The organism is Photobacterium angustum (genome assembly GCF_003026365.1).
Taxonomy (GTDB): domain Bacteria; phylum Pseudomonadota; class Gammaproteobacteria; order Enterobacterales; family Vibrionaceae; genus Photobacterium; species Photobacterium angustum.
On sequence record NZ_PYOM01000015.1, the window covers coordinates 1 to 57671 of the forward strand.

Here is a 57671-nt window from a genome sequence, read left to right on the forward strand (position 1 = left end):
CGTATATATGACGTTAAAATTGGCCAATAAATTCAAAAAAAATTTAATTGTTACTAAAAAATGTGAATAACCATTTTTATTGTAATGTCATCTTATTTTTTTTGTTAAATATCTCAAAGGACATACTAGATAAGTAACATAGTCACTTATCATGATATGCATTTTTGAGTCATTTTTATTCTTCAAACAACCATAGCAGACAAAGATCAGAATGCGAGTTTTTGAGCATCTTTGTCCTTTGTAAAAATCACTATAAAGATGCCAACTGTTTTTTCGTCAATATCAAGTCAATAAAATAGACATAAAATAAAATATTGCTCAAATCTTACCAGTTGGTCTTTTATCCTTTTGTTATGTCACTCAAAAAAGGTTGTTCTCCTTCTTATAGAAAAAGTGAACATAAAAATATAAATGACTATTTATGCTGTTTTTTTGTATATAAAGGCAGTTTATGGTGCTGATTGGTATATGTCGGTTAGGTTAATGAAATGTTGCAATCGTGAATTTCAGATGATACTTTCAAAAAAGATGATTTTTAATGAAATGTCGTGCTTTGCTATAAATTGGCATACGAGTAGTAGATAATTTCTAAAGGGACAGGAGTATGCGCGCATGAAGGATGACGTGGCGCTAGAAATTAAGAACCTGCATAAATCTTTTGGTGACAATGAGGTATTAAAAGGTATTTCGCTGACGGCAAGAAGAGGTGATGTCGTCTCGATTATTGGTTCATCGGGATCAGGAAAGAGTACTTTTTTACGTTGCGTTAATTTACTTGAGACCCCTACCCAAGGCGAAATTTGGGTGAATGGTGAATTGATTAAAATGCACAATAATCGTCGTGGTGAATATTTACCTGTTGATGATAAGCAAGTTCAGCGCATTCGTTCCCGTTTAGCCATGGTATTTCAAGGCTTTAATCTATGGTCTCATATGACAGTATTACAGAATGTGATTGAAGCGCCGGTGCATGTGCTCGGTGTCCCCAAAGCAGAAGCGATTGAAAAAGCGGAAGCCTTACTCAAAAAAGTGGGCTTATTTGAACGCCGTAATTATTATCCTGCACATTTATCTGGCGGTCAGCAGCAGCGTGCAGCGATTGCTCGAGCCCTTGCTGTTGATCCTGAAGTGATGTTATTTGATGAACCTACATCTGCCTTAGACCCAGAACTGGTGGGTGAGGTGTTAGGTGTGATGCAAGATTTAGCGCAAGAAGGCCGTACCATGCTGGTGGTCACTCATGAAATGGCTTTTGCCCGCGATGTATCCAATCAAGTGATGTTCTTACACCAAGGCCTTGTTGAAGAGCAAGGTCATCCCGATAAGCTATTTACCCAGCCTGAATCTGAAAGATTGCAGCAATTTATTTCGTCTATTTACTAAACTTAGGGTTATCGACTAAGACACAGAGGCTAACCCTCTGTGATTGGGTAACCGTACAAATAGTACAAGGTTCACAGCATGGCTTGGTGTGAACAATTAAACGTAGCAGGAGAAGCGATATGAAAAAATGGATTTTAGCCGCAACATTAATTTCAGCGATGGGTGCATCAGCAGTACAAGCAAAAGAGTGGAAAGAAGTGCGTTTTGGTATTGAAGGCGCTTACCCTCCTTTTAGCTGGACTGAGCCAAACGGTGAGCTGAAAGGTTTTGATGTGGATATGGCAAACGCGCTTTGTACGCAAATGCAGGTGAAATGTAAAATTGTAGCTCAAGATTGGGATGGCATTATTCCATCTCTGCTTGCTCGTAAATACGATGCAATCATTGCTGCAATGTCTATAACCGAAGAGCGTAAAAAGAAAATCGATTTTACTGGTAAGTATGCTCTTATCCCGAACAAGTTTGTTGCAAAAAAAGGTACCGAGCTCGACTTCACTAAAGAAGGCCTTAAAGGCGTGAAGATTGGTGTTCAACGTGCAACGACTCATGACAAATACTTAACGGATAATTTCGGAGAGTCTGTTGAAATTGTTCGTTATGGCTCATTTGACGAAGCTTATCTAGATTTAAAAGCAGGTCGTATTGCTAGCGTATTAGGTGATGCATCAGCACTAGAGGAAGGTTTGCTAAATAAAGATGGTGGTGAAGGCTTTGAATTTATCGGTCCATCATTAACGGATCCTAAATGGTTCGGTGAAGGTTTTGGTATTGCCGTGCGCAAACAAGACAAAGATCTAACCAAAAAACTGGATGAAGCGATTCTTGCACTGCGTGAAAACGGCCAATACAAGCAGATCGCTGATAAGTATTTCAAATATGACGTTTACGGTCAGTAAGTCATAAATGAATAAAGAGCACTTAGTTTTTAGTTGGGCGACCTCGTCAAAGGGCTAAGCTAAGTGCTCTCTTATTCGAACAATGAAGGAGTATGACGTTGTTCGATTTATATGGATATGGATGGTCTTTAGCTCAAGGAGCGATGATAACAATACAAGTGGCACTGCTTTCTCTTTTATTAGCAGCAACACTGGGTATGTTAGGCGCTTTAGCAAAACTCTCACCTTACCGTTGGGCGCGTGCTATTGCCACTATTTACACTACAGTTATTCGCGGTATCCCTGATCTTGTATTAATGATGCTGATTTTCTTCGGTGGTCAGATGCTGCTGAATGATAGCTTGTATAACATCAACGAGTGGCTAAATAATTATTTTACTCAGTCAGATCCTAATCATGAATGGACGAGTTATTTACCCGATTATATTGAGATCAGCCCATTTGTCGCGGGTATTTTAACAATTGGTTTTATCTTTGGTGCTTACATGGCGGAAACGTTCCGTGGTGCGATTTTAGCGGTAGATAAAGGTGAACTAGAGGCCGGTAAAGCCTATGGTATGAGTGCTTTTTTATCCTTTCGTCGTATTTTATTGCCACAGATGATCCGTCATGCTTTGCCGGGGTTTGGTAATAACTGGCTAGTTTTGTTAAAAACCACCGCACTGGTATCAATTATTGGCCTTGATGACATGGTGCGTAAGGGCGCATTAGCCGCAGGCACAACGCAGAAACCTTTTACTTTTTACTTTACCGTTGCGATTGTGTTCTTAATTTTTACCTCGATATCGACCTTGGCATTGAATTGGGCCGAGCGTAAATACAGTATTCCGACGAGGTAGAGCCGATGGACTTAAGTATTTTTACAGAAAGTTGGGAAATCTATCTAGAAGGTTTTTACACCACTGTTTGGATGGTTACCGTTTCGCTAGTGATCGGTTTAATTTGCGCGATCCCCATTGGAATGATGCGAAATAGCAGTAATAAATTTATTGCGTTTCCTGCGTGGGCATATATTTATTTCTTTCGTGGTACGCCGCTATTGATTCAGCTTTATCTTATTTATTACGGATTAAGCCAAGTTATCAATGTTCAGGGCACAATGTGGCAGGAAGCATGGTTCTGTGCGTTAGTTGCTTTCATTTTAAATACTGCCGCATACACTGCTGAAATTATTCGAGGCTCTATTAATAGTATGCCGCAAGGTGAGATAGAAGCGGCGAAAGCTTACGGTATGAGCCCATTTCAAGCGTTTCGTCGTATTATTCTTCCAAGTGCATTACGACGGGCGTTACCAGCATACAGTAATGAAGTGATTTTCATGGTTCATGGCTCAGCCGTTGCCGGTATTGTGACAATTGTTGATTTAACTGGGGCCGCGAGAATCGTAAACTCTCGTTACTACGCACCGTTTGAATCTTTCTTGTTTGCTGGGCTTTGTTACATGGTGCTGACGTTTGCCATCATCTGGGTATTTAAAAAACTAGAAGCGCGGTATTTACGCCATTTACAGCCATTAACTGAGATAACAGATTAATCGGTTAAATAAAAAAGCTCAGCAGGCTAATAATAGATGCTGAGCTTTTTGTTTTATAGACGCTCTTTTTTATACAGCCACATCATCATAAAGAGGGACAGAAGTCAGTGCAGCGATTTCATCAATGTATTGACGTACGCGAGTTGGGTATTTGAGCCCTTTCACGACGGTTAAGTTACGCAGCATTGGGAATAGATGAATATCATCATAGCTAAGTTGGTTGCTACGCTCAGAAGGTAGTGTTACCCATTCTAATGTTTGCAGCGCTTTATTGGCCAGTTCAATGTAGTGCGAAGAGTCTTCAAAAGCTTGTTCAAAGCTGACGGATAACATTGGTGTTTTCTTGTTGTAGAACCACGTTTTTGCTTCTTCAACCTGAAACTCTGGTAGATCTACTTTTAGCCAGCGTGGGTAGAGCAGGTAGGGTACACAATCTCGTGCTGCTTCAGCCCATTGTACTAATTCATCTTGATGTACTTCAGGCGTTAGAACAGGATTGCCATCGTTGTTGTCGATAAATTTGACGACATCTAGGCTCTCAGCCATATAGCTACCATCAGGCTTTTGTAAAATAGGTACCATGTTAGCGCCTACTTTTTCGATACGTGCATCAATATCGTGGTTTTGTAGGTAAACCAGTTCAACATCGGCTTTTTTTAAGCCCGCAATCATCATTGCTTTTACGCAAAAAGGGCAATGATCAAATACAAACAACTTCATAATAAGTCCCTTGTGGTGAAGTAGAGTGAAGATAAAAAAGGTGAGTAGAGACTCACCTTTTATTGATTATTTGAAGACAGACCAAATAGGTGCGTGATCCGATGGCTTTTCGATGCCACGTAATTCGTAGTCGATATCTGATTCAATACAGCGCTCTGCTAGTGATGGCGTAGCAAGAATAACATCAATGCGTAGACCTCGATTATCAACAAAGCCTTTCGAGCGGTAGTCAAACCATGAGTATTTATCATCTACCGTTGGGTGAAGTTGACGGAAGGTATCGACAAAGCCCCAGTCTAATAAGGTTTGTAACCACTCACGTTCAACAGGCTGGAATGAACACTTACCTGTTTTTAGCCAGCGTTTAGCATTAGCAGGACCAATACCTATATCTAAATCCGTAGGGCTGATATTAATATCGCCCATCACGATCAATTCTTCATCGTTAGTGTGGGCAGTATTTAGGTAATTCATCAGATCAGCGTAGAACTTCTCTTTTGCAGGAAATTTAGTTTCGTGCTTAATATTATCGCCCTGTGGGAAATAACCGTTCATCACAGTGATGTTCTTTCCATTGCCTTGCTTAAAGGTGGCCATGATCATTCGACGTTGAGCATCTTCATCATCGGTTGGGAACCCTTTTTGTACGCTAATTGGCTCTTGCTTACATAGCATCGCAACACCGTAATGGGCTTTTTGACCATGGAAGTAAACTTTGTAGCCCATCGCTTCAACATCCGCTAAAGGGAAGGCTTCATCATGAACTTTGATTTCTTGTAAGCCGATCACATCCGGCTGATGCTTTTCAATTAAGGCTTGAAGTTGGTGAAGGCGGGCGCGTAGCCCGTTGATATTGAAGGAGATAACTTTCATCATTTATTCCGATTTCTGTCAGTTTTTGTCCGGATAGAGGAAGATACTAACATAGAAAATAAGAGTAGGAACCTTGTGAAAGAAAATAGGCCCAACGAGAGTTGAGCCTATTAAATGGCAAATGATTAATTTGTTTTTTGAGCTTCTACATATTGATATCCAATCTCAATACTAGCTCCAGTCGTTGGAATAGCATTTCCCGTAAATATAATCTTTTGTGCTAATGGATAATATTCCCACCCATTTAATTTACTACGGTTAATCAATTGCCCGTCAACGGTCACCGCAATAGATGATGATAAGATACTATTAATTTTAGCCATTGATAAATCATAGCCAGCAGCAATAACTCCTGAGTTTTGAGCAATAAGTTCAACGAATGTTTTGTATTCTTTAACTTCATTGATATTCAGTGATTTACCTAATGTTGCATTTGCTAAATCATCATATTGACTATATTTAGCATGCTGAGGCTGAACAATAGCATAGACTTTGTATTGGTTATCAACGAATAAATTACTGTTTGGATCGAAAGGTTTCTGTGGTTTTGGATAATAACCGTACTGACTTGGTTCATCACTCATGATGATTACTGAAAGAGAGGCTCCTTGACGAGGGTATCCAGCTAAGGCAACAGTACCTGTTGTTGGCGTCAGTGCTTTTTCTGCAAAATAAATTCCTTTTTCAATCGTAGAACCATTAATGCCTGGCTTTAAGTCTATTTCAATCTGAGCTTGATCGTTTGTAAAACCATTGCCACGTAAAATATCGCTATCTGTAGTAATTACGCCAATGTTAAAATCAACGGCTGCTTCATTCATTGTATTGATAAAGTCAGTTGTGAGTGTACTTATTTCATCTTGTTCATCACTCATACTACCTGAATTATCAATGACAAAGAGGAAGTCTGACTTTGCTGTTTTTTGCTCTAATGCCGCGTAATTGTCTTTATGTAATTTTAAGGTTGTACCAATAGGTGCGGTAATACTCTCAGATGTTGTTGATGCTATTAGATCTGAATATAATTCCGCTTTATCTTTGGTAACCAGTGTTGCAGTAATTACTGCTGTTTCTGTTGATTCAGTAAAGCTGATAGAAATATCAAACTGGAATCGTTTTTTTTCTATTTCTGATTGTGCCGGTATGAGAGTATCAATGTTACCACCGATCTTATTAACGGCTATTTTTTTCATAATATCAGAAAGTAAGTCGGTTGGTTTTTTAGCTATGTTCAACTCAATATTATAACTAGCCGCTATATCACCGTTACTGAGAACTGTTTTTGAATATTCTTTAATACTGCCAGTGTTTAATGACTTTATAGTATTTAATAAAATATCATTTGCATTCTTACCCTGATTTAATGGTTTTCGTTCACTTACGAAACCGACTAATTCGGTTGACTCTGGAGTCATAATACTTTTTGCTTGGGCATTTGTTGTGATAGGTTTTGCATAAATGACTGCACCAGTAATATCACCAGATATTGATTTTGTTTGATAGCTTTCAGGTAAATATACTTGTTTGCTGTTTAAAGCAATACTTGTTACTTCACTTTTTAGATAAGAGACATTAATAGATATTTTTTTTGTTTGAATTGATTTGTTACCGTTATCATCAAATGTACTTAAGCGAAGCTTATAAGTTTCTGTTCCTTCACTTTTTCCTACAGTTACTTTTAATAATTCAGGCTTAGATAAATCTTCAGGTGTTAGAAGGTTTCCCTTATCATCTGTCCATTCAAAAGTTGAATTTTCTGGAATATTGGAAACGATAGCTTTAATTGTAATGGTGGAATTTGGCTCAGTAATTGAGTTAGTAGTCGTGAGTGCGTTAATTAGAGCATCAGGTGGCGTTAACTCACCTTTTGCACATAGAATAATATTATCCTCTACTTCATCAGCATCAAGTGCGGCATTCCCATTTTTATCTACACCATAGATAACGTCTTGCCCGCCAAGTTCACACTGACTATCACCTTTGGTGATCATGCCTATATTGACAATTGCTTTATTCAGTAGAGTTTCATCTTCACCATTTTTATTAAGTGAACCGTCATTACATATAGATTTGTCGGTGGTTTTTTCATTATCATCCAGAGTATTGTTATTATTTTCATCATAACCAATAATAAGTTGTATCCCGCCAACACTACAGATTTCATTTCCTTCGGGTAATGTTACTTTTTCTATTAGTGCGAATTGATTTTTTTCTGAGGATTTTTCTACATTATCAGTTGATTCACTATTACAACCATAAAGGCTAGCAATAGATAGAGTTAGTGCAGATAATTTTAATATTTTATTCATTTTAAACCTAGCATCTGATTTATTGAGTGAAATACTAGAATAAATGCAAAAAAAAGCTTTTTTAATGGGGTTACAATATTTAACTGGAATATGAGATATCTATCGAGAATGGTTTTTTTAGTTATTGTTGATGGGTGATTTATTTGTTATTAAAAAATTGATAATGATAAAAATAAGGTGACGAGAAAGATAAAGAGCCGCCTTCGGTAGATATATACCCAAGTCACTTGGGTATAGGTTATTTATGATTATGCAACGATTTTAGGTTGACCGTCAGAAGCGGTAACACCACCATCTACAGGTAGGTTAACACCGTTTACAAAGCTTGCATCATCACTTGCTAAGAAGCTCATTACCGCTGCGACTTCTTCAGGTTCTGCTGCACGACCAAGCGGAATACGTTCGTTAAACTTATTGCGGATATCTTCCGGCCAGCCATTAGTCATATTGGTTTTCACTAGGCTTGGGCATACAGAGTTAACACGTACACCTTGTAGGCCAAAATCCAGTGCAAGCACACGAGTTAAGTTAACAATAGCGCCTTTGGATACGCAGTAGTAAGCCGCTCCCCAGTCAGCACCTAAACCAGAAACAGAGGCATTATTAACAATACAGCCTTTGCTTTCGATCAAGTGAGGTAATGCATATTTCGAGTAGTAAATAGCACCATTAATATTTACGCTAGAGATCTTCTCCCAATCTTGAATGCTACCGTCTAATATTGTGCCTGGAATATGTACGCCAGCATTATTGATTAAGATGTCAATCTTATTGAAATTCTTAATGGTTTGATCAATAAGGTTTTTTACTTCAGCTTCATTTGAAACATCGGTTTTAACACACAGTGTTTTTTCTGCAATTAACTCACTGTGTATTTTATCTAGTGCGTCTTGATAAAGATCTGCTAGAACGACAATTGCGCTTTCAGAGGCAAAACGGTGTGCCGCAGCTTTACCCATACCATTACCCGCACCTGTGATAACGACAACTTTTCCTTCAAATCTGTTCATAGCTAGCTCTTACATCATACAAATGGAGGCGCTATATTAAGTCTCTCACTGATACGCGTTTGTGATGAAGATCGCTTATTCTTTTTAGGTATCGAGAAGGGATGAATAGCTAAATATAAAGTTGTTTTTTCTGAAATATATTTTAATAATTTATTCATATTTACCTTCTGCTAAGTATGTCAAATAAATAAATCAGTGTTTTATTTGGTGGTGAAAGAATTTAATTTTAATTGGATGAATAAATATAGTTATTAAAAATCAATATATTAGATTTTTAATAACCGTCTATTTTTAGTAGGAAATTTAGGTCATGATAAAAAGAGATAAAAAAGAAGTACTTTACTTGTACTGAGCTAGTTATCAGGTCTATGCTGGGTGAATACGAAATACTCAAACATATTGTTTTAAAAAGTATTTTTATGAATAAGGTGCAGTAATTATCTTGTTACTGCCACGGATGAAGGAAAATATAATGTCTATTATCACTTGGATTATTGTTGGCCTTATCGCAGGCGCACTAGCTAAATGGTTGATGCCTGGAAATGATGGTGGCGGTTGGATTGCTACATGTGGCTTAGGTATTGCTGGTTCTTTTGCTGGTGGTTTCCTTGGTTCACTGTTGGGTATTGGCGCATCAGGTTTTGTTGGCACAATCGTTGTTGCTACAGTTGGTGCATTAGTACTGCTATTTATCTATAACCGTTTTATTCGCTAATTTCACTTTATTTACAAGTAAATAGCGTAAAATTGAGTATAAGAATGAGAGCCTAGCGTGTATCACGCTAGGCTTTTTATATATTTGTAGCTAAATGATTGATAACCATTGGTTGTGTTGATTCTTGTTTTTCTATGATTTCCTTTTTCCAAGGCGCAAGAGGGGTTGGCAATGGGAGTGTTGTTAGTTGCTTGGTGTACTCTAACAGCTCTAGATTTTGATAATCTTGCTGATTGATCAAGCTATCACAGTAACCGAGTATGGCCTCACTGCATTGTGGGTAGTCATGCAAAATGGTTTTATACAATGCGCCAGCTCTTTTGGGATCGTCTGATAGATTAATCTTTGCCGTTTCTAAGTGACTGACTAGTAGTCGAATATTTTCAATGATCAGCTGCTTTTCTTTTAGCTGACTTAAGCGATATTGACTATGACCATCAAGCTCTGAACGGGTCATAAGGGCTTGGTATATTTCCCCAATTAAGCGTGTTTCACCAAAGCTGATAAGTATAGGCAGTGCATCTATCATGACAATGGACGGTGCTTGATGCATTACACCGAAAAAAGGTTTAAGCCCTTGAAATAGTCGTCTTTTCGCTTTGGTGATTTGTTGATCTGTATAGTTAATTCTAGCCATCACTACATTCGCGAAAGCATCGAGCAGATAACGTTGTGTTTCCTGTAATCGTTGCGTAGCAAATTGATGGATCTGTTTGATTTCATTTTGTAGTCGATAGCTATGCTGAGTTGATAGTTGGTTCGTATAGATTTGCTCAAATATAGCGGTGTATTCAGCAAAGTGTACCAACCACAGATTATCAATGATCGGAAGGTGTGTTGAGAGTGTCTTTCCTGCTTGTAGAAAGATCTCTATTTCATTCATATCAGCAGCAAGTTGGGCGACCAGTAGGGCACGATGTGGTATCGTTGGCGTAAGTATAAGTCCTTGCTGGGCAATACTTAACGCACTTTCGAATTGCTTATTTTGTTGATAGAGGCGTGCCAATTTATCATAGGCAGCAACACAAAGTGGCACCTGTTTGATTAATAACTTTAGTTGGCTTATCGCTTCTGGAATATTACCTTGACCCGCGAGCAGCTGCGCTTCGATTAAATTAAGTTTGTGATGTTGAGAGCGTTGCTTAAAAAGCGTAAGTAATTGCTCAGCTTGTTGCCATTGTTTCTGCTCCATCAAAAGTTCAAGCAGCAGAACCTCAATATGAAGGTTATGACCTTGCTCTCGTAATAATTGGCGACAGAGTTGAATCGCTTGCTCAATATTGTTCTGATCTAAGGCGTCATAAATAGGCTTTCTTTGTAAGCAAACGTGATAAACGTTTCTAATTCGCTGCTTTAGCGTGCCGACATTAATGGGTTTCGTGAGGAAGCAATCAGGATCGATACCCATTGTGGTTGAAATAACCTCGGGTGAGCGATCGCCAGAGAAAAAAATCACACCACAATTTGAGGTAATGATATTTTTCTTACGCAGCAAGGTGAGCAGCTCACCACCATTGATGTTTTGATTAAGATGAAAATCAAATAAAACAATATCGTAACGATGATTTTGACAAAGTTGAATGGCTTGTTGGTAGCAAGTGGCGATATCAATGGATTTTATTGCTGTTTTTTCTAAAACACTTTTAACTAATTGCGCACACGAAAGTTGATCATCAACGATGAGCACTTTTATGTTGTTCCACTTTTCTTGTTCTATTTCCGTGAAACTTGAAGTCATAACCTATCCATAGTGTTGTTATTATTGATGTTATCAAGATCAATATGACTTCTAATGCTTATTGATCATAGTTTACAAATTAACGACATAATCAAATTATAGCAATTATTTTACGGGGATTTTTTAGGATGTTCAGAGGGAAAACTTCAGATAGAAAAAACCAGCAGCCGAAGCTACTGGTTTGAATGATGGTGGTGGGGGAAGGATTCGAACCTTCGAAGGCAGTGCCGGCAGATTTACAATCTGCTCCCTTTGGCCACTCGGGAACCCCACCACGGGGTATTACTTATTGTTTGGCGTTCGCCAGAAAAGATGTCAGTGACAACAGCTTTTCAAAATAGATGGTGGTGGGGGAAGGATTCGAACCTTCGAAGGCAGTGCCGGCAGATTTACAATCTGCTCCCTTTGGCCACTCGGGAACCCCACCACGGGGTATTGCTTATTGTTTGGCTTTCGCCAGAAAAGACGTCAGTGGCGACAGCTTTTCAAATTAGATGGTGGTGGGGGAAGGATTCGAACCTTCGAAGGCAGTGCCGGCAGATTTACAATCTGCTCCCTTTGGCCACTCGGGAACCCCACCACGGGGTATTGCTTTTTGTTTGGCTTTCGCCAGAAAAGACGTCAGTGCGACAGCTTTTCGAATTAGATGGTGGTGGGGGAAGGATTCGAACCTTCGAAGGCAGTGCCGGCAGATTTACAATCTGCTCCCTTTGGCCACTCGGGAACCCCACCACAAGTGCGGGGCGGATAATAGCAAACATTCGGATCCTGTAAAGACTTTTCTTTTAAATACCGAGTGTTTGCCTGAATTTTCATCAGATTACCAATTGTTGCTTATATTTACATTTCTTGACGTTGCTAAAGCGTAGATTCAGATATGATTGCGGCAGGATTATTTATGGTGTGTTAATAATGAAAAAAATGGCCGTAGCAATATTAGTAACTGCAGTGTTATCTGGTGGTTACTTCTACTTTCAGGGAACCTCTCATGCTGCGCAAGAAAAGAAGGGTGCGCGATCTAGCCGTGTTGTGAGTGTCACGACGGGAACGGTCTCTTCTATGCCTATCGCTCAATCACTTTCTTTAACCGGAAAGTTGCAAGCTGAGCACTCTGTAAATATTGCAGCAGAAACATCTGCACAGATTAAAAACATCGAGGTAAAGCCAAATCAACGTGTTCAAAAAGGCACGCTATTAATTCAACTTAATGATGACAAAGCGAAAGCGGCTTTTGATGAAGCTCTAGCCTATTTCAATGACGAGCAACGTAAATTAAACGAATTTAAACGCTTAGTGAAACGTGGTGCGATCACTCAAACGGAAATTGATGCGCAGACGACCAGTGTCAATATCGCTCAAGCTCGTTTAAAAGCGGCGCGTGCCGAGCTTAATGATCATATGATCCGCGCGCCTTTTAATGGCACAGTTGGACTCTTTGATTTCAGCCAAGGGCATCGTGTTGCTGAAGGCGTGGAACTGTTGACGTTTGACGATCTTTCGACAATGCGATTAGACATTCCTGTTCCTGAACAATATCTCTCACACCTTGTACCGGGAATGAAAGTTGTCGCAACAAGCCAAGCATGGCCTGATCGTGTGTTTAATGGTGAAGTACAAGCGATTGATTCACGTGTTCAAACCGATTCTTTAAATATCAAAGTTCGAGTGGTATTTGATAACAAAGATAATGCACTTAAGCCTGGGATGCTGTTAGCGGCAGATATAGGTTTTGTCCCACAATCTAAAGCGATAATTCCGGTTCAAGCGATTGAATACTCAGGAACTAAACGCTTTATCTACCTTGTTGACGATAAACAAAAAGTCCATCGAACTGAAGTGGAGCTTGGTGCCCGTATTGATAATACAGTAGTCGTTAATAAGGGGGTAGAGATTGGCGATCGTATTGTTGTTCAAGGATTAGTGAATATGCGAGATGGAATAAAAGTTTCGGATATAACAGCAAAAAAGAATGATTCACAGCATGGAGCAAGTAGCTAATGTGGTTATCAGACATTTCGGTTAAACGCCCTGTTGTTGCCATTGTTTTAAGTTTATTGCTGTGTGTGTTTGGTGTGGTGTCTTTCTCTAAATTAGCTATAAGAGAAATGCCTGATGTGGAAAGCCCAGTTGTTACCGTGATGACTACATATGACGGCACATCAGCGACGGTAATGGAAAGCCAAGTCACCACTCCGATCGAAGATGAGTTGTCAGGTATTAGTGGCATTGACAACATCACCTCGATAACACGAAATGGTATGTCACGTATTTCGATTGAATTTTCGATGGATTGGGACCTTACTGAAGGTGTCAGTGATGTGCGTGATGCGGTTGCCCGTGCTCAACGGCGTCTACCTGATGATGCGAGTGATCCTATTGTATCTAAAGACAATGGTTCAGGTGAGCCTGCCGTTTATATAAATTTGTCCTCATCAGAGATGGATCGTACGCAGTTAACTGATTACGCCCAGCGGGTATTAGAAGATCGTTTCAGCTTAATTAATGGGGTGAGTTCAGTCAGTTTAAGTGGCGGCCTGTATAAGGTGATGTACCTAAAACTGAAACCTGAATTAATGGCAGGTCGTGGCGTTACCACCAAAGATATTATTGACGCGTTACGTGATGAAAACGTTGAATTACCTGGTGGTGAAGTACGTAATGACCAAACCGTGATGGCTGTGCGAACAGCACGTTTATACCGCACGGCCAATGATTTTAAATACCTGACGGTTAGAACCACAGAAAATGGTACGCCGATTTACTTAAAAGATGTGGCTGATGTTGCGATTGGTGCAGAAAACGAAAATTCAACCTTTAAAAGCAACGGAGTTGTTAACTTAAGTTTAGGCATTGTCACTATGTCTGATGCTAACCCATTAGAAGTGGCAAAAGATGTTCGCGCAGAAGTCGCGCGAATGCAGAAGTTCTTACCTGAAGGGACGAGTTTAACGGTTGATTATGATGCAACGGTATTTATAGAGCGCTCAATCAGTGAAGTGTACAGCACATTATTAGTCACGGGTGCTTTGGTTATTTTGGTGCTTTATGTCTTTATTGGACAAGCACGCGCAACCTTAATTCCAGCGGTAACGGTGCCTGTATCATTAATTTCAGCGTTTATTACCGCGTACTTCTTTGGTTTTTCTATCAATTTGCTGACCTTAATGGCATTAATACTTGCTATCGGGTTGGTAGTCGATGATGCCATTGTGGTGGTTGAGAATATTTTCCATCACATGCAGCGCGGTGAATCACCATTGCTTGCCGCGTATAAAGGTACCCGTGAAGTGGGGTTTGCGGTGATTGCGACCACAGCGGTACTGGTGATGGTGTTCTTACCGATTTCCTTTATGGAAGGCATGGTAGGACGCTTATTTACTGAGTTCTCAGTATTGCTTGCGATGGCGGTCATCTTCTCTTCATTAATTGCGTTAACTTTAACGCCTGTAATGGGGAGTAAAATCTTAAAAGCCAATGTAAAACCAACTCGCTTTAACCTATGGGTGAATCGTCAGTTTGATAAGCTTGAAAATGTCTACCGCAAAGGCGTTACGTTTGCTGTTAAAAAACGCTTTATCGCACCGATTGTTGTATTAGCGTGTATTGGCGCAAGTGCCGCGTTGATGAAGGTGATCCCTGCTCAATTAGCGCCACAAGAAGATCGCGGTGTATTGTTTGCCTTTGTAAAAGGTGCAGAAGGTACCAGTTATAACCGTATGATCGGCAATATGGATGAAGTTGAAAGCCGTTTGCTGCCAATGTTGGGCAAAGACGTATTGAAATCTGTCAGTATCCAATCACCTGCATTTGGTGGTCGAGCAGGAGATCAAACTGGTTTTGTGATCATGCAGTTAGAAGATTGGCAAGATCGCACAGTATCGGCACAACAAGCATTAGGCATGGTGAGTAAAGCACTAACGGGAATTCCTGATGTGCGTGTTATTCCAATTATGCCAGGCTTTCGTGGTGGTTCTTCTGAGCCGGTTCAATTTGTACTCGGTGGCTCTGATTATCAAGAGTTGTTTAAGTGGGCATCGGAGCTAAAACACATTGCAGAAGACAGCCCAATAATGGAAGGGGTTGATTTAGATTACGCAGAAACCACGCCTGAATTGATGGTTAATATTGATCGTCAACGTGCGGCGGATTTAGGGATTCCGGTTTCAGATATTGCAGAAACATTGGAAGTGATGTTGGGCGGACGTAGTGAAACTACTTTTGTTGAGCGTGGTGAAGAATACGATGTTTACCTGCGTGGTGACGAGAATCGCTTTAATAGCTCTGCTGATCTTAGTCAGATTTATTTACGTGCGAAAAACGGTCAACTTGTCACGCTTGATACCGTTGCTTCGATTGATGAAGTCGCCTCAGCGCAGAAGCTTAGCCATAACCAGAAACAGAAATCGATCACGTTAACGGCGAATTTGTCTGAAGGTTACACCTTAGGTGAAGCGTTGGATTTCTTGGATCAACAAGCGATAGAGAAGTTACCATCGGATATTACGATTAACTATGCGGGAGAGTCGAAAGACTTTAAAGATAATCAAAGCAGTATTGCCATTGTCTTTGGTTTAGCCTTGCTAGTGGCTTACTTAGTTCTTGCTGCGCAGTTTGAAAGCTTTGTAAACCCGCTGGTGGTGATGCTGACGGTTCCTATGGGGATCTTCGGTGGCTTAGCTGGTTTATGGCTAATGGGGCAAGGGCTCAATATCTACAGTCAAATTGGTATGATCATGCTTATTGGTATGGTAACCAAGAACGGTATTCTGATTGTAGAATTTGCTAACCAATTGCGTGATAAAGGTGTTGAGTTTGAACAAGCGATCATTGATGCATCAGTACGTCGTCTGCGTCCAATATTAATGACAGCATTTACTACTTTATTTGGCGCAATTCCGCTGATTATCTCAACGGGAGCAGGGGCTGAAAGTCGTATCTCTGTGGGTACTGTGGTGTTCTTCGGTATGGCGTTCGCGACCTTAGTGACCTTGTTTGTTATTCCTGCAATGTACCGCTTAATGGCAGGTAAGACGAAATCACCAGGTTATGTCGAAAGCTTGTTAGAAAAAGAGCTGCAGCATGATTATACAGGGCGCATTAGCCATGGTGATTTACCTAAATAGATGCTCTCTTTATAGAGAACGTTATTAAAGAGTTAGCTTAATAAAAGGCGATAAGGACAAACCTTATCGCCTTTTTAATTTACCTTTTTATCGGTGCAAGCTTACGGCGACTACCTCTTTAGTGAGCAATCAGTTAAACTTCTGCATAGATAACTATCGAGTAATTAAACTGCACGTTTGCAGCTTTTTACCCTGATCGTCCTAAAGCCCTTTATAGAAGAAAACCATGTCACAGAATCCAACTGAACAGCAGAGCCCAAAAGGGGTTCGTCTTAATAAATTCATTAGTGATACAGGCTATTGCTCACGCCGTGAGGCGGACAAGCTGATTGATCAGGGACGCGTCACTATTAATGGTCAAAAACCAGAGATGGGCGTACGAGTAATGGATAACGATGATGTGCTTATTGATGATAAGCCACTTCGTAGCAAAGAACGTCCAATTTATATCGCGCTAAATAAGCCAACTGGGATCACCTGTACAACTGAACGTCATATCGAAGGTAACATCGTTGATTTTATTGGTCACCGCAAGCGTATTTTCCCTATTGGTCGTTTAGATAAGCCATCAGATGGCTTGATCTTCTTAACTAATGATGGCGACATCGTTAATAAGATCCTACGTGCGGGTAACTCTCACGAAAAAGAATACGTAGTCCGTGTTGATAAAGTGATCACGCCTGAATTCCTAGAGAAAATGGCGTCAGGTGTTGAGATCTTAGATACGGTAACCTTGCCTTGTAAGGTAACGAAAGAAACGAATTTCTCTTTCCGTATTGTGCTAACTCAAGGTTTGAACCGTCAGATCCGTCGTATGTGTGAAGCGCTTGGTTATGAAGTATATAAGCTTCGCCGAGTACGTATTATGAATATCACTATTGATGGTTTACCTAATGGTAAGTGGCGTTACTTAACTGATGATGAAATCGGTGAAATTAACCGTTTAATTGCACAATCATCAGGTACCGAAGAAGCATCAAAAGTTGATGCTGAAGGTCGTAAAATTGCTAAAGCCACCGATGCGAAACTTTACGATCACCGCCAGCAAGAAGCGCGTAACGAAAAGCGTGCTCAAGAAAAAGCGTTCAAAACCTACAGTGGTACGGGTGAATTTACTCGTCGTCCTGGCGGTCAGCGCCAAAATCGCCGCAATGAAGAAGACAGTGAATCTCGCCAACAGCGTGGTCAAGGACGTAACAGTAACGGGCGCAATAGCAATGATCGTAATGGCCAAGGTCGTAATGATAATCGTCGTCCAGCGCGTACTTCAGATCGTGATTCAAAACCAAGTTTTGGTGGTAAAAGTACTGGCATTAAAAAGTGGAAATCTAAAAGAGAAGATTAATACACTTAAATAGATAAATAACGCCCTTTAGTTTCTTATACATTCTCTAGACAGAATGGATAGTTTAAAGGGCGTTTTTATTGGTGCGTAATTCGATGTATAAATAAGGAAATAGAATGAAAATTGTTGCTGTAACAGCTTGTCCTACGGGAATCGCCCATACTTACATGGCAGCAGATGCGCTAAATAAAACAGCTCATAAAATGGGAATTCAGATCCACGTTGAAACGCAAGGTGCGATGGGGATTGAAGATCAGTTAACACTGCAAGATATTGCTAAAGCAGATTTAACCTTGATTGCTTCAGATATCGAAGTAGAACAGCGGAGCCGATTTACTGGCAGTAAAATCCATTGTGTTACTATTGAAGAGGTTTTGGTTGATCCAGAAGCTGTGCTAAAACGCTGCCAGCAATTAATCACCCAATAGCAGGGCATTACGATGTTGGAAAGACGCCTTACGTTCTATTGTGGTCACACTGGATTACCTCTTTTTCAGTTAGACAAATTGAAAAAGCTCGCCAGCTATTTTACTGCCGATGTGGAGGTGTTTAACTTGCAACTGTTACGCTCTGAGTCGGTCACTAAGCCTCTTCATGTTTCAACACTTGCAAGTAAATCTTATCAGTTGTGTCAGCTTGTTATCACAGGCGCAGATGCAGAATTAGCCCTATTGGTACTGACTGATTTTATTCACGAATATGCTTGTCCGTTATTGTTGCCATCGAGCGATAGTAAGGGAAATAGTATTTTAAAACAGCGGATGGCAATGCTGGATTTCCCTCTTTCTTTCATCACGCCGAAAAAAATTCAGGTCGATAATACTAAAGCACAATTATTAGCAACGATGACACGCTCGCTGGTGGATGAAAAGGTGATTAAAGTCGATGACTATCAAGAAGTGTTAGCTGCGATAGAAAAGCGTGAAAGTATTTCTGCGACTGTGATGGGGAATGGTATTGCGATGCCCCATGTGATGATAGAACCCATTACTCAGCCTGCAATGGTGATTTCTTGTTGTCAGCAAATGGATTGGCATAGCGCACGAGGAGATGTAAGTAAGGTATTGATGATGGTATTACCTAAGCCCTTATCGCGTTCAGTACTAATGGCTTTTTCTCGGTTTTCAAAGCAACTACTACAAGATCGTTATGCAGATGCTTTGCGCCAAGCCTCTGATAGTAATGTTATACAAGCGCTAATCATTGAGGCGATGCTAGCGTCTGATTAAGGCTGCGATATTCAGTTGGTGTACGACCTGTTTTGTTTTTAAATACCCGACAGAAGTAATTCATATCTTGAAACCCGCATCGGGTTGCTACTTCCGCTAAACGAAAATTGTATTTCTTGAGCATAAATTTTGCGCGTTCTAACCGTACCCAACAGATGTAATCTGCTAATCGCATATGTCCCTGCTGTCTGAATAAGCGCGAGAGGTGGTTCGGGGTAATGTTAAAACGATGAGCAATAGATTCTCGGCTGATCGCGCGGTGAAAGTTTTCTTGAATATAAATACAGATCCCTTGATAGAGATCTTCACAACGATTTTTTTTCACTCTATCTGGGGTATAGAGCATAGAGCGGCTATAACTAAGGAGCGCCAACAAGAGGTATTCATCCATTGGTTTCTTCGTTGACTCTTTTGCCAGCATATTCAATGCCGATAAAATAGGATCAATAGCATGTCCTGTCGCGGCTTGGATTGAGTGTTTTTGCACATCAAAAAAGTGAGGATTATCTTTGCTTTTGCTGACTAAACTAAAACCAATTTGTCTTTTACCAAATAGTAGGCTCAATACCGAGCATTCCGTATCCCAATTGGGTTTATTCCAACAGTTCGGTGGAATATACAGGGCATCTCCTAGCATCAAGTTAATATCTCGAATGCCATACTCGCCGTCTTCTAATTGATTCACATACTCGCCTTTAAGCACCAATTCAAGGCGGGGAAAATTCACTTGATAACTAAATAGTGGTGGTGCGGTGTGATCATTAGCAAACCAAATATGGTTAAAGCTTTCTCGCTCTTCGAGAATAGAATCAATAAGATTAAGAAATACGGTATCCATAATTTGCGTTAAGTCACCCAATGTTGTGAGGTATTGTGAGTTAGCTATAAATATTTATGGCTGTTTTTGTTATAGTGCAGCGCATTATTTTGTAAAACATAACTCACTTAATGGATTGTATCGAATAAGGGCTTATGGTGACCTGATTGATGTACCACTTTTTGACTTATGTAACATTTAGCATTGCTTAAATGGTATTCCCCTTCGTTCTTTTTAGATTTGCTAAGTGGAATACGATTTCATCGATGCACAACGATAATAAATTTAGGAATTAATATGGCTGGTACTCACCGCTCTGTGTTTTTTAAAATGAATAATGTGATTCAAGATTATGCATGGGGAAGTATAACCTCGATTGAATCTTTATTTGGTATCGCGAACCCTGATGCTAAACCACAAGCAGAATTATGGATGGGCGCTCATGCGAATGGCTGCTCTGAAATTGAGGTTCAGGGAAAAGTGGTAAAGTTGTCTGACTTCATTGCAACGGATCCTGATGCGATCATCGGTGCGCAAACCCAGCAACAATTTGGTGAGCTGCCGTATTTATTTAAAGTGTTAGCGGCAGAAAAGGCACTGTCTATTCAGGTTCACCCAAATAAGCAGCAAGCAGAAGTAGGCTTTGCCAAAGAAGAGCAAATGGGCATTGCGCGTAATGCGGCGAACCGTAATTACAAAGATCCAAACCACAAGCCAGAGTTAGTTTTTGCGTTAACACCGTACCAAGCGATGAATGGTTTCCGCCAAATTGAAGACATTGCTGCGCAGTTCAATGCACTTGAAATTACGGCTATTTGTGAGTTAGTTGCTGCATTTAATGCCAATCAAACGGAAGTAGGTTTACGGGATTTCTTTACTGCAATGTTATCGCTAGAAGGTGAGCAAAAAGCTTCAGCGGTAAACGCATTATTGGCTTATAGTGAAGCACATAAAGATCTGCCATTGTTTGCTTTATTATTAGATTTAGCTGAACAATATCCTGGTGATATCGGTTTATTTGCGCCGTTAATGTTAAATGTATTAACTCTTCAACCAGGTGAGGCGATGTTCCTTAGTGCCTGTACGCCACATGCCTACATTAAAGGTACAGGTTTAGAGATCATGGCGAACTCCGATAATGTATTGCGCGCTGGTTTAACGCCAAAATACATGGATGTTCCTGAGCTCGTTGCAAACACCTATTTCACGTCAATGGCGTTTGATTCATTGTTGTTAGCCCCAACACAAGCAGAAAACGGTTTACATTATGCTATCCCAGTTCCTGATTTTAAGTTCAGTGTTTATAAGCAAGTAGATAACATTAGTCTTACTGTGAATAGTGCTGAAATCGTCTTTGCCATTGATGCACCAGTAACATTGACCCATAGTAATGGTGATAGTGTCGTGATAGAGAAAGGTCAGTCTGTATTTATTCCCGCTTATACTGAGCAGTATCAAGTAACTTGTGTTGGTACATTTGCCCGCGCCTACAACTAAGCTGATCTAACGTCCTAGCACTTATTTAAAGCGACAGAATATTCTGTCGCTTTTTTTATTTTTGATAGTGTGAAGTATTTCACTAAAAGTAGGCTGAGATTAAACATTAGATGTGTGTTATCTCTAGTTATTAAAAATTTAGCGTTACAGATTGTAGTATGTGTTTTAACTTCTGTTTTTATTTAAGGTTCTGATAAATGGTATTTTTTACCTTGGTTTTATTCGTTTTTTTATGTTCAGATAAAGTGTGTGATAGTTCACATCCTTATTGTTAGGTTACATTTATCCAGCTAAAGCCTTTTTTATGCTCTATTTTGAAGCTGCCAAACACCAGACAATATTCCCATACTCAAATCCATCAAATTCAGTGTGATGGGCGATAAAAATAATTCTTGGGGATAGAACATGATCACTTCCTTGATCAACGAAAGCTTAATTAACCTTAATCTTAAGGCGAAAACCAAAGATGACGTGTTTAATGAAATGGCTGAAATCTTGGCAGCGCAAGGGCGCGTGGCTGATAAAACGCAATTCATTGCTGATGTAAAAGCACGTGAAGAATTAGGCAATACAGGATTTGAAGAAGGGATCGCTATCCCTCATGCGAAAAGTGCAGCCGTTGCACAACCTGCGGTAGCGATTGGTGTTAGCCGTACAGGTATTGAATACGGCGCAGAAGATGGTAAACCATCACAACTGTTTTTCATGATTGCATCACCTGATAATGGCGATAACCATCATATTGAAGTCTTAGCTGAGCTTTCTTCAAAGCTGATTGAAGATGGTTTTGTTGAGAAGTTCTTAGCCGCTAAGACTGAAAAAGAAGCCTTAGCTTTGTTACTTGAAGAAAAAGAGCAAGTTGTCACGCAAGCACAAACAAAAGGTTTGATCATTGGTGTGACAGGCTGCCCAGTTGGTATTTCTCATACTTACCTTGCCGCAGAGGCGTTGGAAAAAGCTGGTGCTGAGCTTGGTTATGAAATTAAAGTTGAAACTAATGGTTCGATTGGTGTCAAGAATTCCCCAACAGCTGAAGAAATTGCACGTGCAGAAGCGATTGTGGTTAGCTGTGATAAGCAAGTCGACATGGCTCGCTTTGCAGGTAAAAAACTGATTAAAACTGGCGTAAAAGCGCCAATTAAAGATGCCAAAGGTGTTATTCAACAAGCGTTAGTGGCGAAAACTTATGAAGCTGATGGTGATGACACCTCTGACTCTAGCGAAAGCAAAGTCGCGCAAACTCGTTCGAACTTATATCGCTATTTGATGAACGGTGTATCGCACATGATCCCGTTTGTGGTTACAGGTGGTTTGTTAATTGCATTATCACTGGCCATTGGTGGTCAACCAACTGATTCTGGTATGCAAATACCAGCGGGTAGCCTATGGCAAAAAGTGCTTGATGTTGGTGTTGTTGCATTTACCTTAATGATCCCAATTCTGGCGGGTTACATTGCTTTTGCGATTGGTGATCGTCCTGCATTAGCACCGGGTTTCATTGGTGGTTGGATTGCTAATAACGGTTCATTTTATGACGCAAGTGCGGGTACTGGCTTTATTGGTGCCATTGTTGCAGGCTTGCTGGTGGGTTACTTCGTTCGTTGGGTTGCAACACGTAATTACCATAAGATGGTGCAGCCATTAGTGCCGATTCTTATTGCGCCAATTACCGGTACCTTGTTTATCGCTAGCTTATTTATCTTCGTTATTGGTGCGCCAATCGCTGGATTGATGGATAGCATGAATAGCATGCTTACTGAAATGAGCACAGGTAACGTGGTTCTACTTGGTATTGTTCTGGGTGGTATGGCCGGCTTTGATATGGGCGGTCCTTTTAACAAAGTCGCGTTCTTGTTCTCTGTCGGTATGATTGCCAACGGGCAAACACAGTTCATGGGTGCGATGGCTTGTGCGATCCCTGTTGCTCCTTTAGGTATGGGCTTAGCAACGGTACTTGGTCGTAAGTTAAATATTTTCGAGCAATCAGAAGTTGAAGCAGGTAAAGCTGCAGGTGCAATGGGCTTAGTAGGTATCTCTGAAGGTGCAATTCCATTTGCTGCGCAAGATCCACTATCGGTGATCCCAGCAAACGTGCTAGGTAGTATGGTTGCCGCAGTGATGGCGTTCTCTTTTGGTATTACCAACAGTGTGGCACACGGTGGTCCCGTGGTGGCATTACTTGGTGCGATGAATAAACCTGCACTTGCGCTACTATGTATGGCATCTGGTATGGTCGTTACAGCTCTTGTTGCAGTAACACTTAAGAAAGTACGTAAAGCGAAGGCTGAACGAGTATTAGCAACTGCTTAATCTCTAATTTAAAGATTTAAAGAAGAGCGATAGGTGAAAGCCTGTCGCCTTTTTGTTTCTGAAAGGCTGCACTGGCGGTAATTTGCACACTTGTTCTTGCAATCTATCGGACAACTTTGCACTATGTCAGTATTAGTAAAATTAAAAGTGCATGTAAGCATAGAGATATCACAGAGGAAGTAATGGCAGGAAATACGATTGGACAACTATTTCGCGTCACCACATTTGGCGAAAGCCATGGCTTGGCGCTGGGCTGTATTATAGATGGCTGCCCGCCGGGACTCGCATTAACTGAAGCTGATATGCAGCATGATTTGGATCGCCGTCGACCGGGAACATCAAAATATACTACGCAACGTCGCGAACCTGATGAAGTGAAAATTCTATCTGGCGTATTTGAAGGTGTAACAACGGGCACATCTATCGGCTTATTGATTGAAAATACCGATCAACGCTCTAAAGATTACTCAAATATTCAAGACTTATTTCGTCCAGGACATGCCGATTACACCTACCATCAAAAATATGGCGTACGTGATTATCGTGGTGGTGGTCGCTCATCTGCTCGTGAGACGGCAATGCGTGTTGCTGCTGGCTCTGTGGCAAAGAAATACTTAAAACAAGTACATGGTATTGAAGTACGCGCTTACCTATCACAAATGGGTGATGTGAAAATTGATAAGGTCGATTGGGATCAAATTGAGCAAAACGCCTTTTTCTGCCCTGATGTTGATAAAGTTGAAGCTTACGATGAATTGATCCGTAAGTTGAAAAAAGAAGGCGACTCAATCGGTGCGAAAATTACCGTGGTTGCGAAAAATGTCCCTGTTGGTTTAGGTGAACCCGTTTTTGATCGTTTAGACGCTGATATAGCTCATTCACTAATGAGTATCAATGCAGTTAAAGGTGTTGAGATCGGTGATGGTTTTGATGTAGTAGATCAACGTGGCAGTGAACACCGTGATGCGATGACACCGAAAGGTTTTAAAACCAATCATGCTGGTGGCATTTTAGGTGGTATTTCATCTGGTCAAGATGTTGTGGCACATATTGCCCTTAAGCCAACATCAAGTATTACGGTTCCGGGTGAAACTATTACTAAACAGGGTGAGACTGCTGAAGTTGTGACGAAAGGTCGCCACGACCCATGTGTAGGTATTCGTGCAGTACCTATTGCTGAAGCTATGTTAGCGATTACTTTAATGGATCACCTGTTACGTCATCGTGGTCAAAACGCAGATGTTGTTACTGATACACCTAAAATTTAATTAAACAGACATCTATAAATAAGCCACGCTTGAATGAATTTAGCGTGGCTTTGTTTTATCTGGTAATAATACCTTGAGTTTTAGTGGAAGGTTTCTTCTTTAAACTCAAACACAGGTAAGCTCCAGCTAAAATAGACAGCAGCCATACGTAGGCTAAAACCTGTAATTAAAGTAATGAGTGTGGTTATATCAGGATGGACACCTATATAAGACATGGCGTAATACATAATGCCTGCAATAAATGCGACCGATGCATAAAGCTCTTTGTGTAGTACCATCGGTTTACGACGAGTGATCATATCACGAAGTAAACCACCAAATACGCCAGTCACAACCGCTGCAACGACACAAATAATCGGAGAAAGTCCCATTGTCATTGCAACTTGACATCCAATAATGCTAAACACGATTAAGCCGATAGCATCGAGCAAGATAAACACTTTGTGAAAACGTACAACCCAACGCGCAAAATAGGTAGTTAAGATCCCTGCGATACAAGTGATCACCAAGTATTGTGGGTGTGCAACCCAACCTAAAGGGTAATGACCGAGTAAAATATCTCGCACTGTCCCGCCACCAATTGCAGTAGCACTTGCAACTAGCATTACTCCAAACCAATCCATGTGGCGTTTGCCTGCTGCTAACGCACCGGTCATTGCTTCTGCAGTAATGCCAATAATGTATAAAATTGAAAGCAGCATGATAACAATCGTCCTAAAATAAATTGAGCTGATTGTATTTGTGATAGTTATCTACTTCTAATGAAAAGAAAATAATTTTGCATGAATTTAATTCATCCTAAATTAATGGCAGAGTATTTAAGTTTGTTATGCTTCGAGTGGCGTATTCTGTTTTTGATTAAAGTAGTTGACTGAAAAGTAAGCAAAAATTGTTATGTCTTTATAAAATGACAAGAACATGACGTTTGTCATAGCCTGTTACCTTAAGAATATTCGCACTTAGATTCACTGCATTGTATAATCGATAAGTTATGTATTTCAGAAGTTGCCATTAGTATGAGGCATGATTACAACGACTTAATCGTTATTTTCAATGGGTTATTTTTAGAAAGTCTCAATACAGAGTTACTTCTAGGCGGTGAAGAGCCAATTTATCTGCCTGCTTCTAGTGAGCGACAGCATAATCAGATAATTTTTGCCCGTGGCTATTTTGCCTCGGCAATGCATGAGTTAGCACACTGGTGTATCGCAGGTGTAGAACGACGCAAATTAGAAGATTATGGTTATTGGTATGAACCAGATGGACGCTCTGAGGCAGTTCAAGCAGCGTTCGAGAAAGTAGAGATTAAACCACAGGCCATCGAGTGGATTTTATCAGCAAGTTGCGGATTTAAATTCCAAGTAAGTTGTGACAACTTACTTGGTGACTGTGAGCCTGATAGGGTAGCGTTCACGTTAAAAGTGCGTGAACAAGTGTTAACCTATTTAGAGTGCGGAACTCCAGAACGGGTAAAGATGCTATCTGATGCGTTCCGAGTTTTTTATGGTATCACAAAGTTAACAGAACAGGACTTCATACAACCCGTTCGATAAAACGAAATGGGTTGTGTATAGGATAGGAAATGACAATTCAAGAATACGAAGAGAAGCTATTATTGCTTATCGACGATGGAATAGACACTGCAACAGATGATGAATTGTTTGCTGGTGGCTATTTGCGTGGACATATTTCACTAGCTGCAGCTGATTGTGAATTAGGAAATGAATCACAACTGTCAGCAATGAAGGAAAAAGTAGAACAAAGTATTGCTGATGCAAAAAGTGAACTTTCGCCATCTGATTATGTTCTTGTGTGCCAAATGTGGCAAAAAATTTCGGCGTAGTTTTTAGGTTTGTGGAAAAATAATGAGTGATATTCAAGCTGTAAATAACTCACCAAGTGATGAGATTGATTTAGTTGAGTTAGTCAAAACTCTTTGGCAAGGTAAGTTGACAATAGCAGTATGTACAGTCGTTTTCACTGTCAGTGCAATTATTTATGCACTGACTGCTCAGCAGTGGTGGATATCGAAAGCTGTCATAACAACTGGGCAGTACCAAAATACCGCTAATATTCGGAGTCAAATAACAAATCTCTATGCTGTTATTAATAATCCTTCAAAAATAAATGGAATTTTGAGTAGTGATACTTTATTAAATGATTACATTACTGAGTTTAATGCTTTTGATAATAAAAAAGCGTTTATTGAAAACAATGAGATCATGAAGCAATATGCTGATGAAGCACAGATTACTGATGAGAATAAAGCACAGTTTATCAATAGCTGGGCAAAAAGAATTTCAGCATCACAGCCAGATAAAAAAAATCAGCCAGGTATTTATCAACTGAGCTTTGAGGCGACGTCCTCAACATTAGCACACGATCTTTTAGTCGCGTACTCAGACGATATTTCAAATAAAGTTCGTAATGATTTAATTGATGAACTTGATGCTAAAATTTCATATCACCAACAAATTTTACAAGCTAACAAAATATCGTTAGAGGCAAATGCTAAGCAACAGCTAGCAAATGAATTAATCAAAACAAATTATGCTTTAGATATGGCTAAATCAGCGGATGTAACTAAACCATTAGCCGATATGAATAATGATGAGTTATTCCAAATCCAGCTTGGAACAGAAGCTCTAGCTGAAAAAAGTAAGGTTCTTAAAAAAATTAAAGATCTTAGTCTGTTCCAGCCTCAGCTTGGAATTATTCAAACTAAATTAGACTTACTCTCTAAAGTTAAAATTGATCATAATCTATCCTTACAAAGTGTTCGCTATTTACAAAAGACTGATTACCCAATCAGTAGTGATAAACCAAAGCGTCTACTCATTGCTGTATTAGGTTTCTTACTTGGTATGATGCTTGGTGTTGCAATTGTTTTATTAAAGAGCGCGTTTAATAAAAGCGTTAAGTAAAATGATTTAATTAAGAAGTAGATATAAAAATTATATGAAAGGCTAAGTACTTATTACTTAGCCTTTTTGTTTATTTTTGGTTATTGAGTAAAGTTAAACGGAGTTAGCCATTTTCAACAAAATCCTCTTAGTATGTGTCGGCAACATTTGTCGCTCTCCTTCGGGTGAACGTATATTGCATAAAAAGTTACCGGATAAACATATCTCTTCTGCAGGTATTGCAACCCAAAAAAGCGGTTTAACAGGAAAGTCTGTAGATGCGATGGCATGTGAGGTGATGGAGCAATATGGTGTGGATTTATCTGATCATAAAGCGCAGTAATTAACGCCTGAGTTATGTTATGAATATGATCTGATTTTAGTGATGGAAAAAGGGCATATTGAAGCTGTAACCAATATTGCTCCTGAAGCACGAGGTAAAACTATGTTGTTTGGACAATGGATTGGTCAACGTGACATTCCAGATCCTTACCGCCAGAGTTGTGAAGCGTTTGAACATTCATTAACTTTAGTGGATAAAGCGGCACAAGCATGGGCGGCTAAACTTTAATTGTCTGTTTATAAATATGGTATATTTATTGAATTAGTAGTACGTTATTTGTGTGTCACAGGGGCGTTTTTCGTTGATTTCGTGAGCCTGCTCTGATTCTAGTTGTTAATATTTCTATCATGGTAATAGCTCTGTCATTATCAAAAATTGGACGAAATATAAACACAAGGAATGTTCGTGGATATTATTCACCATGGAGCAAAAACTGGCGTAACAGGCTCGTGTCATGAGTTAGTGATCGGTAATAGCAGCCTATTAGTTGATTGTGGTCTGTTTCAGGGAGAGGAAAATAAGAATAATAAGTTTGATATTGAATTCGATGTTAAACGGATTGAAGCGCTCTTGATCACTCATAGCCATATTGACCATATTGGCCGTATCCCATGGCTACTTGCTGCAGGTTTTACCGGTCCAATTTATGCGACAGAAGCAACGGCAGCATTATTGCCGTTAATGCTTGAAGATGGTTTAAAAATTCAATTAGGATTTAACTCTCAACAATGTAAGCTGTTTACACAACTTATTCAGCAAAAAATACGTCCTGTCCCTTATGATTGTTGGGCGAAAGTCGTTTTATTAAATGGAGACAGTGTTTCTGTTCGCTTTCGTCAAGCTGGTCATATCTTAGGTTCTGCTTATATCGAAGTAGAGCTTCCTGATCAAAATATTGTAGTATTTAGTGGCGATCTCGGCCCTTGTAATACACCGCTATTAACCGATCCAGTTTCCCCAGACAAAGCTGATGTACTTGTAATTGAAAGTACTTATGGTGACAAAGCCCTACATGATATCCAGCAACGTGAAGCTCATTTGCGGAAAGTTATAGAACATTCATTACAAGATGGTGGAGCAATTTTAATTCCAGCTTTCAGCGTGGGCCGTACACAAGAGCTATTGTTTGATATCGAGAATATATTAGCTGATGTGTTAACAGGTTCGAGTCATGATAATAGCTATCGTCGTTGGAAATCATTACCAGTGATCTTAGATTCACCATTGGCGTTGAAAGTGACGGAGCAATATCGCCATTTTCAAGAGTTTTGGTCGAAAGAAGCAAAAGATCGTCGTTATATGGGGCGTCATCCTCTTTCTTTTGAACAGTGTATTACGATAGAAACACATCAAGATCATATTGAGTTAGTTAATCGTTTAAAGCATTCCGGGGAGCCCGCGATCATCGTCGCTGCAAGTGGGATGTGTGCTGGCGGACGGATTGTTAATTATTTAGAAGCGTTATTATCAGACTCACGAACGGATGTCATTTTTGCTGGATATCAAGCAGAAGGAACACTGGGACGAGTGTTATGTAATGGCGATGAAGTGGTTGAAATTCATGATCAAGTAATTGATGTTAAAGCCAATATTTATCAAATATCTGGCTATTCGGCTCATGCGGCACAAGATGATTTAGTCAAGTTTGTTGCAGGGATCAATGAGGGTCCTGCAGTGATCCGTGTCGTTCACGGTGATGTGGCTGCACAAACACAACTTGCAAAATGTTTACATGACTGTAAGCCCGAAGCCCATGTCATTATTGCTGCTAATGAGTAACAATATGATTAAATAGTGTTTCTAATATATTTCTTTTGAGGGTGATTACGCTGTTTACTCTCAACATAATAAGATGCTTTGTATAGCATAATATTAATGGTTTAAATTTCATTTCAATTATAAATAAGAGCTAAATCTGAAAAATATCTAAAATTTAGTATTTACGCTTCTTATTTATCCCTTCTTATCAATGTTCAAACTAAGGTAGTTATTACTCTATATTGGCTCATTGTTATCTTAGCTGTTGTTCTGATTTTTATTGTGAAGCTAAAAGCATTAGCCGCTAGTTATAATGATAAATAAGGACATTTATGAAAGCGATTTTACCTCTTACGATAGCCGCTCTATTAAGCTCTTCAGCAGTTGCCGCTGATTCTCCTGTTGTGGCGGGTTACTTTGCCGACTGGCAATACAATAATGAAGCTAACCCTTATACTGTTAAAGATATTCCTGCAGATAAGCTTACTCATGTTATTTATGCCTTTTTAAGTATGTGTGGTCCACATCAAGGTGCAAGTGATGCGGTACAGAAACAAATTGAAGTTGCATGTAAGGGGAAAGAGCCTTTTAGTGCGGTGATTGTTGATCAAGTATCAGCATTGCAGAAAGATTTTGGGACGACGAAAGCTAAGGTTGCTTATAAGGGGCATTTCGCTCAGCTCAAAGATTTAAAAAATGAAAAGCCGGAATTAAAAATATTGCCTTCTTTTGGTGGTTGGACGATGTCTGAACCTTTCCATGCAATGGCGAAAGATAAAGCGTCGATTGAACACTTTTCAAAATCAGCTGTTGAACTTATTGCTCAGTATGATTTTTTCGATGGTATTGATTTAGATTGGGAGTACCCAGGTGGTGGCGGTTTAACAACCTCTCCTTGGAATCCAGATACCAAATTATCGGATGAGCAGAAAGCATCAGAAAAAGAAGCGTATACCCATTTAGTGAAAACGCTACGTGCTGAGTTAGATAACTTAGAGAAGAAAACAGGGCGTGAATATGAGCTTTCTACTGCTGTTGGTGTAGGGAGCAAAGCTGAGTCTATTGATTGGGCTGCTGTTGCGCCGTACTTAACTAATATGTTTGCAATGACTTATGATTATTTAGGTGGCTGGGGGACACAAACAGGGCATTTAACGAATCTTCATGCGACTGATAATGGTTGGTGGGGAATGGGCACTGATGTCTTTGTGAATAAAATGATTTCTCTTGGGATCCCTGCTGATAAATTAGTTGTTGGTGCAGCGTTTTATGGTCGAGGTTGGGAAGGAACCAAAGGATTTGATGGTAAAGCTATTCCGAAAGAACTTTCTTCTACACAAGGGGCAAGTTTTGGTACCTCAGCACAAGAGCCCGGTTACTTTATGTATTGGGACTTAAAGCGTAACTATACCAAAGCACAAGGCTATATCTCTGGTTATGACGAGAAAGCTGAGGCGCCTTACTTGTGGAATGAAGAGAAACAAGTCTTTATTAGTTATGATGATTCACGTTCGGTAAAAGCCAAAGCTGATTGGGTGAAGAAAAACAAGCTTGCTGGTCTTTTTGTATGGGATTTATCTGGCGATGAAAATAATGAACTAATGAATGTTATGTCGGCAGAATTGAAGTAACGGTAAAATACAGAAAGCGCAATAAATTACCCGCTAGTAATTAGAGGATAGTTATTGCGCTTTTTTATTAATTTATAGTACCTGAATTGCTTTGCCTTTAAGTAGCTTTCTTACCCACATACGACCAGGGTGGAGCGCTTCAAGTACGTCAAGTGGTAGTGGTAATGGATCACCACAAATTTGCGATGCTAAGAGTTCGCCGAGTAATGGAGCCGAACTTAATCCACGAGAGCCTAAACCAACAATAGCAAAAAGATTGCTATAGATTGGGGCTGCTTTCGCTGATATTTGATTATCTCTAAGATCATCGTATTGCTGTAATAAATCATCATAACGACAAACATTACCCACATACGGTAAGTGATCTCGGACTGCACAACGAATACCAACACGTGCTCTGTTGTGAACATCAAAGCCATCTATATCAATTTTTTTAGGCCACTCAACATTAGGTAAGCAGTTTACTAACCGTTGCTTGTTATCTTGTTGGTCGTTTTCATTAAAATTAAGATCAATATTACGACGATCGTAACTTGCTCCAATGCAGTGACTTTGGGTTTCTGGATTTATTGGAGTGAGATAGCCGTCATAACAAAGCACCGTTTTTAGCTCGCCCAGTGATGGGTTGGTCGGCACGTGGCTGACTTGCCCGCGTACAGAAGAAGCAGGGATCTGCTGGGTTTGAGGGTATTGATTAAAGCGGTGACCATTAGCCAAAATAACTGTGCTATGCCGCGTTTCACTACCATCTGTAAAAGTCAGTTGCCATTGAGTTTTGTTAACTTGTTCTAGCTGACATAATTCTTTTTGTGTTTGTAGCGTCAGTTTCCCTTCATTAACGGCATGTTCAATTAACGCTGTAGTTAACTCTTTAGGTGATAACCATCCGCCAAGTGGGTAATGAACACTTTCAAAACCGGTTTCAACCCCCGTGATTTGTTTGGTTTGTTCCTTATCGAGATGATGAACAAGTTCAGATGCAAAACCACCATTGATGATATTTGCGAGCTTATGGCTTGATTTATCATCCCACGCCAACTGAGTTACGCCACACCAGTTATGACTAAAATCGCTGTGAATTGCGACTTGCTCTATAAGTTGTCGCGCATAGATAAAAGCGCTAGAGAAAAAACGGGATAACTTATCATTATTACCATTCAATAGCGGGTAGACAGCGCCTTGTCGGTTGCCTGATGCACCTTCAGCAAGTTCATTGTCAGCGCAATATAATGTGACATTTTGACCTCGACGAAGCAAAGCCAGTGCTGTAGTTGCAGATGCGATACCGCCACCAATAATAGCAATATTTGCGTTTAGCTCTGTTTGTGCTTCACGATTATACCAAGGCATAATGTTCGCTTTATGTTGGCGTTCAACAACGTGACCTACGATCATGTCACGTTTAGTACCAAAGCCCTTGGTTTTGCGCATATCAAAACCGGCTTCTATTAACCCTCGACGAACAAAGCCCGCAGCTGTAAAGGTTGCTACGCTACAATCTTTACGTGCCATTTTAACCATGCCGTTGAATAAGTTTTGGTTCCACATTTCAGGATTTTTGCTAGGGGCAAAACCATCGAGGAACCATGCATCGACGATCCCCTCATCGCCAACCCATACTTGAGGCATACAATCTTTGATATCACCAAACCAGAGGTCTAAGGTGATCATGCCATCTTCTAATACGATACGATGACAATCTTTAATAGCGGGCGGGTAATGAGTATGAAGCTGCTCTGCAAGCTCTGCAAGTTCAGGCCATGCTTGATGGGCTTTAATCAAATCTTGTTGAGTTACCGGGAATTTTTCAAAGCTAATAAAGTGTAGCTCTGTGGTTGTAGCGTCAGGATGTTGAGATCGGTATTCTTTAAATGCTTTCCATACGGCTAAAAAGTTTAATCCGGTACCAAACCCTGTTTCTGCAATAACAAAACGACGACGGTCACCGTCAATCCAACGCTCAGGTAAGCCATTTTGCTTAATGAAAACATAGCGCGTTTCTTCTAATCCATTGACGTTGGAGAAGTAGACATCATCAAAGTTATTTGAGACGGGTGTTCCCACGTCGTTCCAATCAAGAACGGCATTTTCAATTTGTAAGATGGATTTTTCTTGTTGTGAAGAAGACAAAGGGGGAACCTCTTTTATAACGGACAAACGATAATGGAAAACTTGGTTTAAATATCACCACTTTTAGGCGTAATATAGAAAGAAATGGCAATTTTGAACCGATTGTACCCGAATATCAGGAAAGCTGACCACTTTTTACCGCCAAAGCCGTTATAGTCGATGGCTCTGTTATATCGGTATAACAAACGCCAAACCGCTTTAAGATATGATGTTCCGTTAAAGACGGTATAATTACTGTTATGAACGCGCATCTTAAAGCCGTTTGGGAGTAAACCCGCCGTAGAGATAGCTCACGGTTAGGCTATATCCAATTAATTTTAGTAGGAAGTCATCATGAAACGAGCCGTAATTACAGGCATGGGCATTGTATCTAGTATTGGTAACAACGTTGCAGAAGTACTAGAGTCATTGAAAACAGGCAAGTCAGGCATTAATTTTTCTGAGCAGTTTGCTGAAATGAAACTACGTTCAAATGTTTGGGGTGATTTAAAAATTAACCCAGCAGAACATATTGATCGTAAGAAAATGCGTTTCATGGGTGATGCAGCGGCTTTTGCTTACCTATCAATGGAGCAAGCGGTTGCCGATTCTGGCTTAGCTGAAGATCAAGTTTCTAACGAACGTACAGGTTTAGTTGCAGGTTCTGGCGGTGCATCATCGCATAACCAATACGTTGCTGTTGATACGTTACGTGAAAAAGGCGTAAAGCGTGTAGGTCCTTACATGGTGCCACGTACAATGTCTTCAACGGTTTCTGCGTGTTTAGCAACACCGTTTAAGATCCGTGGTGTGAACTACACTATGAGCTCAGCATGTGCAACATCTGCACACTGTATTGGTCACGCATTAGAGCTAATCCAACTGGGCAAGCAAGACGTTGTTTTTGCAGGTGGTGGTGAAGAGCTAGATTGGTCATTAACGATGATGTTTGACGCAATGGGCGCACTATCAACTAAGTACAATGATGATCCATCAAAAGCATCACGTACTTATGATGCTGATCGTGATGGTTTCGTGATTTCTGGTGGTGGCGGTATGGTTGTCGTTGAAGAGCTAGAACACGCATTAGCACGTGGCGCAAAAATTTACGGTGAGATCGTCGGTTATGGCGCAACATCTGATGGTTACGATATGGTTGCACCTTCTGGTGAAGGCGCAGTTCGTTGTATGAAGATGGCGATGCAAGATCTAGATGTGCCTGTTGACTACATCAATACTCACGGTACATCAACACCCGTTGGTGATGTGAAAGAGCTAGGTGCAATCCAAGAGCTATTTGGCGAAAACAGCCCAGCGATTTCAGCAACAAAAGCCATGACGGGTCACGCATTGGGTGCGGCAGGTGTTCATGAAGCGATTTATTCAACACTGATGCTAGAGCACGGTTTCGTTGCACCAAGCATCAATATTGATAATCTAGATGAAGCAGCACAAGGTCTTGATATTGTGACTGATAAGCGTGATGTTGAACTGAAAACTGTAATGTCTAACAGTTTTGGTTTTGGTGGTACTAACGCAACACTAGTGATCAAGAAATACGAAGCATAATCGTATTTAATTAATCATTGTTTATATTAAGAAAGAGCCATAAGAGATTATGGCTCTTTTTTATTCACTCTTTTTCAATAATACAGTGAGATAGTTGTTAGTTATTGAGCTTTTGTTTTTTTAACATGTTTTCAGTTACACTAAAGTCAGTAGGCAAGGGTTGAATTACAGTTACTTGCACATTTATTCATTGAGGTTAGGTAATGAAAATTACTGTGGTGGGAACCGGCTATGTCGGTCTGTCTAATGCGGTGCTGTTATCTCAGCATAATGAGGTTGTTGCACTCGATATTATTGAAGAGAAAGTTGCATTAATTAATCAAGGTCTCTCTCCAATTGTTGATACGGAAATTGAAGCGTTTTTACAGCATAAAGCATTGAACCTTGTAGCAACAACGGATGCATCACATGCTTATGATAGCGCAGAATTTGTCATTATAGCGACCCCAACAGATTATGATCCGATCACAAATTATTTTAATACCAGCTCAGTAGAAGCCGTTATTAAAGATGTGATAGAGAAAAATCCATCAGCGACCATGGTGATTAAATCAACCGTGCCTGTTGGATATACAGAAAGTATTAAAAAACAGTTCGGTATTACAAATATTATATTTTCGCCAGAGTTTTTACGCGAAGGTCGTGCTCTGTACGATAATTTACATCCTTCTCGTATTATTGTCGGTGAACGTTCTGAGCGAGCTGAAGTTTTTGCTGAGTTATTAAAACAAGGCGCTGAGAAACAAGATATTGCCGTTTTATTTACAGATTCTACAGAAGCAGAAGCGGTAAAATTATTTTCCAATACTTACCTTGCGATGCGTGTGGCTTATTTTAATGAACTTGATAGCTATGCGGAAGCATTAGGCTTAGATAGTCGTCAGATTATCGAAGGCGTAGGTTTAGACCCTCGCATTGGCAATCATTATAATAATCCATCCTTTGGTTATGGCGGTTACTGCTTACCGAAAGATACTAAGCAATTACGCGCGAATTACCGTGACGTACCTAATAACATTATTGGTGCGATTGTAGATGCGAATACCACACGTAAAGATTTCATTGCTGATTCAATTATTGCTAAACAGCCTAAAGTTATAGGCGTTTATCGCTTAATTATGAAATCAGGATCTGATAATTTCCGTGCATCCAGTATTCAAGGCATCATGAAACGCATAAAAGCTAAAGGCATTGAAGTGGTGGTATTTGAACCGGTACTGGAAGAAGATGAATTCTTTAATTCGAAAGTCATCAAAGATCTTGAAGCATTTAAAGCGATGTCTGATGTGATTGTTTCTAATCGTATGGCGGTTGAACTTCAAGATGTACAAGAAAAAGTATATACCCGAGATTTATTCGGGGCTGATTAAGTAAAGCAGGGAAGCCGAAATGAAAATCCTTATTGATGAAAATATGCCGTATGCGTTGGCGTTGTTTAGTGAGCTTGGTGAGGTCATCGCCAAACCAGGTCGAAATTTAACGGCTGATGATTTGGTAGGGATTGATGCCCTGATGATCCGCTCGGTGACGAAAGTTAATAGCAGCCTGTTAGAAAAAGCCGATAAGTTAAAATTTGTGGGAACTGCAACAGCAGGACAAGATCATGTTGATCAACCACTGTTAGCTGAGCGTGGTATTACTTTCACAGCAGCACCAGGCTGTAACAAAGTGGGTGTTGCCGAGTACGTACTTAGTAGCTTAATGGTATTAGGGCAGCAACAAGGCTTTTCTATTTTTGACCGCACTGTTGGGATCATTGGCGCTGGTAATGTTGGCTCATATTTGGCGAAATGTTTAGATGCATTAGGTATTCGTTACCTGCTTAACGATCCGTTAAAGCAAGCGCAAGGCGATGAGCGTCAATTTGATTCAGTTGAAACGCTACTTGCTGAGTGTGATGTCATCACAACTCATACCCCGTTAACTCGTGATGTCGAGTTTCCAACTCATCACTTAGTGAACGAAGCTTTTCTGAATGGATTAAAACCCAATGCTATTTTAATTAATGCGGCACGTGGTCCTATTGTTGATAATAGTGCTTTAAAAGCTGCCTTAGTGGCTTCTCATAATGGTACAGGGAAGGCACTTACAGCAGTACTTGATGTTTTTGAGCAAGAGCCATTGGTGGATTTAGAGTTACTACCGTATTTAGCATTTGCGACACCGCATGTAGCTGGATATGGGCTTGAAGGTAAAGCGCGTGGAACAACCATGGTATTTAACCGCTTTTGTGAGTTTCTAGGTGTTGATAAGCAAGTCGATGCGAGTGAACTATTGCCTGTTGCGCCAATTCCTCAAGTTGAATTAAGTCGTCAATGGGACGAGGCAAGTTTATTTAGCCTTACCCAATTGGTGTATGATGTACGTAAAGACGACGGTATTTTCCGTCGTCAAATGCAGCTAGCTGGTGACGATAACAGCAAAATGGCCACTGCTTTTGATATGATGCGAAAAAACTACTGGGATCGCCGTGAATATAGTGCAATTACAGTAGCAGGCAAGGCAGATTTTGAGGTAGAGTCGCTGGCTAAATTAGGTTTTACAGTAGTAGAGGTCACTCAATGAGTCAGGAATATGATATCGCAATACTAGGCGCAACAGGTGCTGTCGGCGAAGCTATGGTCGAGGTGCTAGAAGAGCGTAATTTTCCTGTTCGCAATCTTTACTTGCTGGCAAGTGATCGTAGTTCTGGCAAAGTGCTACGTTTTAAAGGTAAATCAATCCGCGTGAAGAACGTGGAAGATTTCGATTGGGGCCAAGTTCAAATTGCTTTGTTTTCAGCTGGCGCTGAAGCATCACGTCATTGGGCACCTATCGCCACAGATTTTGGTGTAGTGGTTATCGATAACACATCTGAATTCCGTTATGAATATGATGTTCCGTTAGTGATCCCTGAAGTAAACCCTGAAGCGATTGCTGATTATCGTAACCGTAATATTATTGCAAATCCCAACTGCTCTACGATTCAAATGCTAGTTGCTCTTAAGCCAATTCAAGATGCTTACGGTATTGATCGTATTAATGTCGCGACTTATCAATCTGTATCCGGCTCTGGTCGTAAGGGGATTGATGAGCTTGCGGGTCAAACAGCAAAATTGCTAAATGGTCTGCCTGCTGAAAACAGTGCTTATGACAAGCAAATTGCATTTAACTGCATACCTCATATCGATGAGTTTATGGATAACGGTTACACCAAAGAAGAAATGAAAATGGTGTGGGAAACACAAAAAATTCTTGGTGATTCAAGTATTCGTGTTAACCCAACTTGTGTGCGTGTTTCTGCTTTCTTTGGTCATGCAGAAGCGGTGCATGTAGAAACGCATCAACCAGTAGTAATCGAAGATGCAATTAATCTACTTGAAAATACCGATGGTATTGAAGTCTTCCACGGCACTGATTACCCAACACAGGTAACAGATTCTGTAGGTAAAGATCATGTGATGGTAGGTCGTATTCGTGAAGATATTAGTCACCCATGTGGTCTGAACATGTGGGTTGTAGCTGATAACGTACGTAAAGGCGCGGCAACAAATAGTATTCAGATTGCTGAAAAGCTAATTGAAGAATATTTGTAAAAGAAATAAAACGAAGGAGCAAGAGATTGCTCCTTCCTCATTTCCATGATCTTGCTGGTAAAACCCTAAGTAGTCACTTGACATACATCGCGACCTAGCAAAAATTAGCCATAACAACCTTAAGATTTTCTTTATGTTGTCGATAGATGTGTAGTTTGTGCAACATATAAGCAACTCGTATTATTTCGAAATGCGTTCATTGAATTAACGTTTTCGGCTTATTTATCTCTGCCAGAGAGGAACGCAGGCAGTGTCTGATATCCCTAAGATAGTAAAGCGCTTTATTGTACCGGTAGCTTTCGTTACCATTTCTTCTTATTTACCTATGGTGAATGCGAACACCGTTCGGATTATTGGCCCGTCGAGTGAGGATGGATCCTATTCGCAAGCGAGCCGAGGTATTGATACTCCTGATTTTCGTTCAATTTCGCAGTCAAACAATACTCCTCTTTCTGCTCGTCGTTATGGCCCTACAGGTGAAAAAGAAACCTTGTGGTCAATTGCATCTCGAAATCGTCCTAATGCTTCAGTATCTGTGTACCAAGTTATCGGCGCTATTTATCACGTTAATCCACAAGCATTTGAAAACAGCAATATTCATGGTTTGATCCCTGGTAGCACCTTGGTTATGCCAACATTAAGCCAGATTAAAAACGAGAAAGAGAGCTTGATCCGTCGCCAATTAGAAGCGGATAAAAAGCGTGCGCCATATATTAAAGCAAAGCCAATTAGCCAAAAGCGTGTTGTAAAATTAAAGCCCAAGCCTGAAGAACTACAAAAAATACAAGCAGAGCAGGCAGCGAAAAAAGACGTAAAAAGTACACAGCCCGCAGAGCCAATTGTAAAGTCTGTAGCTGATGAAACGGCTAAGCCAACAACAGATGTTCCCGTTAAAACAATAGAAAAAGCGGTAGCTGTAGCAACAACCGCTGGAGTTATTAGTGCTGCGACACCAACAGAATTAACAGGGAATACTTCTGAAGCGCCTAAAACTGAAAAAGTTGAAGTTGCTGATGTAGATAATGCAGAGAATACGGCTATTCCAGCCAAGCCTGAATTGTCAGAACAGCAAAAAGCGATGACTGATGAGCAAATGACAAAGCTGGTGGAAAGCAACCACATGCTTCGTTTACGCTTAGCGGAAATGCAACAAGAAGTGTTAGCACTCAAAGATCAAGTACAAGACAGTGATAAAGTTCGCCAAGAAATATTACTGTTTTTGGAACAACAAAAAGAAATTCAACAAACACCACAAGTTGTAACGCCACCAACCACGACATGGTTTGACTCTCTTGCTAATAATCCTTGGGCATTAGCTGCTGCTGGTATTATTCCTGGCGGTTTACTTGCTGCATTGCTGGCATTCTTTTTATTGCGTCGTAAAGAAGACGAGCAAGGTGAGGTGAAATCATTAAATGCTCCAGAGGCGACAGCAGTCGAAACGGCACCTGTTGTGATCCCTCCTGTTGATGGTAATGATCAAGATCGTGATACTTCAGATGATTTAGATGATCTCTTTGCGGATGATGACCTATTCAATGATCCTGACTTTACGTTAGATATTGATGATAAAGATGAACCATCAACTAAAAATGAGAAAGAAGAGGTAAAAGAGCCTGTTACTGAGTTTAGCGATGAAGTTGATGTTAAGACTGAATCAGCAGTTGTTAATGATATTGAATTTGATGAAGCTTTTGAAAATAACTTAAGTAGTAGTATTTCAGTTAAAGGTGATGATGCTATTGGTTTAGAAGACATGGAGCGTGCTCTTGATGAAATGGATAATGAGAGCGAGCCAAGTTCAGATGAAGCCTTAGCGTTAATGTGGGAGAAATCTCTCAATGAATCAGCGAAAGATGAAGATACCGAAAATACTCTCGATGATTTTGATTTATCTCAGGATGACTTTGATCTTAGTGATAATGACGATGTTAAGCTATTGCCTGCAGATAACGAAGATGAAGAGTTAGATAATGGCTTGTTAGAGCAGTCGTTATTAGATGAAATTTTGCAACAAGCAGAAGAGCAGAGTCAAGACCGCGCTAAGTCTGAAATTAATGATGAGTCAAATGATGTTGAAGTTAAAGCCTCTGAGAATATTGACCAAGATGAATTGGATGCATTATTTGGTAGCTTTGGTGCTGATTTACCTGAATTAGAACAAACCGTTTCAGATGAACAGACGGATGAAACACAAGATGATGAACGTGTTTTTGAAGAAGGTAGTACTGCATTACTTGATGAGTTAGTAGAAGATGATGAATTAAGTAGTGATATTGAACTTGAAGAAGACAGTACAGCATTACTTGATGAGTTGATCTTAGATGAGGATGAACCGGAACAGTCTGATTCAACGATAGAAGTGGCTGAAGACAGTACAGCATTGCTTGATGAGTTGATCTTAGATGAAGATGAATCGGAACAATCTGATTCAACGATAGAAGTGGCTGAAGATAGTACTGAACTACTTGATGAATTATTAAAAGACAATGATGCTGAAATCTCATCAAAACAAGATGACATTTCAATTGATGAATCCAGTACTGCATTATTAGATGAAATTTTATCTGAGCAGTTAGCAGCAGTCGATGAACAAGATGCTCCCAATAATGAGAATCAACACCTTGATGAAATTATCGAATCGCAATCATTCGCTTCTGATCTAGAGCAGAAATCACAGGATGTTATTAATCCTGAAAGTGATGTTGAAAAATATGCTCAACAGGAAAAAGACATCTCTCTTACTGATGAAAGCGATGCTGAAACTGTAGAGCCTGAAGTTGTAACTGAATTGCCGAGTGAAGAAGCACCTAATGATGTTTTCACGTCTGAATTTGTTAGTGATACTCGCGATACGTCAACTAAAGAAGTCCTTGAGTCACAAAATACTGAAGAGCTGCAAACCTTATCGCCAAGTAGTGAACAGAAATTCGATGAGATCTTAGATGATGTTTTAGACGAAGACTTTTATCGTCAATCGCTAGACAGTGATGTTAAGCCATTAACCGTTTCAGATCTTGAACGTGAACTAGATGAGCAAGATGCATTAGCGAGTCATGTTGTAGCAGAGCAACATGAACCGCTAAATGTAGACGATCTTCCTTCTTTTGATGAAGAAGATGCATTAAAAGCATTTGCTGATGATGTGTATGAATCACCACAAGAAAATGCTGTTCATCAAGACGCATTATCACTCGATGATTTACCTGAATTTGATGAACAAGCGGCATTGGATGATCCTGATGCTGAGCCTTTTGACGAAACAGAACTTAATAACGACATTGATGAGCAAATCGCACTTGATAATGTTATTCGTCAATTGCAGCAAGCCGCGGAAGCTGCAGATAAGTATTCACCTAAATCTGAATTATCTCCTGAAAATACAGTAGATTTTGTTGCTGAAACTACTCCTGAATTACCAGATGAGTCATCGTTATCAGCATCAGCGGTTGCTAATGAAAATGAAGTATCGCCATTTGATACCGCTCAAAGGGATGTTTATCCTTTTGAAAAACTCGATCCAACGACCATTCCAGAGTTTGATGAAGGTGAAGCGCTGCAAGCCTCATTGGATGAGCAACATGAGCTTGAGCAATATGAAATTGAACAAGGTTTACGTTTACCCAATGAAGAGCCTATTGACGTAAAAGAGAAGCCAGTTGTACTAGATCAGTTGGATCAAACCATGGTTGATTCTGCTGGTCTTGATATGGATGCATTACTATTTGATGATTCATTAAATGATAATGCAGAGAACCAAGGTCTATCTCAGCCAACACAGCCACAAGATGTTAGTGATAGCGCGACAGATGTTGAGACTGATTCATCGTTAACTGATGAACTACCCAAACAGCAAGTGGAGCGCTCTGGGCTGGGTTTAGAAGACGATGAACGTGATGGATTATTAACGCAAACTACAGATGAGTTAGTGGCAGATCATACTTTTGACGATGAGCTGTCTGATGATGATGCTAAAGTATGGCAAACCTCAGTATCTGAGCCTGAATTAGCTCAAGAAGATTGGACACAACAACCGCATTTGGTAAAAGACGATGTGAAGTCGGTTTCGTTAGAGTCTGACTTCTCATTACGTACCAGTGATCTGGAAAGCGAAGCAACCAGTGAGTTACTGGCTGAACAATCAAGAGCTGAAAAGCCATCTTATATTAGTATTGATGAATTAATGAAAGATGACCCATCACATCAGCAAGTCGATCCCGATGCTAACCCTTTAAATTTAGAGGTAGGGCTTGATGAGTACCCTGAGATGTTAGCCAGTATTGGTGACTATGATGTTGATATTAATGGTGAGTATGTAAGTAAACTTGATTTGGCTAAAGCTTATTTAGAAATGAATGATAGTGAAGGCGCTGTTGGTTTATTAGAGGATATTGCGAAAAATGCTGAAAAAGATCTTCAAGAAGAAGCCCAAAGACTGCTTTTGAAGCTGTAACATCACTCTTGCTTAATATAGAAACAGCACGGTAGAGATAATTCTATCGTGCTTTTTTATTTTTTACTTGCCGCATTATGTTATCTCTATCGCACTATTCTTTCCCTTATCTTGTGAATTACTTATAATTCGGAACAGTTTCGTAAATTACGTGTTAGTGGTTTACATAGGTTTGATTAATCGAAGTTGAATAAATTATGCGAATAGCTTTAGGTGTAGAGTACGATGGTGCTAAGTATTATGGCTGGCAACGCCAACGTGATGTAGATAGCGTACAAGAGCGTTTGGAAAAAGCTCTCTCTAAAGTCGCCAATCAACCAGTAGAAGTTTTCTGTGCTGGGCGTACTGATGCTGGTGTTCATGGTACGGGGCAGGTTGTTCACTTCGACATTAATATAGATCGCAAAATGGTGGCGTGGACGATGGGGGCCAATGCTCATCTTCCTAAAGATATTGCGGTACGTTGGGCGACAGAAGTGAATGAGGATTTTCATGCTCGTTTTACAGCGACAGCACGCCGTTACCGTTACATCATTTTTAATAACGCCTTACGTCCCGCTATTTTAGGTAATGGTGTTAGCCATTACCACGGCCATCTTGATGAGAAAAAAATGCATGAGGCAGGCCAGTACTTACTGGGTGAAAATGATTTTACGTCGTTCCGCGCGGTTCACTGTCAATCACGAAGCCCATGGCGTAATTTAATGCACCTGAATGTCACTCGCCAAGGCGACTTTGTGATCATTGATATCAAAGCAAATGCGTTTGTTCATCATATGGTACGTAACATCACTGGAAGCTTAATTAAAGTCGGTAAAGGCGAAGAAAAACCAGAGTGGATTGAGTGGCTACTTGCGCAAAAAGATCGCACATTAGCAGGGGCAACAGCTAAAGCCGAAGGCTTGTACTTGGTTGATGTTGACTACCCGAAAGAGCACAATTTACCGCGTGTACCATTAGGTCCGTTATTCTTAGCCGATTGAGTAAACACGCTTAGCTTGATAAGGTAGTACCAGTTTTTTATCTACAGATTAGCAAGATTGTGTTTTAATCTCTGATCGTTATCCAATGAATTTGTATCTTCGGCCATTGACGGCGGAAGCATTAAGAATAAAGGTCATTCATGAGCTGGCTTGAAAAGATTCTAACTAAAAGCAACATTGTCTCTTCACGAAAAGTGTCGATTCCTGAGGGCGTTTGGACGAAATGTACCTCTTGTGATCAAGTACTGTACCATGCAGATCTTGAGCGCAATCTAGAGGTGTGCCCTAAGTGTGATCATCACATGCGTATGAAAGCACGTCGTCGTCTTGAAACTTTCTTAGACGCCGATACGCAAGTTGAGATTGCCGCAGAGCTAGAGCCGCAAGATAAGCTTAAATTCCGCGATTCTAAAAAGTACAAAGATCGTTTGTATAGCGCTCAAAAAGCCACAGGTGAAAAAGATGCATTAATCGCAATGAAAGGGGATGTATTAGGTCTACCTATTGTTGCATGTGCTTTTGAATTCTCTTTTATGGGCGGTTCAATGGGTTCTGTCGTTGGTGCTAAATTTGTACGAGCAGTGGATGCGGCAATTGAAAATAACTGCCCATTGATCTGTTTCTCCGCAAGTGGCGGTGCACGTATGCAAGAAGCATTGATGTCACTGATGCAAATGGCAAAAACCAGTGCGGCGTTAGAGCGTTTATCAGCGAAAGGCTTACCTTTCTTCTCTGTGTTAACCGATCCAACTATGGGTGGTGTATCAGCATCTCTTGCAATGCTTGGTGATATCAATATTGGTGAGCCAAAAGCACTGATCGGTTTTGCAGGCCAACGTGTTATTGAGCAAACCGTACGTGAGAAGTTACCAGAAGGTTTCCAACGGAGTGAGTTCCTACTTGAACATGGTGCGATTGATATGATTGTTGATCGCCGTGAAATGCGTCAGCGTATCGCAGGTCTTGTTGCCAAAATGACCAACCAAGCATCACCGTTAGTTGTTTCTGTCGATAGTAAGCCTGAGCCTGTTGAGGCTCCTGTCCAAGCTGAAGATTCAGAAAACGCCTAATTGGTTATATTGATTGATGGATATAGAGACCGTTTAGCTAATCGCTAGGCGGTTTTTTTTTGAGTATATAATAGCGCTATTGCCATTAACGTGGTGTTTAATCGAATTTATATCGTCATAGGTTTAAGTTATTTAAGATTCGATGGTAAATTATGGCTCAAGTAATTTATAAACAAGTGAATGATTTCTCATGTCAGGATTGACTGCACCACAAGCGACAGCCTCGCTTTCAACATGGCTGAAATATCTTGAGCAATTACATACTAGTGCAATCGATCTTGGATTAGATCGCGTTAAAGCTGTAGGTGAAAAGGCAAATCTTATTAAACCTGCGCCTTGTGTTATTACTGTTGCGGGGACTAATGGCAAAGGTTCAACCTGTGCCATGTTAGAAGCTATCTTAATTGAAGCGGGTTATAAGGTTGGTGTTTATAGCTCTCCTCACCTTGTACGTTATAACGAACGTGTTCGTATCAACAATGAAGAGCTTGATGACAGTGAACATAGTAAAGCATTTGCAAGCGTTGAAGCGGCGCGTGGTGATATAAGTTTAAGCTTATTTGAATTTGGTACGCTTGCTGCGTTAACACTGTTTAAAACACATAAAGTGGATGTTGTTGTACTAGAAGTTGGTCTTGGTGGGCGATTAGATGCCACTAATATTGTTGATCATGATGTTAGCGTGATCACCAGCCTTGCAATTGATCATGTTGATTGGCTTGGTGATAATATTGACGTAATTGGTTATGAAAAAGCAGGTATTTTCCGCTCAGGTAAACCAGCTATTTGCGGCCAACCTCATCCGCCAGCAACGGTTCCTGCTCACGCGGATGATATTGGCGCTGAATTACATCAGGTTGGTTATCAATTTGATTATCAAGTAGCCGATGACCATTGGAACTGGCAATGTGGTGCATTTGATTTATCTCACTTGCCGCTGCCTAATTTACCGTTCCCTAATGCAGCCACAGCCTTAATGGCTTTAGGAACTGCAGAGCTTGATATCTCGGAAGAGCATATCATTCAAGGTTTAAGCAAAGCCCAATTACCAGGACGAATGCAGCGTGTTAGTGATGATCCATTGATCATTATGGATGTCGCACATAATCCCCATTCTGCCGAGTATTTCGCTCAGCAACTAAATCGAATTAAGCAAAAAGAAGGTAAGAAGCATATTCATGCTGTCGTTGCGATGCTCCATGATAAAGATATCGCTTCGACTATCGCAATGATGAAAGACGTAGTAGATCATTGGTATCCTGCTTCTTTAACAGGCCCAAGAGCGGCAACTGCCGATGAGATATTGCAGTATTTACCAACGGATTGTACGGGTTTTGATAAGCCAGAAGCGGCATTTGACCAAGCGCTAACACAAGCTAACCGCGATGATATGGTAATCGTCTTTGGCTCGTTTTACACTGTCGGACAAATAACGAGTCATTTACGTTAATGAGTGAAAAAACACTTTATTATAAAGTGGTTAAATAGCATAGGAGTCCATGTGGCTAGCCAATTTCAAAATCGACTGATTGGTACCATTATTTTGGTAACCGTTGGCGTGATTTTTCTTCCTGATCTTTTTGATGGGCAAAAACAGCACTATAAAGAGCAGTTCGAAAGCATTCCGTTGCAGCCTAAAATGGGTGACCAAAAGGAGTTTACTCAAATACCTAACCCTGAAACGGTAAATTCGGAGCTACCTAAAGATCCTGTCACAGTAACAGTGGATAATGGTAAAGATACGGTTTCATCATCATCAGGTAATAATAATGAAACCTATACCGTTGAAGAAGACAAAGCGCCTCAACCTGAACAGCCTGTTGTGCCCGTTGAGCAACCAAAGACTGTCGTAACCCCAAAACCTGTTGTAAAGCCAGAGCCTGCAGTTGTGTCTGACCAAGGGTTAAAAAATAGTGGCTGGATGATCCAATTAGGGACATTTGGTAATTTTAAGAATGCCAGCGCACTGGTGGCGAAGCTGCGTTTAAATGGTTACCAAGCACATTTATTACCTAAAGATGCGCAACCGGGTCAGTATGTAAAAGTTGTTGTGGGACCAGATCTTTCAAAAGACAAGCTTTTGGCTAAGATTGATGACTTGAAAAAATTAACCGGGTTAAGTGGCAAATTGTATCAATTTAGCCCAATAAAACCTTAAGTAAACGTTTGCGTCTTCATTTTTTCTGTTAGAATACGCATCAACAAGACGAAATACACATGATGATCTGGATTGATTATGTAATTTTAGCCGTGATTGGCTTTTCCGCTTTGGTAAGTTTAATCCGTGGTTTTGTTAAAGAAGCACTTTCATTAGTTATCTGGTTTACTGCGTTTTTTGTGGCGAGTAATTTCTACCCACAGCTTGCGGTTTACTTTACAAACTTTCATGATGAAATGCTTCGCAACGGTAGCGCTATTGCCGTTTTATTTATCGCAACGCTGATTGTTGGTGCGGTAGTTAACTATGTTATTGGTCAGTTAGTACAGAAAACAGGGTTATCTGGTACTGATAGAGTTCTGGGCGTAGTTTTTGGTGGGGTTCGCGGCGTGTTAATTGTTGCGGCAGTATTGTTCTTTCTCGACGCCTTTACGGGGTTTGCAAGTGCTGATTGGTGGAAACAGTCACAACTCATCCCACAATTTGGTGTCGTCATTGAATGGTTTTTTTCCTATATCAAACACAGTTCAAGCTTCTTACCTAACATTAAATAGCGCCAAATTAATAGCAGTTACCAAATTTATTCGATTTGGTAACTGTATTTTTATGCACGACGAGGATTTTGGAAATGTGTGGTATTGTTGGAATCGTGGGCTCAACCCCGGTAAACCAGTCTATCTATGATGCACTTACTGTGCTGCAACATCGCGGCCAAGATGCTGCGGGTATTTGTACCTTAGAAAGCAATCGTTTCCGTCTGCGTAAAGCGAATGGTTTAGTGCGTGATGTCTTTGAAGCTAAACACATGCAACGCTTACAAGGTAATGTAGGTATCGGACACGTGCGTTATCCAACTGCGGGTAGCTCTAGTGCATCAGAAGCCCAACCGTTTTATGTTAATTCTCCTTACGGTATTTCACTTGCTCATAATGGTAATTTAACCAACGCAGCAGATATTCGTGAGACCTTATTTGAGCAAGCGAAACGTCATGTCAATACAACCTCAGATTCTGAGATTTTACTGAATATTCTGGCAAATCAACTTGAGCATTGTCCAAGTTATCCTATTAGCCCTGATGAAATTTTTAAAGCAGTCAGTGAAGTTCACCGAATTGTAAAAGGTGCGTATGCGGTTGTTGCGATGGTTATCGGACATGGCTTAATTGCATTTCGTGATCCAAATGGTATTCGCCCTTTATGTATTGGTAAGCGTGAAGAGCAAGGTAAAACAGAATACATGGTAGCTTCAGAGTCAGTGGCACTTGATGCGGTTGGTTTTGATTTTGTCCGTGATATTGCGCCAGGTGAAGCCGTTTACATCACTTTTGATGGGCAATTATTTACTCAGCAATGTGCTGATAATCCACAGTTAAATCCATGTGTATTTGAGTTTGTTTACTTCGCTCGTCCTGATTCATTTATTGATAAAGTCTCTGTTTATGGCGCGCGTTTAGCGATGGGCACCAAGCTGGGTGAAAAGATTAAACGAGAATGGGCCGATATTGATATCGATGTTGTTATTCCTATTCCAGAAACTTCTTGTGATAGTGCCCTAGAAATTGCACGTACGTTAGATAAACCTTACCGCCAAGGTTTTGTTAAAAACCGTTATGTAGGCCGTACGTTTATCATGCCTGGGCAACAAATGCGTCGTAAGTCTGTGCGTCGTAAGCTCAACGCTATTCGCTCTGAATTTAAAGATAAAAATGTATTGTTAGTCGATGACTCTATTGTTCGTGGTACCACATCAGAGCAGATCATCGAAATGGCAAGAGAAGCAGGTGCGAAGAAAGTTTACTTAGCATCAGCAGCACCTGAAATTCGTTTCCCTAATGTCTATGGTATTGATATGCCAAGCGCTAACGAACTAATTGCTCATGGTCGCGAAGTGGATGAAATTTCAAATATTATCGGTGCTGATGGTTTGATTTTCCAAGATTTACAGGATCTTGTTGATGCCGTCGCCGAAGGAAATCCTGAAATTAAATTATTTGAAACATCAGTGTTTAATGGTAATTACGTAACCGGTGATGTGAACCAAAAGTACTTAGAGTATTTAGATTCACTACGCAGTGATGACTCGAAAAAACAGCGTGAGATTCAGCAAGATTTAGCTAATTTAGAGTTACATAACGAAGGTATTTAAGCCTTATATGTGAGCAAATAGAGTGATAAGCCGGAGTGTAAAAACTCCGGCTTTTCTTTCAATGGATAAACTCAGGCCCACAACCATGGCTCCATAAGATCACTGACGATGTGATAATGGAAACTAAGAGTACCACTCCTACAGTAACAATTGAGCTTGCATAAATAAATCCACGCTCTTCAGGAAAGTGCATTAAAATGAGTACGCCTGTATAGAGTAAATATACAGAATAAGTAAGTCTTATAAGACCTGTGAGCATGAGAAACCAGAGATGCGGAAAAGTTCGCCATTCTTGTTTTTTGGGGGAGCGTAAGGTTTGTAACTGTCTGCTTTTTTATGTAGGTTATTGTTCTGAAAGGGATAAAAACAAAATGCCCTATTAATGAATTAATAGGGCATTTTTTCTAAAAATTACGTTACAGGTAAACGTTTTTAGTGTTTTTCTAAGTCAAAGTAGTGACTCGCAAAATCAATAAATAGACGTAGTTTTTCAGGTTGGTAATCACGGTGATTATAAATCAAATATACATCACGTGGGTTTGCAGACCAGTTTTTAAGTACTTGTGTCACTTCACCGGCTGCAATGTATTTTTCTAGCATAACGTCAGGCATTAGGGTAATACCTAAGCCAGCACAACATGCTTTACGAACAACGTTAAGTTCGCTTGCTTCAAAGCGACCTCGTTCATTAATCGTAACGGTTTCGCCGTTGTGGTTGTTTAGACGCCAGCGTAGTAAAGGATTACCCTTTAATAAAACATGGTCGTGAAGATCTTGAGCATGTTTAGGCTCTGGATTTTTCTTTAAATACTCTGGGCTAGCAACAAGAATGTCTTTTACTTCATTAATACGGCGAGCGATCAGTGTTGAATCTCGTTGAGGACCAATACGGAACATAACATCCCAGTCCGTCGGATCAAGCTGATCTGGCTCATTGCTCATATATAGCTGAATGCTAATTGCTGGATGTTCCAACATAAAGGCATTCAATAAAGGTTGAAGCATTACCTTAGTAATATTGGTTGGTGCGGCAATACGTAACTTGCCCGCAGCACCTTTACACTCTTCACTAATATGTTCAGTCGTATCAAGTAACTGTTGTAGTAAAGGCGCACAGTCATGATAGAACTTTTGACCGGCTTCAGTAAGTGACAGTTTACGGGCATGACGATTAAGCAGGCGAATATTAAGGCCTTCTTCAAGTGCTTGAATTCGACGTGTCAGTGTCGCAACTGGTACCTGGGTTTTTCTAGATGCAGCGGTATAACTGCCATTTTCCACAACCATGCGGAATAAATTTAGATCGTCAAGTTTCATAAAAAAGTCATTATTGAGCGCTTATGATGGACAATTGTATAACAAAATGAGTCAAATGCATCTCTTTTTCTTTCTTTTGCCTACTAAAATAGTATTTTGATCATGTTTATTAAGGTTAATTTACCAAAATAAAGGGTTACGATAATTTGAAGTGTATTACATAAATGAATTTATTTTTATTAAATGTACATGAATACATATTTTTTGTGGTGTTTTTTCTATGCTTAATAGAGTCGCAAAAATTAGACAGTCTTAAGATACTTAATTTCAGTTTGTTATATGCCTTAAACTAAGTAGGTATTTGTGGAGGTGGTTTTGCTAGAAGGGAAAGATGTTCTCGTTGTAGAAGACGACCCAGTATTTAGAAATATGATTGTTGGCTTTCTTGAAAGTCAAGGATGCTTGGTGCAAGAGGCTGATAATGGTTTAGAAGGGCTACGTGCATTAAAGGAGCATATTCCTGATCTGTTACTCTGCGATCTCGCGATGCCTGTTATGACAGGTATGGAGTTTGTTGAAGAGGTGTCTATTCAATATCCAATGATACCAATTATTGTGATTTCAGGAACGGGAGAAATGGCAGATGTTGCTTTGGCACTACGACTTGGTGTTAAGGATTTCTTAATAAAGCCATTGGAAAATATTTTAATGCTGAAATCTTCTATGATCTCGGTATTGAAAGGGCAAGACAGTGCGACACATCATCGACAAGATTTTTCTAATCGATGGTTTGCTACTACAGAAGATACAGAGCCTGTTGAAGAAGAATTGGAATGGCATATTAAAGATTTGCAAAATAACCCTAAAGCGGCACGTGAGCTATTAGTGGGGTTAATGCCTGAAACACAATCGACTTATGGTCGATGGCAGCTAAATTATTGCGTTTTACAATCCATTGATTCCCTCCCAGTTATTCTTGATTATACGTGGCTATTAGATGGTCAATTAGCCTTTTATCTTCTTGATACCAGTAGTGGCGATTATAATGCGACGGCAACAGCGTTATTAATTCGTGCCTTTTTTAATGATTATCTACGTAATCAAGGTAATTGTTTAGAAAGCTTGAGCCACTTAGTCTCATTAATTGAAAAAGGGATGAAGCACTCAGGTTATGCGTCACCCATCAAGGCCTTGTTTGGCGTATTTGATTTGTCTGATAGATGTTTGCATATTCTTCCTGCAGGTATTGAATCACAACTTCGAACAAGTGATGATTCTTTTGAAGTCGCATCAGGTGAATGGCTTGGACGAGAAGCAAGGCACAATATGTTATCGAAGTTAGCATTGTCTCCATCAGGAGGGCGTTTATCGCTAAGCCAATTGGGACATGCTAGTTTTAGTGTGAACTTTAAAAATATTAAGATGTAAAAAAGGGTAGTGTTAGCAACACTACCCTTAAACAGATTGTTATCAATATGGTATTAAGCTTCTGCTGTTTTAACCTCTGCAGTTTCATCATTAGATGAAGATTCTGCACCATGCATCCAATTAATTAATGTATTGGATAATAACAGCAGTAATACACCAGCGATAACTGCAGTAATTGCAATGCCTGAGAAGATTGCTAGAGGACCGGCCTCACCAATACGTGAACCAATCTCACCTGCAATATAGTTAGCAATGGCGTTAGCACCAAACCATGCACCCATCATTAATGACGCCAAGCGAAGAGGTGCAAGTTTTGTCACCATTGATAAACCAATCGGTGATAGACATAACTCACCAATAGTATGGAAGAAGTATGCGCCAATCAGCCATAGCATTGATGTTTTAACTGTCATATCACCGCCTTGCTCAAGCGCTGCACCAATCATACAGGCAAAGCCAATTGCAAGTGAGAACATAGCTAGCGCAAATTTTACTGGTGAATTAGGTTCACTTTTACCCATTTTTACCCAAAGAGCTGCAAGAATAGGGGCACAAATAATAATGAAAAATGGATTAAGTGACTGAAACCAAGCTGCAGGCACTTCGAAACTACCAATCATACGGTTTGTGTATTCTTGAGAATAGATATTCATTAAGCCGCCAGCTTGTTCGAAGCCCGCCCAGAATACGATAACAAAAGTACACATCACCATAATTACTTTCAGGCGATCACGTTCAATTTTGGTTAGTGGCTCTTTCTTACCACTTACATTTTTTGCTGCATCACGAACAGCAGCAGGAACGGTACCAATGTCACCAAGGTAGCGTTGTGCAAAGAATAATTGGATCAATAAGCTAAATAGCATACCGATACCGGCACACAAGAAACCTGCTTTCCAGCCATAAACGGCAGAAGCTGTACCCGCAATAACACCCGCAAGTAACGAACCTATATTGATGCCCATATAGAAAATAGTAAACGCACCATCACGACGGTTATCGCCTTCTTGGTAGAGATCACCCACCATGGTTGAGATGTTTGGTTTAAATAAACCATTACCAATGATCAGGAAAGTAAGTCCTAAATAGAAAGCTTTTACAGCATGAGGATCAACGACACTGTGCGGGAGCGCTAGAGTAAATTGACCAATAGCCATTAGTACGCCACCAATAATAATTGATCGACGTTGGCCTAAAAAGTTATCTGCAATCCATCCACCAATTAAGGGAGTAAAGTAGACAAGGCCTGTGTAAATACCATATAGGCTTAATGCTTCTTGAGTACTCCAGCCTAAGCCGCCATCGATCGTTTTATCTGTTAAGTACAAAACTAAAATAGCGCGCATGGCGTAGTAGGAAAAACGCTCCCATAGCTCAGTTCCAAATAACAGGAACAAGCCTTTTGGGTGGCCCAATAAGGTACCACTACTATTATGACTCATAGGATTCTCTATATTATTGTGATGGTGTGTTTGCTAATACCAGTAGTTTTATAAAGCACAATATATACGACTGCAAGTTTTTACATTTAAAGAACAAATGGAGAACATTTCAAGTCATTGAAATTAAAGTATTTGAGCTTTTTTTATTCAAAATTGAAAAGTTAATTTTCAGAATGAATGTGATGAGGTTGTTTTGATTTATTCTACTTTTTTGGTTTTTTATATTGTTTTTACGTTTTTATTTGGTTTTTTTTATTGTCATATTTGGTTGTTCATGAATGTTACAAAATTTGGCTGAGAAATTGCTGTAAAAAGTAGTTACTGTCTTAGCCTCTATAAACGAGTTGAGTAATAAGGGCTAAATAAATACTTTATCCCTTATTAGCCGCAATATAAAAAGTAGTTATTTATGTATATAATAGCGATGAATTTTAATGTTTAGGATTGATGATGAAAGATTGGTATTTGCTTTATTGTAAGCGCAGTGAACAAGAGCGTGCAGTGATCAATCTGGATCGTCAAGGTGTGGATTGCTACTACCCTCAGGTAACAGTAAAAAAAGTGAGCCGAGGTAAACGAATAGAGTCAATCGAACCATTATTTCCAAGTTATGTTTTTGTTCAATTTGACCCTGAAACGGTAAGCTATACGTCGGTGCGATCAACGCGTGGTGTGGCTGACTTTATTCGCTGCGGCGCAATGCCACAAAAGGTACGTGAAGAACTTATCTATAACTTAATGATGAATGAAGATAGTGAAGAGCATCAACGTTTGTTGTCAATGTTGCCTCAGCCTGGTGAAAAATTAAAATTAGAGCAAGGTAAATTTCAAGGTCTTGAGGCAATTTACCAAGAGCCTGATGGTGAGAAACGCTCATTTATGCTGATTAACTTGTTAGGTAAGCCTGTGAAAGTAAGTGTTGATAATACTGATTTACTTAAAAAATAACCATTATTCTCTATAAATTAGAACTCTCTTTTGCATATTCGGAAGCCATCTAATACGATGTTTGCAAACATAATATACTGGAAAAAAAATTGAATACTTCATTAGTGCGTAAAGCTGTTATTCCTGTTGCTGGTTTGGGGACTCGGATGTTGCCTGCGACAAAAGCGATTCCAAAAGAAATGCTTCCTATTGTCGATAAACCACTTATTCAACATGTAGTGAATGAGTGTGTTGCAGCAGGAATTAAAGAAATTATTTTAGTGACGCATTCTTCAAAAAATTCGATTGAGAACCACTTTGATACCTCGTTTGAATTAGAAGCGACATTAGAGGCGCGAGTGAAACGTCAGCTACTTGAAGAAGTACAAGCTATTTGTCCTCCTGATGTGACCATTATGCATGTACGTCAAGGGCAAGCTAAAGGTTTGGGTCATGCAGTACTATGTGCGCATCCTCTTGTAGGTGATGCGCCTTTTGCTGTTGTTTTACCTGACGTGATTTTGGATGATGTTGCGAGCGATTTACGTTGCGATAATATGGCAGTCATGGTGAAAATGTTCAACGAGACTAAAGTTAGTCAGGTGATGGTTGAACCTGTTCCTATGTCTGAAGTGTCAAACTATGGTGTTGCGGATATTAATGGTGTGGAATTACATGCTGGCGAATCTGCACCGATGACGAAAGTTGTGGAAAAGCCTTCAGTTGAAGACGCGCCTTCTAATTTAGCTATTGTAGGTCGTTACATTCTTCCTGCGGAAATTTGGGCATTATTAGCTCGTACTCCTGTTGGCGCGGGTGATGAAATTCAATTAACTGATGCTATCGATATGCTAATGCTGTCTCAACAAGTGAATGCATTTCATATGTCAGGCATAAGCCATGATTGTGGTAGTAAAATTGGTTATATGAAAGCGTTTGTTGAATACGGAATGCGGCATAATCAATTTGGTGAAGAATTTACAGCGTATTTAAAGCAACTTAATAAAAGCTTATAGCCGACGTTATAAATTGTGTTATCAAAAGAAAAAGCGATGGGAAACCATCGCTTTTTAATATTTTTTCTATTGAATGATAAGAAGAATGCTAATTAAAAAATAGCATTGTCTTGAATAATAAAAGAGCAATAGGTATCGCTCTTTTATTACTAATTATTCTTCGTGGTACTGCTCGCAAGCTAACAGTGTATTTTCTATCAATGTCGCGACAGTCATTGGGCCGACACCACCTGGGACTGGAGTGATGTGTTTTGCTTTTTGGCTAGCAATATCAAACTCAACATCACCACATAATTTACCGTTATCTAAGCGGTTAATACCTACATCAATGACAGTAGCGCCTTCTTTAATCCAAGCGCCGGGAATAAAGTTAGGTTTACCCACTGCAACAACAAGGATATCAGCACGACGAACATGGCTCTCAAGATCTTGAGTAAAACGGTGACAAGTTGTTGTTGTTGCACCAGCTAATAATAATTCGAGTGTCATTGGACGACCTACAATATTAGAAGCACCAACAATAATCGCTTCTTTCCCTCGTACTGGAATATTGTAACGATCTAAGAGGGTTATTATACCTTTAGGGGTACAAGAGCGTAGCTTGGGTATACGTTGACTTAAGCGTCCAACATTATATGGATGGAAACCATCAACATCCTTTTCAGGATCAATACGCTCTAAAATTCGCGTGCTGTCCATACCTGCAGGTAATGGAAGTTGGACTAAAATACCATCAATCGTCGGATCGAGATTTAATTCATCAATCAGAAGTAATAATTCTTCTTCTGAGGCTGTTGGTGGCAGATCAAATGATTTAGAGACAAAGCCGACTTCTTCACAAGCTTTTCGCTTACTACCGACATAAATTTGAGATGCAGGATCTTGACCTACGAGCACAACAGCTAAGCCGGGTGCACGAAGACCTGCATCTTTACGAGCTTTCACTCTAGCGGCAACTTCCTGTCGAACTGTTTGGGATATTAATTTCCCATCAATAATTTGGGCGGTCATGGTAATCCTTTTTATATAGGCTAAGCATGTGGACGCTATTATTGTGTCAGAAAATTAGAACTTTAGCTATAACGCAAACGTTTGCTTTTTTGTTTGTTCAATATAGTGAAAGTGGGAATGACAATCTAAGTGTTTATCGCTAAAGGAAATACGTGTAAGCAATTGCGATGGGAAAACTGAAATTAAAACAGATTGCTTTAACTTTAATCGGTTGGCTGTTTAAATCATGAAATTTAAAGTAAACGTATTGACCTAAATGATTAGCAACGTATAATCCTGCCTCGTAACCTCATGTTACACAATGATGCGCCCTTAGCTCAGCTGGATAGAGCACGTCCCTTCTAAGGATGTGGTCGCAGGTTCGAATCCTGCAGGGCGTGCCATTCTCTTCTCTATTTATAATATCCAAAATTTAATACATTTCTAACTTGCTCAAATACAAAAAATCACTCTATTTATTAGTCTTGAATGTCTAAAAAATGATTTCTCTTACTTCCTATTTGCGTTAATTCGACTGTTTTTCCAACATTTGAACCTAAAAAACGCAGAGATCTATGATTATTTTCTCCTTACCCCTTGAAATGCTCGTTATAGACCCTATCTTGTGTTTCAGTTGTAGAGCTAGATAGCAGTTTAGTCTATCTCATCTCGACGTCACCTAAGTGTGCCGTTATAATAACGCGCTTTAATTTCTAAGTTGGATGAGCAGATCTGACAGTTTAGAAATAAAGTAAAAGAATTGAGGCGTTATGGTTTTCGAGCCGTAACACGAAAAGGATGCCACCGTCAGTAAATGGCTGTTCGGCAACATCACTCAGAAAGCTGAGTAAGTTTTGAGGTTAAATATAATGCAAGTTACCGTTGAAACCACTGAAGGCCTAGAACGCCAACTAACAATCACTGTTCCTGCTGCAAACATCGAAGATGCAGTAACAGCTGAACTAAAGAAAATTGCTAAAACTCGTCGTTTCGACGGTTTCCGCCCTGGTAAAGCACCAATTAAGATGGTTGCTAAAATGTTTGGCGCATCAGTACGTCAAGACATCCTTGGTGAAGTAATGCACCGTCACTTTATCGAAGCTATCGTTAAAGAGAAAATCAATCCAGCAGGCGCGCCAACATTTA

General features: G+C 40.0%; 44 protein-coding genes, 5 tRNA genes and 2 pseudogenes (1 of these 51 running past the window's edge). 35 read left to right on the plus strand and 16 right to left on the minus strand.

Features of this window, described 5'->3' with window-relative positions:
• Positions 1-612: 612 nt before the first annotated feature.
• From CTN01_RS15465 to CTN01_RS15480, 4 genes are all read left to right on the plus strand, one after another.
• Positions 613-1383, plus strand: a complete 771-nt coding sequence (locus CTN01_RS15465) for an ABC transporter ATP-binding protein (protein WP_045127723.1) — start codon at positions 613-615, stop codon at positions 1381-1383.
• A gap of 119 nt (positions 1384-1502) precedes the next feature.
• Positions 1503-2279, plus strand: a complete 777-nt coding sequence (locus CTN01_RS15470) for an ABC transporter substrate-binding protein (protein WP_005369222.1) — start codon at positions 1503-1505, stop codon at positions 2277-2279.
• Positions 2280-2377: 98 nt separating this feature from the next.
• Positions 2378-3118, plus strand: coding sequence for an ABC transporter permease (locus CTN01_RS15475; RefSeq protein ID WP_045084321.1), 741 nt, complete (start codon positions 2378-2380; stop codon positions 3116-3118).
• A gap of 5 nt (positions 3119-3123) precedes the next feature.
• A complete protein-coding gene (locus CTN01_RS15480) occupies positions 3124-3813 on the plus strand; it encodes an ABC transporter permease (RefSeq protein WP_005369220.1) in 690 nt (229 codons plus the stop codon).
• Between the two features lie 69 nt (positions 3814-3882).
• On the opposite strand, the gene grxB is transcribed toward CTN01_RS15480, so the two are convergent.
• The 4 genes from grxB to budC all read right to left on the minus strand — a co-directional run bounded on the left by grxB (position 3883) and on the right by budC (position 8725).
• Positions 3883-4533 carry a glutaredoxin 2 gene (grxB, locus tag CTN01_RS15485; protein ID WP_045127724.1) on the minus strand — a complete coding sequence of 217 codons (651 nt, stop codon included), beginning with the start codon at positions 4531-4533 and terminating at the stop codon, positions 3883-3885.
• Positions 4534-4599: 66 nt separating this feature from the next.
• Positions 4600-5406, minus strand: coding sequence for an exodeoxyribonuclease III (gene xthA, locus CTN01_RS15490; RefSeq protein WP_045127725.1), 807 nt, complete (start codon positions 5404-5406; stop codon positions 4600-4602).
• Between the two features lie 125 nt (positions 5407-5531).
• Complete coding sequence (locus tag CTN01_RS22690; RefSeq protein ID WP_045148253.1) at positions 5532-7715, minus strand: vWA domain-containing protein; 2184 nt, start codon at positions 7713-7715, stop codon at positions 5532-5534.
• Between the two features lie 248 nt (positions 7716-7963).
• The gene (gene budC / locus CTN01_RS15500; RefSeq protein ID WP_045148254.1) at positions 7964-8725 is read right to left on the minus strand and encodes a meso-2,3-butanediol dehydrogenase; all 762 of its coding nucleotides are present in this window, start codon (positions 8723-8725) and stop codon (positions 7964-7966) included.
• A 472-nt stretch (positions 8726-9197) separates the two neighbouring features.
• Between budC and CTN01_RS15505 the strand changes: the two genes are divergently transcribed.
• Positions 9198-9440 carry a GlsB/YeaQ/YmgE family stress response membrane protein gene (locus CTN01_RS15505; protein ID WP_005369214.1) on the plus strand — a complete coding sequence of 81 codons (243 nt, stop codon included), beginning with the start codon at positions 9198-9200 and terminating at the stop codon, positions 9438-9440.
• Between the two features lie 76 nt (positions 9441-9516).
• Here CTN01_RS15505 and CTN01_RS15510 read toward each other — a convergent pair whose 3' ends face one another.
• From CTN01_RS15510 to CTN01_RS15530, 5 genes are all read right to left on the minus strand, one after another.
• Positions 9517-11178: a response regulator gene (locus CTN01_RS15510; RefSeq protein WP_045148256.1), complete on the minus strand. Its 1662-nt coding sequence runs from the start codon at positions 11176-11178 to the stop codon at positions 9517-9519.
• A 189-nt stretch (positions 11179-11367) separates the two neighbouring features.
• A tRNA-Tyr gene (locus CTN01_RS15515) sits at positions 11368-11452 on the minus strand.
• Between the two features lie 68 nt (positions 11453-11520).
• Positions 11521-11605 (minus strand) — tRNA-Tyr (locus tag CTN01_RS15520).
• A gap of 68 nt (positions 11606-11673) precedes the next feature.
• Positions 11674-11758 (minus strand) — tRNA-Tyr (locus CTN01_RS15525).
• Positions 11759-11825: 67 nt separating this feature from the next.
• A tRNA-Tyr gene (locus tag CTN01_RS15530) sits at positions 11826-11910 on the minus strand.
• 180 nt (positions 11911-12090) lie between these two features.
• Here CTN01_RS15530 and CTN01_RS15535 point away from each other — a divergent pair.
• The 5 genes from CTN01_RS15535 to CTN01_RS15555 all read left to right on the plus strand — a co-directional run bounded on the left by CTN01_RS15535 (position 12091) and on the right by CTN01_RS15555 (position 18875).
• Positions 12091-13176, plus strand: coding sequence for an efflux RND transporter periplasmic adaptor subunit (locus CTN01_RS15535; RefSeq protein WP_045148257.1), 1086 nt, complete (start codon positions 12091-12093; stop codon positions 13174-13176).
• Complete coding sequence (locus CTN01_RS15540) at positions 13176-16301, plus strand: multidrug efflux RND transporter permease subunit (protein ID WP_045148259.1); 3126 nt, start codon at positions 13176-13178, stop codon at positions 16299-16301. The genes CTN01_RS15535 and CTN01_RS15540 overlap by 1 nt, the downstream gene beginning before the upstream one ends.
• Positions 16302-16527: 226 nt before the next feature.
• Positions 16528-17646 carry a 23S rRNA pseudouridine(2604) synthase RluF gene (rluF, locus tag CTN01_RS15545; RefSeq protein WP_045148260.1) on the plus strand — a complete coding sequence of 373 codons (1119 nt, stop codon included), beginning with the start codon at positions 16528-16530 and terminating at the stop codon, positions 17644-17646.
• 116 nt (positions 17647-17762) lie between these two features.
• On the plus strand, positions 17763-18074 hold the full coding sequence (locus CTN01_RS15550) for a PTS fructose transporter subunit IIB (RefSeq protein WP_045148262.1): 312 nt from the start codon (positions 17763-17765) through the stop codon (positions 18072-18074).
• A gap of 12 nt (positions 18075-18086) precedes the next feature.
• Positions 18087-18875: a PTS sugar transporter subunit IIA gene (locus CTN01_RS15555; RefSeq protein ID WP_045148263.1), complete on the plus strand. Its 789-nt coding sequence runs from the start codon at positions 18087-18089 to the stop codon at positions 18873-18875.
• Here the strand turns inward: CTN01_RS15555 and CTN01_RS15560 are convergent.
• A complete protein-coding gene (locus tag CTN01_RS15560) occupies positions 18847-19713 on the minus strand; it encodes a helix-turn-helix transcriptional regulator (protein WP_107342188.1) in 867 nt (288 codons plus the stop codon). The genes CTN01_RS15555 and CTN01_RS15560 overlap by 29 nt on opposite strands.
• A gap of 276 nt (positions 19714-19989) precedes the next feature.
• On the opposite strand from CTN01_RS15560, the gene manA reads away from it, so the two are divergent.
• The 3 genes from manA to aroC all read left to right on the plus strand — a co-directional run bounded on the left by manA (position 19990) and on the right by aroC (position 24767).
• Positions 19990-21189: a mannose-6-phosphate isomerase, class I gene (manA, locus tag CTN01_RS15565; RefSeq protein ID WP_045148265.1), complete on the plus strand. Its 1200-nt coding sequence runs from the start codon at positions 19990-19992 to the stop codon at positions 21187-21189.
• 405 nt (positions 21190-21594) lie between these two features.
• Positions 21595-23499 (plus strand): PTS fructose transporter subunit IIABC, encoded by a 1905-nt coding sequence (locus CTN01_RS15570; protein WP_045148266.1) that lies wholly within the window; start codon positions 21595-21597, stop codon positions 23497-23499.
• Between the two features lie 182 nt (positions 23500-23681).
• The gene (gene aroC / locus CTN01_RS15575; protein ID WP_045148268.1) at positions 23682-24767 is read left to right on the plus strand and encodes a chorismate synthase; all 1086 of its coding nucleotides are present in this window, start codon (positions 23682-23684) and stop codon (positions 24765-24767) included.
• Positions 24768-24847: 80 nt separating this feature from the next.
• Here the strand turns inward: aroC and CTN01_RS15580 are convergent, their stop codons facing one another.
• Positions 24848-25468 (minus strand): trimeric intracellular cation channel family protein, encoded by a 621-nt coding sequence (locus tag CTN01_RS15580; RefSeq protein ID WP_045148269.1) that lies wholly within the window; start codon positions 25466-25468, stop codon positions 24848-24850.
• Between the two features lie 315 nt (positions 25469-25783).
• Here CTN01_RS15580 and CTN01_RS15585 point away from each other — a divergent pair, with 315 nt between their 5' ends.
• The 6 genes and pseudogenes from CTN01_RS15585 to CTN01_RS15610 all read left to right on the plus strand — a co-directional run bounded on the left by CTN01_RS15585 (position 25784) and on the right by CTN01_RS15610 (position 31402).
• Positions 25784-26320, plus strand: a complete 537-nt coding sequence (locus CTN01_RS15585) for an elongation factor P hydroxylase (RefSeq protein WP_045148271.1) — start codon at positions 25784-25786, stop codon at positions 26318-26320.
• A 29-nt stretch (positions 26321-26349) separates the two neighbouring features.
• On the plus strand, positions 26350-26610 hold the full coding sequence (locus tag CTN01_RS15590; RefSeq protein ID WP_045148272.1) for a YfcL family protein: 261 nt from the start codon (positions 26350-26352) through the stop codon (positions 26608-26610).
• 22 nt (positions 26611-26632) lie between these two features.
• Positions 26633-27691 (plus strand): LPS O-antigen chain length determinant protein WzzB, encoded by a 1059-nt coding sequence (locus CTN01_RS15595; RefSeq protein ID WP_045148274.1) that lies wholly within the window; start codon positions 26633-26635, stop codon positions 27689-27691.
• Positions 27692-27800: 109 nt separating this feature from the next.
• A pseudogene (locus CTN01_RS15600) lies at positions 27801-28241 on the plus strand (arsenate reductase/protein-tyrosine-phosphatase family protein).
• A 177-nt stretch (positions 28242-28418) separates the two neighbouring features.
• The gene (locus CTN01_RS15605; RefSeq protein WP_045148275.1) at positions 28419-29792 is read left to right on the plus strand and encodes an MBL fold metallo-hydrolase; all 1374 of its coding nucleotides are present in this window, start codon (positions 28419-28421) and stop codon (positions 29790-29792) included.
• Positions 29793-30103: 311 nt separating this feature from the next.
• The gene (locus CTN01_RS15610; protein ID WP_045148276.1) at positions 30104-31402 is read left to right on the plus strand and encodes a glycoside hydrolase family 18 protein; all 1299 of its coding nucleotides are present in this window, start codon (positions 30104-30106) and stop codon (positions 31400-31402) included.
• A 72-nt stretch (positions 31403-31474) separates the two neighbouring features.
• On the opposite strand, the gene mnmC is transcribed toward CTN01_RS15610, so the two are convergent.
• The gene (gene mnmC, locus CTN01_RS15615) at positions 31475-33532 is read right to left on the minus strand and encodes a bifunctional tRNA (5-methylaminomethyl-2-thiouridine)(34)-methyltransferase MnmC2/FAD-dependent 5-carboxymethylaminomethyl-2-thiouridine(34) oxidoreductase MnmC1 (protein ID WP_045148277.1); all 2058 of its coding nucleotides are present in this window, start codon (positions 33530-33532) and stop codon (positions 31475-31477) included.
• A 333-nt stretch (positions 33533-33865) separates the two neighbouring features.
• Between mnmC and fabB the strand changes: the two genes are divergently transcribed.
• From fabB to purF, 11 genes are all read left to right on the plus strand, one after another.
• Positions 33866-35080, plus strand: coding sequence for a beta-ketoacyl-ACP synthase I (gene fabB / locus CTN01_RS15620; protein ID WP_045148278.1), 1215 nt, complete (start codon positions 33866-33868; stop codon positions 35078-35080).
• 203 nt (positions 35081-35283) lie between these two features.
• On the plus strand, positions 35284-36450 hold the full coding sequence (locus CTN01_RS15625) for a nucleotide sugar dehydrogenase (RefSeq protein ID WP_045148279.1): 1167 nt from the start codon (positions 35284-35286) through the stop codon (positions 36448-36450).
• Between the two features lie 19 nt (positions 36451-36469).
• Positions 36470-37645: a 4-phosphoerythronate dehydrogenase gene (locus CTN01_RS15630; protein WP_045127744.1), complete on the plus strand. Its 1176-nt coding sequence runs from the start codon at positions 36470-36472 to the stop codon at positions 37643-37645.
• Positions 37642-38655, plus strand: a complete 1014-nt coding sequence (locus CTN01_RS15635) for an aspartate-semialdehyde dehydrogenase (protein ID WP_045127745.1) — start codon at positions 37642-37644, stop codon at positions 38653-38655. Before CTN01_RS15630 ends, CTN01_RS15635 begins: the two co-directional genes overlap by 4 nt.
• A 250-nt stretch (positions 38656-38905) precedes the next feature.
• The gene (locus CTN01_RS15640) at positions 38906-43108 is read left to right on the plus strand and encodes a FimV/HubP family polar landmark protein (protein ID WP_045186228.1); all 4203 of its coding nucleotides are present in this window, start codon (positions 38906-38908) and stop codon (positions 43106-43108) included.
• Positions 43109-43305: 197 nt separating this feature from the next.
• Entirely contained in the window at positions 43306-44091 is a 786-nt protein-coding gene (gene truA, locus CTN01_RS15645) for a tRNA pseudouridine(38-40) synthase TruA (protein ID WP_045186230.1), read from the plus strand.
• Between the two features lie 140 nt (positions 44092-44231).
• Positions 44232-45161 carry an acetyl-CoA carboxylase, carboxyltransferase subunit beta gene (accD, locus tag CTN01_RS15650; RefSeq protein ID WP_045148281.1) on the plus strand — a complete coding sequence of 310 codons (930 nt, stop codon included), beginning with the start codon at positions 44232-44234 and terminating at the stop codon, positions 45159-45161.
• 190 nt (positions 45162-45351) lie between these two features.
• Positions 45352-46611, plus strand: a complete 1260-nt coding sequence (gene folC, locus CTN01_RS15655) for a bifunctional tetrahydrofolate synthase/dihydrofolate synthase (RefSeq protein WP_045148282.1) — start codon at positions 45352-45354, stop codon at positions 46609-46611.
• A gap of 51 nt (positions 46612-46662) precedes the next feature.
• On the plus strand, positions 46663-47319 hold the full coding sequence (gene dedD, locus CTN01_RS15660) for a cell division protein DedD (RefSeq protein ID WP_045148284.1): 657 nt from the start codon (positions 46663-46665) through the stop codon (positions 47317-47319).
• A gap of 62 nt (positions 47320-47381) precedes the next feature.
• Entirely contained in the window at positions 47382-47873 is a 492-nt protein-coding gene (gene cvpA / locus CTN01_RS15665; protein WP_045127890.1) for a colicin V production protein, read from the plus strand.
• A 74-nt stretch (positions 47874-47947) separates the two neighbouring features.
• The gene (gene purF, locus CTN01_RS15670; protein ID WP_005369122.1) at positions 47948-49465 is read left to right on the plus strand and encodes an amidophosphoribosyltransferase; all 1518 of its coding nucleotides are present in this window, start codon (positions 47948-47950) and stop codon (positions 49463-49465) included.
• Positions 49466-49523: 58 nt separating this feature from the next.
• On the opposite strand, the pseudogene CTN01_RS15675 reads toward purF, so the two are convergent.
• Both CTN01_RS15675 and CTN01_RS15680 read right to left on the minus strand, forming a co-directional pair.
• Positions 49524-49745 (minus strand): annotated as a pseudogene (locus CTN01_RS15675) (YIP1 family protein); the annotation flags it as partial.
• 152 nt (positions 49746-49897) lie between these two features.
• Positions 49898-50782, minus strand: coding sequence for a LysR family transcriptional regulator (locus CTN01_RS15680; protein WP_005369119.1), 885 nt, complete (start codon positions 50780-50782; stop codon positions 49898-49900).
• 315 nt (positions 50783-51097) lie between these two features.
• Between CTN01_RS15680 and CTN01_RS15685 the strand changes: the two genes are divergently transcribed.
• Complete coding sequence (locus CTN01_RS15685; RefSeq protein WP_045148285.1) at positions 51098-52150, plus strand: response regulator; 1053 nt, start codon at positions 51098-51100, stop codon at positions 52148-52150.
• Positions 52151-52203: 53 nt separating this feature from the next.
• Here the strand turns inward: CTN01_RS15685 and CTN01_RS15690 are convergent, their stop codons facing one another.
• Positions 52204-53592 (minus strand): peptide MFS transporter, encoded by a 1389-nt coding sequence (locus tag CTN01_RS15690; protein ID WP_045148286.1) that lies wholly within the window; start codon positions 53590-53592, stop codon positions 52204-52206.
• Positions 53593-54042: 450 nt separating this feature from the next.
• Here CTN01_RS15690 and rfaH point away from each other — a divergent pair, with 450 nt between their 5' ends.
• Together rfaH and galU are read left to right on the plus strand one after the other, a co-directional pair.
• On the plus strand, positions 54043-54540 hold the full coding sequence (rfaH, locus tag CTN01_RS15695; protein WP_045148288.1) for a transcription/translation regulatory transformer protein RfaH: 498 nt from the start codon (positions 54043-54045) through the stop codon (positions 54538-54540).
• An 89-nt stretch (positions 54541-54629) separates the two neighbouring features.
• Complete coding sequence (gene galU / locus CTN01_RS15700; protein WP_045148289.1) at positions 54630-55535, plus strand: UTP--glucose-1-phosphate uridylyltransferase GalU; 906 nt, start codon at positions 54630-54632, stop codon at positions 55533-55535.
• A 153-nt stretch (positions 55536-55688) separates the two neighbouring features.
• On the opposite strand, the gene folD is transcribed toward galU, so the two are convergent.
• Positions 55689-56546 (minus strand): bifunctional methylenetetrahydrofolate dehydrogenase/methenyltetrahydrofolate cyclohydrolase FolD, encoded by an 858-nt coding sequence (gene folD, locus CTN01_RS15705; RefSeq protein WP_045148290.1) that lies wholly within the window; start codon positions 56544-56546, stop codon positions 55689-55691.
• 306 nt (positions 56547-56852) lie between these two features.
• Between folD and CTN01_RS15710 the strand changes: the two genes are divergently transcribed.
• Both CTN01_RS15710 and tig read left to right on the plus strand, forming a co-directional pair.
• Positions 56853-56929: transfer RNA gene (locus CTN01_RS15710), tRNA-Arg, on the plus strand.
• A gap of 465 nt (positions 56930-57394) precedes the next feature.
• Positions 57395-57671, plus strand: the 5' portion of a protein-coding gene (tig, locus tag CTN01_RS15715; protein WP_045148292.1) for a trigger factor. It continues 1022 nt past the right edge of the window; 277 of the gene's 1299 nt are visible here — the first part of the coding sequence; the start codon lies at positions 57395-57397; the stop codon falls past the right edge of the window.

Bases quoted from the DNA above. Each gene is read 5' to 3' on its own strand.
- manA (WP_045148265.1), top strand. From the start codon at position 19,990: ATGGCTGGTACTCACCGCTCTGTGTTTTTTAAAATGAATAATGTGATT.
- CTN01_RS15535 (WP_045148257.1), top strand. From the start codon at position 12,091: ATGAAAAAAATGGCCGTAGCAATATTAGTAACTGCAGTGTTATCTGGT.
- CTN01_RS15625 (WP_045148279.1), top strand. From the start codon at position 35,284: ATGAAAATTACTGTGGTGGGAACCGGCTATGTCGGTCTGTCTAATGCG.
- CTN01_RS15570 (WP_045148266.1), top strand. From the start codon at position 21,595: ATGATCACTTCCTTGATCAACGAAAGCTTAATTAACCTTAATCTTAAG.
- CTN01_RS15540 (WP_045148259.1), top strand. From the start codon at position 13,176: ATGTGGTTATCAGACATTTCGGTTAAACGCCCTGTTGTTGCCATTGTT.
- truA (WP_045186230.1), top strand. From the start codon at position 43,306: ATGCGAATAGCTTTAGGTGTAGAGTACGATGGTGCTAAGTATTATGGC.
- CTN01_RS15510 (WP_045148256.1), bottom strand. From the start codon at position 11,178: ATGACTTCAAGTTTCACGGAAATAGAACAAGAAAAGTGGAACAACATA.
- CTN01_RS15590 (WP_045148272.1), top strand. From the start codon at position 26,350: ATGACAATTCAAGAATACGAAGAGAAGCTATTATTGCTTATCGACGAT.
- budC (WP_045148254.1), bottom strand. From the start codon at position 8,725: ATGAACAGATTTGAAGGAAAAGTTGTCGTTATCACAGGTGCGGGTAAT.
- folD (WP_045148290.1), bottom strand. From the start codon at position 56,546: ATGACCGCCCAAATTATTGATGGGAAATTAATATCCCAAACAGTTCGA.
- CTN01_RS15690 (WP_045148286.1), bottom strand. From the start codon at position 53,592: ATGAGTCATAATAGTAGTGGTACCTTATTGGGCCACCCAAAAGGCTTG.
- purF (WP_005369122.1), top strand. From the start codon at position 47,948: ATGTGTGGTATTGTTGGAATCGTGGGCTCAACCCCGGTAAACCAGTCT.
- rluF (WP_045148260.1), top strand. From the start codon at position 16,528: ATGTCACAGAATCCAACTGAACAGCAGAGCCCAAAAGGGGTTCGTCTT.
- CTN01_RS15555 (WP_045148263.1), top strand. From the start codon at position 18,087: ATGTTGGAAAGACGCCTTACGTTCTATTGTGGTCACACTGGATTACCT.
- CTN01_RS15560 (WP_107342188.1), bottom strand. From the start codon at position 19,713: ATGGATACCGTATTTCTTAATCTTATTGATTCTATTCTCGAAGAGCGA.
- CTN01_RS15595 (WP_045148274.1), top strand. From the start codon at position 26,633: ATGAGTGATATTCAAGCTGTAAATAACTCACCAAGTGATGAGATTGAT.
- folC (WP_045148282.1), top strand. From the start codon at position 45,352: ATGTCAGGATTGACTGCACCACAAGCGACAGCCTCGCTTTCAACATGG.
- CTN01_RS15505 (WP_005369214.1), top strand. From the start codon at position 9,198: ATGTCTATTATCACTTGGATTATTGTTGGCCTTATCGCAGGCGCACTA.
- xthA (WP_045127725.1), bottom strand. From the start codon at position 5,406: ATGAAAGTTATCTCCTTCAATATCAACGGGCTACGCGCCCGCCTTCAC.
- CTN01_RS15480 (WP_005369220.1), top strand. From the start codon at position 3,124: ATGGACTTAAGTATTTTTACAGAAAGTTGGGAAATCTATCTAGAAGGT.
- CTN01_RS22690 (WP_045148253.1), bottom strand. From the start codon at position 7,715: ATGAATAAAATATTAAAATTATCTGCACTAACTCTATCTATTGCTAGC.
- accD (WP_045148281.1), top strand. From the start codon at position 44,232: ATGAGCTGGCTTGAAAAGATTCTAACTAAAAGCAACATTGTCTCTTCA.
- CTN01_RS15470 (WP_005369222.1), top strand. From the start codon at position 1,503: ATGAAAAAATGGATTTTAGCCGCAACATTAATTTCAGCGATGGGTGCA.
- CTN01_RS15610 (WP_045148276.1), top strand. From the start codon at position 30,104: ATGAAAGCGATTTTACCTCTTACGATAGCCGCTCTATTAAGCTCTTCA.
- CTN01_RS15580 (WP_045148269.1), bottom strand. From the start codon at position 25,468: ATGCTGCTTTCAATTTTATACATTATTGGCATTACTGCAGAAGCAATG.
- fabB (WP_045148278.1), top strand. From the start codon at position 33,866: ATGAAACGAGCCGTAATTACAGGCATGGGCATTGTATCTAGTATTGGT.
- CTN01_RS15465 (WP_045127723.1), top strand. From the start codon at position 613: ATGAAGGATGACGTGGCGCTAGAAATTAAGAACCTGCATAAATCTTTT.
- aroC (WP_045148268.1), top strand. From the start codon at position 23,682: ATGGCAGGAAATACGATTGGACAACTATTTCGCGTCACCACATTTGGC.
- CTN01_RS15585 (WP_045148271.1), top strand. From the start codon at position 25,784: ATGAGGCATGATTACAACGACTTAATCGTTATTTTCAATGGGTTATTT.
- cvpA (WP_045127890.1), top strand. From the start codon at position 47,382: ATGATCTGGATTGATTATGTAATTTTAGCCGTGATTGGCTTTTCCGCT.
- CTN01_RS15630 (WP_045127744.1), top strand. From the start codon at position 36,470: ATGAAAATCCTTATTGATGAAAATATGCCGTATGCGTTGGCGTTGTTT.
- CTN01_RS15680 (WP_005369119.1), bottom strand. From the start codon at position 50,782: ATGAAACTTGACGATCTAAATTTATTCCGCATGGTTGTGGAAAATGGC.
- grxB (WP_045127724.1), bottom strand. From the start codon at position 4,533: ATGAAGTTGTTTGTATTTGATCATTGCCCTTTTTGCGTAAAAGCAATG.
- CTN01_RS15550 (WP_045148262.1), top strand. From the start codon at position 17,763: ATGAAAATTGTTGCTGTAACAGCTTGTCCTACGGGAATCGCCCATACT.
- rfaH (WP_045148288.1), top strand. From the start codon at position 54,043: ATGAAAGATTGGTATTTGCTTTATTGTAAGCGCAGTGAACAAGAGCGT.
- CTN01_RS15635 (WP_045127745.1), top strand. From the start codon at position 37,642: ATGAGTCAGGAATATGATATCGCAATACTAGGCGCAACAGGTGCTGTC.